Origin of the sequence: Runella sp. MFBS21 (genome assembly GCF_029433105.1) — a bacterium.
In the GTDB taxonomy this organism is placed as follows: Bacteria; Bacteroidota; Bacteroidia; order Cytophagales; family Spirosomataceae; genus Runella.
On record NZ_JARNTW010000021.1, the window covers coordinates 57672 to 115342 of the forward strand.

Annotated in this window: 57 protein-coding genes and 1 pseudogene (2 of these 58 cut by a window edge); 39 read left to right on the forward strand and 19 right to left on the reverse strand. The window is 40.9% G+C overall.

The window, feature by feature from the left end; translation table 11 throughout:
- The 19 genes from P1X15_RS26620 to P1X15_RS26710 form a co-directional block, all read left to right on the forward strand.
- Positions 1 to 149, forward strand: the end of a protein-coding gene (locus P1X15_RS26620; RefSeq protein ID WP_277341178.1) for an efflux RND transporter periplasmic adaptor subunit. 1060 nt of this gene lie to the left of the window's left edge; the window shows 149 of its 1209 coding nt (coding positions 1061–1209); the start codon falls outside the window, past its left edge; the stop codon is at positions 147 to 149.
- A 165-nt stretch (positions 150 to 314) separates the two neighbouring features.
- On the forward strand, positions 315 to 782 hold the full coding sequence (locus tag P1X15_RS26625; protein WP_277341179.1) for a hypothetical protein: 468 nt from the start codon (positions 315 to 317) through the stop codon (positions 780 to 782).
- A 76-nt stretch (positions 783 to 858) separates the two neighbouring features.
- Positions 859 to 1425 (forward strand): DUF3347 domain-containing protein, encoded by a 567-nt coding sequence (locus P1X15_RS26630; protein ID WP_277341180.1) that lies wholly within the window; start codon positions 859 to 861, stop codon positions 1423 to 1425.
- Positions 1426 to 1433: 8 nt separating this feature from the next.
- Complete coding sequence (locus P1X15_RS26635) at positions 1434 to 1880, forward strand: heme-binding domain-containing protein (RefSeq protein WP_277341181.1); 447 nt, start codon at positions 1434 to 1436, stop codon at positions 1878 to 1880.
- Positions 1877 to 2743 carry a DUF2911 domain-containing protein gene (locus tag P1X15_RS26640; RefSeq protein WP_277341182.1) on the forward strand — a complete coding sequence of 289 codons (867 nt, stop codon included), beginning with the start codon at positions 1877 to 1879 and terminating at the stop codon, positions 2741 to 2743. Before P1X15_RS26635 ends, P1X15_RS26640 begins: the two co-directional genes overlap by 4 nt.
- A 21-nt stretch (positions 2744 to 2764) precedes the next feature.
- Positions 2765 to 3412 (forward strand): class I SAM-dependent methyltransferase, encoded by a 648-nt coding sequence (locus tag P1X15_RS26645; RefSeq protein ID WP_277341183.1) that lies wholly within the window; start codon positions 2765 to 2767, stop codon positions 3410 to 3412.
- A 7-nt stretch (positions 3413 to 3419) separates the two neighbouring features.
- Positions 3420 to 3629 (forward strand): GDCCVxC domain-containing (seleno)protein, encoded by a 210-nt coding sequence (locus tag P1X15_RS26650; RefSeq protein WP_277341238.1) that lies wholly within the window; start codon positions 3420 to 3422, stop codon positions 3627 to 3629.
- On the forward strand, positions 3629 to 4879 hold the full coding sequence (locus tag P1X15_RS26655; protein WP_277341184.1) for a hypothetical protein: 1251 nt from the start codon (positions 3629 to 3631) through the stop codon (positions 4877 to 4879). The genes P1X15_RS26650 and P1X15_RS26655 overlap by 1 nt, the downstream gene beginning before the upstream one ends.
- A 50-nt stretch (positions 4880 to 4929) precedes the next feature.
- The gene (locus tag P1X15_RS26660; RefSeq protein ID WP_277341185.1) at positions 4930 to 5403 is read left to right on the forward strand and encodes a DUF3347 domain-containing protein; all 474 of its coding nucleotides are present in this window, start codon (positions 4930 to 4932) and stop codon (positions 5401 to 5403) included.
- A complete protein-coding gene (locus P1X15_RS26665) occupies positions 5403 to 6164 on the forward strand; it encodes a hypothetical protein (protein ID WP_277341186.1) in 762 nt (253 codons plus the stop codon). Before P1X15_RS26660 ends, P1X15_RS26665 begins: the two co-directional genes overlap by 1 nt.
- Positions 6165 to 6169: 5 nt before the next feature.
- Positions 6170 to 8203, forward strand: coding sequence for a copper-translocating P-type ATPase (locus P1X15_RS26670; protein WP_277341187.1), 2034 nt, complete (start codon positions 6170 to 6172; stop codon positions 8201 to 8203).
- A 149-nt stretch (positions 8204 to 8352) separates the two neighbouring features.
- Positions 8353 to 10764 (forward strand): outer membrane beta-barrel family protein, encoded by a 2412-nt coding sequence (locus P1X15_RS26675; RefSeq protein ID WP_277341188.1) that lies wholly within the window; start codon positions 8353 to 8355, stop codon positions 10762 to 10764.
- A gap of 5 nt (positions 10765 to 10769) precedes the next feature.
- Positions 10770 to 11444: a response regulator transcription factor gene (locus P1X15_RS26680; RefSeq protein ID WP_277341189.1), complete on the forward strand. Its 675-nt coding sequence runs from the start codon at positions 10770 to 10772 to the stop codon at positions 11442 to 11444.
- On the forward strand, positions 11445 to 12704 hold the full coding sequence (locus tag P1X15_RS26685; RefSeq protein WP_277341190.1) for a HAMP domain-containing sensor histidine kinase: 1260 nt from the start codon (positions 11445 to 11447) through the stop codon (positions 12702 to 12704).
- A gap of 101 nt (positions 12705 to 12805) precedes the next feature.
- Positions 12806 to 13216 carry a PepSY-like domain-containing protein gene (locus P1X15_RS26690; protein WP_277341191.1) on the forward strand — a complete coding sequence of 137 codons (411 nt, stop codon included), beginning with the start codon at positions 12806 to 12808 and terminating at the stop codon, positions 13214 to 13216.
- Between the two features lie 67 nt (positions 13217 to 13283).
- Entirely contained in the window at positions 13284 to 13706 is a 423-nt protein-coding gene (locus P1X15_RS26695) for an EamA family transporter (RefSeq protein ID WP_277341192.1), read from the forward strand.
- 41 nt (positions 13707 to 13747) lie between these two features.
- Positions 13748 to 14425, forward strand: a complete 678-nt coding sequence (locus P1X15_RS26700; RefSeq protein ID WP_277341193.1) for a response regulator transcription factor — start codon at positions 13748 to 13750, stop codon at positions 14423 to 14425.
- Entirely contained in the window at positions 14418 to 15704 is a 1287-nt protein-coding gene (locus tag P1X15_RS26705) for a cell wall metabolism sensor histidine kinase WalK (protein ID WP_277341194.1), read from the forward strand. The genes P1X15_RS26700 and P1X15_RS26705 overlap by 8 nt, the downstream gene beginning before the upstream one ends.
- Positions 15705 to 15793: 89 nt before the next feature.
- A complete protein-coding gene (locus P1X15_RS26710) occupies positions 15794 to 18238 on the forward strand; it encodes an outer membrane beta-barrel protein (RefSeq protein ID WP_277341195.1) in 2445 nt (814 codons plus the stop codon).
- Here the strand turns inward: P1X15_RS26710 and P1X15_RS26715 are convergent.
- The 12 genes from P1X15_RS26715 to P1X15_RS26765 form a co-directional block, all read right to left on the reverse strand.
- Positions 18228 to 18485, reverse strand: coding sequence for an acyl carrier protein (locus P1X15_RS26715; protein WP_277341196.1), 258 nt, complete (start codon positions 18483 to 18485; stop codon positions 18228 to 18230). The two genes, P1X15_RS26710 and P1X15_RS26715, sit on opposite strands and share 11 nt — an antisense overlap.
- On the reverse strand, positions 18485 to 18919 hold the full coding sequence (locus tag P1X15_RS26720) for a DUF2147 domain-containing protein (RefSeq protein ID WP_277341197.1): 435 nt from the start codon (positions 18917 to 18919) through the stop codon (positions 18485 to 18487). The genes P1X15_RS26715 and P1X15_RS26720 overlap by 1 nt, the downstream gene beginning before the upstream one ends.
- Before the next feature lie 15 nt (positions 18920 to 18934).
- Entirely contained in the window at positions 18935 to 21460 is a 2526-nt protein-coding gene (locus tag P1X15_RS26725) for a DUF5686 and carboxypeptidase-like regulatory domain-containing protein (protein ID WP_277341198.1), read from the reverse strand.
- A 13-nt stretch (positions 21461 to 21473) separates the two neighbouring features.
- Positions 21474 to 22340, reverse strand: a complete 867-nt coding sequence (locus P1X15_RS26730) for a sterol desaturase family protein (RefSeq protein WP_277341199.1) — start codon at positions 22338 to 22340, stop codon at positions 21474 to 21476.
- Positions 22341 to 22419: 79 nt separating this feature from the next.
- Positions 22420 to 23337: a DUF4249 family protein gene (locus tag P1X15_RS26735; RefSeq protein WP_277341200.1), complete on the reverse strand. Its 918-nt coding sequence runs from the start codon at positions 23335 to 23337 to the stop codon at positions 22420 to 22422.
- Between the two features lie 5 nt (positions 23338 to 23342).
- Entirely contained in the window at positions 23343 to 25643 is a 2301-nt protein-coding gene (locus tag P1X15_RS26740; RefSeq protein WP_277341201.1) for a TonB-dependent receptor, read from the reverse strand.
- Positions 25644 to 25975: 332 nt separating this feature from the next.
- Positions 25976 to 26230, reverse strand: a complete 255-nt coding sequence (locus P1X15_RS26745; protein ID WP_277341202.1) for an acyl carrier protein — start codon at positions 26228 to 26230, stop codon at positions 25976 to 25978.
- 1 nt (position 26231) lies between these two features.
- Complete coding sequence (locus P1X15_RS26750) at positions 26232 to 27182, reverse strand: PepSY-like domain-containing protein (RefSeq protein ID WP_277341203.1); 951 nt, start codon at positions 27180 to 27182, stop codon at positions 26232 to 26234.
- A gap of 27 nt (positions 27183 to 27209) precedes the next feature.
- Positions 27210 to 28055: a hypothetical protein gene (locus P1X15_RS26755; protein WP_277341204.1), complete on the reverse strand. Its 846-nt coding sequence runs from the start codon at positions 28053 to 28055 to the stop codon at positions 27210 to 27212.
- 52 nt (positions 28056 to 28107) lie between these two features.
- A complete protein-coding gene (locus tag P1X15_RS32640) occupies positions 28108 to 28251 on the reverse strand; it encodes a Rieske 2Fe-2S domain-containing protein (protein ID WP_409049710.1) in 144 nt (47 codons plus the stop codon).
- Between the two features lie 362 nt (positions 28252 to 28613).
- Complete coding sequence (locus tag P1X15_RS26760) at positions 28614 to 30158, reverse strand: hypothetical protein (RefSeq protein ID WP_277341205.1); 1545 nt, start codon at positions 30156 to 30158, stop codon at positions 28614 to 28616.
- Between the two features lie 47 nt (positions 30159 to 30205).
- Entirely contained in the window at positions 30206 to 30766 is a 561-nt protein-coding gene (locus P1X15_RS26765) for an RNA polymerase sigma factor (RefSeq protein WP_277341206.1), read from the reverse strand.
- Positions 30767 to 30951: 185 nt separating this feature from the next.
- Between P1X15_RS26765 and P1X15_RS26770 the strand changes: the two genes are divergently transcribed.
- From P1X15_RS26770 to P1X15_RS26825, 13 genes and pseudogenes are all read left to right on the forward strand, one after another.
- The gene (locus P1X15_RS26770; protein ID WP_277341207.1) at positions 30952 to 31449 is read left to right on the forward strand and encodes a hypothetical protein; all 498 of its coding nucleotides are present in this window, start codon (positions 30952 to 30954) and stop codon (positions 31447 to 31449) included.
- A pseudogene (locus P1X15_RS26775) lies at positions 31440 to 31859 on the forward strand (transposase family protein); the annotation flags it as partial. The gene P1X15_RS26770 and the pseudogene P1X15_RS26775, both read left to right, overlap by 10 nt.
- Positions 31860 to 31956: 97 nt before the next feature.
- A complete protein-coding gene (locus P1X15_RS32540) occupies positions 31957 to 32277 on the forward strand; it encodes a DUF6660 family protein (protein WP_310586047.1) in 321 nt (106 codons plus the stop codon).
- Between the two features lie 118 nt (positions 32278 to 32395).
- Positions 32396 to 36736 (forward strand): CusA/CzcA family heavy metal efflux RND transporter, encoded by a 4341-nt coding sequence (locus tag P1X15_RS26780; protein ID WP_277341208.1) that lies wholly within the window; start codon positions 32396 to 32398, stop codon positions 36734 to 36736.
- Positions 36737 to 36747: 11 nt separating this feature from the next.
- Complete coding sequence (locus P1X15_RS26785) at positions 36748 to 37992, forward strand: efflux RND transporter periplasmic adaptor subunit (protein WP_277341209.1); 1245 nt, start codon at positions 36748 to 36750, stop codon at positions 37990 to 37992.
- Positions 37993 to 38016: 24 nt separating this feature from the next.
- Complete coding sequence (locus tag P1X15_RS26790) at positions 38017 to 38748, forward strand: ZIP family metal transporter (RefSeq protein WP_277341210.1); 732 nt, start codon at positions 38017 to 38019, stop codon at positions 38746 to 38748.
- A 35-nt stretch (positions 38749 to 38783) separates the two neighbouring features.
- The gene (locus P1X15_RS26795) at positions 38784 to 39407 is read left to right on the forward strand and encodes a hypothetical protein (protein WP_277341211.1); all 624 of its coding nucleotides are present in this window, start codon (positions 38784 to 38786) and stop codon (positions 39405 to 39407) included.
- 85 nt (positions 39408 to 39492) lie between these two features.
- Positions 39493 to 41424, forward strand: coding sequence for a heavy metal translocating P-type ATPase (locus P1X15_RS26800; protein ID WP_277341212.1), 1932 nt, complete (start codon positions 39493 to 39495; stop codon positions 41422 to 41424).
- Positions 41425 to 41500: 76 nt separating this feature from the next.
- On the forward strand, positions 41501 to 41851 hold the full coding sequence (locus tag P1X15_RS26805; RefSeq protein ID WP_277341213.1) for a DUF3703 domain-containing protein: 351 nt from the start codon (positions 41501 to 41503) through the stop codon (positions 41849 to 41851).
- Between the two features lie 77 nt (positions 41852 to 41928).
- A complete protein-coding gene (locus tag P1X15_RS26810; RefSeq protein ID WP_277341214.1) occupies positions 41929 to 42291 on the forward strand; it encodes a hypothetical protein in 363 nt (120 codons plus the stop codon).
- A gap of 91 nt (positions 42292 to 42382) precedes the next feature.
- Positions 42383 to 43576 (forward strand): di-heme oxidoredictase family protein, encoded by a 1194-nt coding sequence (locus P1X15_RS26815; RefSeq protein WP_277341215.1) that lies wholly within the window; start codon positions 42383 to 42385, stop codon positions 43574 to 43576.
- 10 nt (positions 43577 to 43586) lie between these two features.
- On the forward strand, positions 43587 to 44036 hold the full coding sequence (locus P1X15_RS26820; protein ID WP_277341216.1) for a ubiquinol-cytochrome c reductase iron-sulfur subunit: 450 nt from the start codon (positions 43587 to 43589) through the stop codon (positions 44034 to 44036).
- Positions 44037 to 44039: 3 nt separating this feature from the next.
- Positions 44040 to 45266 carry a porin gene (locus P1X15_RS26825; protein ID WP_277341217.1) on the forward strand — a complete coding sequence of 409 codons (1227 nt, stop codon included), beginning with the start codon at positions 44040 to 44042 and terminating at the stop codon, positions 45264 to 45266.
- Positions 45267 to 45294: 28 nt separating this feature from the next.
- On the opposite strand, the gene P1X15_RS26830 is transcribed toward P1X15_RS26825, so the two are convergent.
- The 3 genes from P1X15_RS26830 to P1X15_RS26840 all read right to left on the reverse strand — a co-directional run bounded on the left by P1X15_RS26830 (position 45295) and on the right by P1X15_RS26840 (position 49029).
- Positions 45295 to 45504, reverse strand: coding sequence for a heavy-metal-associated domain-containing protein (locus P1X15_RS26830; protein ID WP_277341218.1), 210 nt, complete (start codon positions 45502 to 45504; stop codon positions 45295 to 45297).
- 24 nt (positions 45505 to 45528) lie between these two features.
- On the reverse strand, positions 45529 to 47745 hold the full coding sequence (locus P1X15_RS26835) for a cation-translocating P-type ATPase (RefSeq protein ID WP_277341239.1): 2217 nt from the start codon (positions 47743 to 47745) through the stop codon (positions 45529 to 45531).
- 93 nt (positions 47746 to 47838) lie between these two features.
- A complete protein-coding gene (locus tag P1X15_RS26840; RefSeq protein WP_277341219.1) occupies positions 47839 to 49029 on the reverse strand; it encodes a replication initiation protein in 1191 nt (396 codons plus the stop codon).
- A gap of 867 nt (positions 49030 to 49896) precedes the next feature.
- Between P1X15_RS26840 and P1X15_RS26845 the strand changes: the two genes are divergently transcribed.
- The 5 genes from P1X15_RS26845 (at position 49897) to P1X15_RS26865 (ending at position 54054) form a co-directional block, all read left to right on the forward strand.
- Positions 49897 to 50898 carry a hypothetical protein gene (locus P1X15_RS26845; protein ID WP_277341220.1) on the forward strand — a complete coding sequence of 334 codons (1002 nt, stop codon included), beginning with the start codon at positions 49897 to 49899 and terminating at the stop codon, positions 50896 to 50898.
- Between the two features lie 230 nt (positions 50899 to 51128).
- Positions 51129 to 51611 carry a hypothetical protein gene (locus P1X15_RS26850; RefSeq protein ID WP_183979889.1) on the forward strand — a complete coding sequence of 161 codons (483 nt, stop codon included), beginning with the start codon at positions 51129 to 51131 and terminating at the stop codon, positions 51609 to 51611.
- Positions 51612 to 51675: 64 nt separating this feature from the next.
- Complete coding sequence (locus P1X15_RS26855) at positions 51676 to 51831, forward strand: hypothetical protein (RefSeq protein WP_277341221.1); 156 nt, start codon at positions 51676 to 51678, stop codon at positions 51829 to 51831.
- Between the two features lie 650 nt (positions 51832 to 52481).
- Positions 52482 to 53279, forward strand: coding sequence for a hypothetical protein (locus P1X15_RS26860; RefSeq protein ID WP_277341222.1), 798 nt, complete (start codon positions 52482 to 52484; stop codon positions 53277 to 53279).
- 220 nt (positions 53280 to 53499) lie between these two features.
- Positions 53500 to 54054: a hypothetical protein gene (locus tag P1X15_RS26865; RefSeq protein ID WP_277341223.1), complete on the forward strand. Its 555-nt coding sequence runs from the start codon at positions 53500 to 53502 to the stop codon at positions 54052 to 54054.
- Between the two features lie 112 nt (positions 54055 to 54166).
- Here the strand turns inward: P1X15_RS26865 and P1X15_RS26870 are convergent, their stop codons facing one another.
- From P1X15_RS26870 to P1X15_RS26880, 3 genes are read right to left on the reverse strand one after another with little or no spacing between them, the layout of a single operon-like run.
- Positions 54167 to 54649, reverse strand: a complete 483-nt coding sequence (locus P1X15_RS26870; protein WP_277341224.1) for a hypothetical protein — start codon at positions 54647 to 54649, stop codon at positions 54167 to 54169.
- Entirely contained in the window at positions 54646 to 55029 is a 384-nt protein-coding gene (locus tag P1X15_RS26875; protein ID WP_277341225.1) for a hypothetical protein, read from the reverse strand. Before P1X15_RS26875 ends, P1X15_RS26870 begins: the two co-directional genes overlap by 4 nt.
- A gap of 6 nt (positions 55030 to 55035) precedes the next feature.
- Positions 55036 to 55860, reverse strand: a complete 825-nt coding sequence (locus tag P1X15_RS26880; RefSeq protein ID WP_277341226.1) for a ParA family protein — start codon at positions 55858 to 55860, stop codon at positions 55036 to 55038.
- Between the two features lie 156 nt (positions 55861 to 56016).
- On the opposite strand from P1X15_RS26880, the gene P1X15_RS26885 reads away from it, so the two are divergent.
- Positions 56017 to 56451, forward strand: coding sequence for a plasmid mobilization protein (locus P1X15_RS26885; RefSeq protein WP_277341227.1), 435 nt, complete (start codon positions 56017 to 56019; stop codon positions 56449 to 56451).
- Positions 56448 to 57062 carry a relaxase/mobilization nuclease domain-containing protein gene (locus P1X15_RS26890; RefSeq protein WP_277341228.1) on the forward strand — a complete coding sequence of 205 codons (615 nt, stop codon included), beginning with the start codon at positions 56448 to 56450 and terminating at the stop codon, positions 57060 to 57062. The genes P1X15_RS26885 and P1X15_RS26890 overlap by 4 nt, the downstream gene beginning before the upstream one ends.
- Positions 57063 to 57066: 4 nt before the next feature.
- On the opposite strand, the gene P1X15_RS26895 is transcribed toward P1X15_RS26890, so the two are convergent.
- Positions 57067 to 57671, reverse strand: the 3' portion of a protein-coding gene (locus P1X15_RS26895) for a hypothetical protein (RefSeq protein WP_277341229.1). Its footprint extends 100 nt past the window's final position; the window shows 605 of its 705 coding nt (coding positions 101–705); the start codon falls outside the window, past its right edge; it ends in the stop codon at positions 57067 to 57069.

Here is a 57671-nt window from a genome sequence, read left to right on the forward strand (position 1 = left end):
TGAGCGTCGGCACGACCAACAAAGACTATACCGAAATCACCGAAGGCTTGCGAGCAGGTGAAAAGGTTGTGGTGTCGGGAGCGTATTTGCTCAACAGCGAATACATTTTCAAAAAAGGCAGCAACCCAATGGAAGGGCACGTAATGTAAGATAGATGAAAGCATGTTGTCAAACAGGAAATGAGCCCCCTCAAAAGTGGAAAAAGTATCTCAAATGGATGATTATTATCATTTATAGGAGGGCTGGTTCTATTTGTAACTTTCCAGAAGTGAACCAATTTTTAAAATTTTAATTAACAATCAATTTCAATCAAAATGAAAACAAACCAATTATTCCGAATCGGGGCTTTTATCGCCCTATTGTCTATTGTATCAACATTTGCCTTTGCCCAATCCAATTACAAACATCCTTTTAGTATTGGTAAAGATGGTAAGGTTACGGACAGCAAAGGCACAAGTGTGGGGCTGGTAACCAAGGACCAAATCATCAAAGACCATGAGGGACATAAAATTGCCTTTGTGGATGGAGAGGGTAACTTGATAGATGCCAAGACCAACAAAAAAATGGGTAGTATGGGAAAAGATGGAAAAAGCTATTACAATGCCAAGGGAGAGTTAGAATTTACCATCAAGGATAATCCCGACGAAACTTGTGACATTATAGATGCCAAGGGAAAAGTAATTGGAAACGTCCATGATAGCTTAAAAGGTGTTGCCTGCGCTATCCACTGCTTCCAAAACGGTATGGGTAAGAAAGCCGATGGCAGCCACATGAAACACTAATTTTTTGTATTCAATTGACTCCAACCCGCCATCCTAAAATACGCTTGTATTTTAGGATGGCACAAAACCTACAAAAATGGAAACCCTAATCGCACTCTCCTTAATCAGTGTGGCTTTATTATCATCTTGCAACAACCAAACGAAAGAACAAAAAGAAGTTGCTAATGAAACTATTGCAGCGACCACACCCGAAACCACAACAGACGAAAAAGCATCTGTACAAAAATTCGTTGCTGGCTATTTGGATTTAAAAAATGCACTGGCAAACGACAATGCCATTGATGCAGAATCAGCGGCAAATGCAATGATGGCCACGATGAGCGGTTTAGATGAATCGGGTTTTACGGCTAATCAAAAGAAAGTATATGATGCCGTAAAAGAAGATGCCAGAGAGAACGTCGAACACATTGCCGAAAATGCCAAAGATATAGACCACCAACGAGAACATTTTGAGATGCTGAGTGGGGATATATACGATTTGGTAAAGGCCTTCGGAAGCGAAAAGCCACTCTATAAGGACTATTGCCCCATGTACAATAACAAAAACGGGGCGTTTTGGTTAAGCGAAACCAAAGAAATCAAAAATCCTTACATGGGTAAATTGATGTCGTCTTGTGGAAAGGTGCAAGAAGAAATAAAGTAGCCACACACGTGAAGACTTCTAAGAAAATAGTAGTAGGGCTATTTATCATTTTGGTAGGCATACAGTTCATACGACCTGACTCCAATAATGATAATCGTGTCATGGCTACCGATTTTATTAAAACCTATGAAGTACCAACTCAAATAGGTAGTGTTCTTAGAAGATCTTGCTATGATTGCCATAGCAACAACACCGAATATCCGTGGTATTCATCCATACAACCGATGGGTTGGCTAATAAACAAGCACATCAGCGAGGGCAAAAAGAATTTGAATTTCAGTGAGTTTGGGACTTACTCTCAAAGAAAACAAGTCAGTAAGTTGAAATCTATCGCAAAACAAATAGAGCAAAACAAAATGCCTCTGCCATCTTATACCATGATTCACCAGAATGCCATACTTACCTCAAACGAAAAAAGTCTAATAGTAACTTTTGTAAACAACTTGACCCAATGAAAAAACCACTTATTCTCGCACTTTTAGCAGCAAGCCTTTCGGCGAATGCCCAATTAAACTTTCCCCCAGCCAGCCCCGAAGCACATTTTACTCAACAGGTGGGGTTTTCTCGAATTACAGTCAAATACGAACGTCCTTTGGCTCGTGGGCGCAAAATCATGGGCGGTTTAGTCCCCTATAACGGCGAACTCTGGCGAACAGGTGCAGGCGATTGTTCAACCATTAAATTTAGTGAAGACCTTACTATGGGTGGCCAAAAAGTACCCGCAGGAAACTACTCGCTTTTCTCAATCCCCGCTGCGGATGAATGGACAATTGTACTGAATCGTGATACGACCATGCACGGTACAGGTGGGTACGACCAAGCAAAAGATTTGGTACGATTCAAAGCAAAACCTGAAACAACGAATCGTTTTTATGAAGCCTTTACAATTGAAATACAGGATATTGTTAAAAACAACGCCAACCTGTATTTGACTTGGGAAAATACTTCGGTGAAAATTCCGATTCAGACGACTGCCGATGAGAAAATCATGGCCGACATCAAGAAGAAAATTGTAGATGAAAAAGGCACTCGCCCTATGCTCTTATTTCAAGCGGCTAACTATTACTATGAAAATGATAAGGACATAAATCAGGCATTGACATGGATTCAGCAAACCACGGCGCAAGAAGCCAAAGCTAATTTTTTATTGACCCAAGCCCGAATCCAGATGAAAGCTGGCAAACACAGCGAGGCCATAGAATCCGCAAAAAAATCGGCAGAAGTAGCTCGGGCTGATAAAAACGAAGCTGCTGCCAAAATCGCTGAGGCGTTTATTGCCGATATGAATAAAATGCACGGTGGAGCCAATGGAGCATAAACACTAAAACCGATTGTTTCTATGAGCGACACCACCTACATCCCTGCCCTACGATTCAACTGGTTGACGAAAGTATATGACCCGTTGATTCAATGGACAATGCCCGAAAAGCAGTTTAAAAATGACCTAATCCGAGAAGCAGGTATCGAAACAGAATTCCATGTCCTTGACTTTGGCTGTGGAACAGCTACGCTTTCGATGATGACTAAATCAAAACACCCTTCGGCATTTGTCACAGGTGTGGATGTAGATGCAGAAGTACTGGCAATTGCCCAGCATAAATTACGAAATTTCCCATATCCTATTCGCCTTGATCAATATGACGGCATGAAACTACCTTATCCCGATGAAACATTTGACCGAGTGATTTCGAGCTTAGTATTTCATCACCTCACCCCCATTCAGAAAGCAAAAGCCTTACAAGACATCAAACGAGTATTGAAATTCGATGGTGAGCTATTTATAGCAGATTGGGGAAAAGCCGAAAACAGCCTAATGAGAGGGTTATTTTATGGTGTGCAATTGTTAGACGGTTTCAAAACCACCCGTGACAATGTAGCAGGTTTGATGCCTTCTTACCTACTCGAAGCTGGTTTTTTAAGTGCCAAAGTGTTGAAAAAATACCGCACTGCATTTGGAACATTAGAACTATTTAGAGCTAAGAAATGAACCTATGATGGCAGCTATCATTTTACAATCCGAAGTAACTTGCCCAAACTGTGGTCATCAAAAAACAGAAACTATGCCCACAGATGCTTGTCAATTCTTTTATGAATGTGAGAAGTGTAAAACTATTTTGAAGCCCAAAAATGGCGATTGTTGTGTTTATTGCAGTTATGGCGATACACCTTGTCCACCTATTCAACAAAACCAAACTTGTTGCTGATGAACACCAACCTGAGCCATATCATCAACCAATACAAGTCCGATCAAGAATCGGTGTATAACACATGGTTCATCAACAACGAAGAACGTCTGAAAGCCTTTCGTTCTATTCGGCGAGGTGTACAGCAAATCGTGGCCGACATCAAGCAAGGCAAGTTTCCTAATGATTTCAGAGGGTCTTCGCTCGAATTTGTATTGAACTGCATTACTGAACAAAAACAGGTTTTTGAGGGGGCTTCACACCCATTTTATTGGAAACCCAAGCTCAGAATACCAGACATTTACGAAAATCAAGACCACAAAAAAGCCTTTGGGCAATTTCTGGAAAACTGCCTCAATGCCACCAAAGAAGAACAGCTGCTTCGAGAAATCATTCGCTTAGATGAACTCAAAATCAAAGGTTTGGGGCCTTCTGTGGCTAATATTCTGTATTTCCTTCATCCCACGTTTATTCCGCCGTTCAATACGGCTATTCTAAACGGCTTTAATTACTTGTTTAAAGACAAGAAAAAATTGGGTTCGTGGTCCGAGTTTCTGAAAATGCGAGAGGTGATGCTCAAAACCAACCAAGAATACCGAAATGAACTTTCGTCTGACTTGGGAGCTTTGGCTGGATTGCTTTTTGAAATTGGTACACAAAAAATGATACTGGGCAACGACGAATACCTTTCTGCCGAAGAACGACAGAAGTTGGAAAAACTCATTGAAAAACGCCATCGTGAAGTCCAAACCGAGCGTCAGGACGATAACCTGCACACCGAAATGCAGTACCATTTGCTTAAAATCGGTCAAGCATTGGGTTATGATGCTTTTCCTGCCACAAACGACCAATCAAGAAGTTACGATGGACACAAGTTTTCATTCTTATGCCAAGCCGTTTTCCCATCCATTAAGTGTGATATCGAAACCCGCAACACCATTCGATTGATTGATGTGCTTTGGTTTGAGAAAGACACCGACAATGTACTGGCAGCGTTCGAGGTAGAAAAAAGTACCTCTATCTATTCTGGCATTCTACGTCTGAGCGATTTGTCGTATAGCATAGCCGACGGTGACGAAACGTTTTATTTAGTCGTACCAGACCATCGAGAGAAAGATGTATGTCTGCAATTGGCCCGCCCATCCGTCAAAAGCAACAACGTTCCTATCAAATACATTTTGTTCTCTGAACTTAGAAAAAACTGCGATGCGCTTTGTCGGTTTGGTGACAGCCACCGTATCATGGACAAAATTGCAAAAACTGTATGTTAACTCTTTCACTTTCAATCTATTATTTTTTACCATCAAACAATTCAAACACAATGAAAAAAACAATCGTTTTCGCATTTGCTCTTTTGATTTCGAGTGTAACATTTGCCCAACACGAAGGACACAATATGGCAGCAATGGGTGTTACTCCCGTACTGACAGCTTATTTTAAAGTCAAGAATGCTTTGGTAGCTTCTGATGCCAAAGCTGCTGCTTCCGAAGCCAAAACATTATCGGTTGCTCTAAAAAAGGCAGGTAAAATGGTAGGAGCTGATGCGCTCAAAGCCGCAGATGCCATTACCAAAGCATCAAGTATTGATACCCAGCGAGCACAGCTTGGCTCATTAACTAATGCTGTTTATGCCGCAGCCAAAACCATGAAACCAAGCAGCCCCGTTTACTATGATTTTTGTCCGATGGCCAATGACAACAAAGGTGGCTATTGGTTAAGCGAAAAAAAGGAAATTGCCAATCCTTATTTTGGTGATATGATGCTCAAATGTGGTAAAGTCAAAGAAACGCTTTAATGAAACGAGCGGAACTACACCGTACAATTCGCAAGAGTCACCGCTATCTGGGGGTGACTCTTGGTGTTCAATTCTTGTTTTGGACGTTGGGCGGGTTGTATTTTAGTTGGTCAGATTTAGACGATGTCCATGGTGACCACCAAAAAGCCCACATCCATCCCATAAGAGGCAATATTCAATTAGCTCCGCTCTCTGATGTTTTACAAAAGCTCAAAGCGAAGGATAGTGTTAATTTTATTTTCGATACCCACTTGGTTCAGATTTTGAGCGAACCCATCTATCAAATCATCTACTCCAAAGAACATGACCGAGGCAAAAAAATACAATTAGCCAATGCAGTTTCAGGCGAACTAAGACCTGCATTGAGCCGAACCGAAGCCACCCAAGTGGCTCAAAGCAGTTTTACTGATGAGGCAAAAGTAAAATCTGTGGAGTATCTGACTACTACCAATGGACATCACGAATACCGAAAAGAACCCTTACCCGCTTACGCCATTACTTTTGACCACCCCTCTAACACAACGGTTTATGTAAGCACCCAATTAGGCACTGTTCAGAAGTTCAGAAACAACAAATGGCGAGTTTTCGATGTTTTGTGGATGCTCCACACCATGGATTACCAAACCCGTGACCATTTTGGCAATTGGGTGTTAAGAGCATTTTCTGTTTTAGGGCTTATAACTGTCTTCTCGGGATTTTGGTTGTTTTGGTTGAGTCGTAAAAAGAAAATCATAAAACCTTCTCCTGTGTCAAAACACTAACAATTATGGAACACCAGCACTCGACCCACGATAAGCATGACAATCCTGTTGGCCACCACCAACAAACTAACCACACAGGACATCATCCCAAGCATGGAGAAGCAGGTCATGACCATTCGGCTATGATTGAAGACTTTAAACGACGTTTCTATGTAAGTTTAGGATTGACGGTTCCGATTTTGGTGCTGTCTGACATGATTCAACATTGGTTGGGCTTTCAATTGGAATTCGTAGGAAGAAAATACCTGCTTTTGGCACTCTCGTCGGTATTGTTTTGGTATGGTGGCAAACCATTTTTAGAGGGGTGTTTGGATGAACTCAAAAGTCGTCACCCAGGCATGATGACCCTCATTGCCATGGCTATCACTGTGGCTTTTGTGTACAGCGTTGCCACTGTTTTTGGTTTTCAAGGTATGGACTTTTTCTGGGAGCTGGCTACGTTGATTGTAATTATGCTATTGGGACATTGGCTCGAAATGCGTTCAGTGGCCAATGCTTCCAAAGCACTCGAACTTCTCATTCAGATGATTCCTGCGGAAGCTCACGTAATGCACGGAGAAATGTTGCACGATATGCCGTTGAAAGAAGTGACACCTGGGTTTCATATTTTGGTACGCCCTGGCGAAAAGATTCCTGTGGATGGGATTGTTTTGAAAGGAGAAAGTTATCTCAATGAGTCTATGCTTACGGGAGAATCCGCCCCTGTCCTCAAACAAATCGGCGCAAAGGTGATTGCAGGAGCATTAAACGGAAATGGTTCGCTTGAAATAAAGGTAGAACAAACGGGCGAAAGTACCTATTTGGCAAAAGTGATTCAAATGGTACAAGACGCTCAAAACACCAAGTCAAATACCCAACGGCTGGCTGACCGTGCGGCCTTTTGGCTCACCATAGTTGCCTTAGTAATGGGTTTTGGTACGTTGATAGTATGGCTCATGGTGGGTCAATCGTGGGCGTATGCTATCGAACGGATGGTAACAGTCATGGTGATTTCGTGTCCTCACGCACTGGGTTTAGCTATTCCACTGGTAGTAGCTATTTCTACTTCCCTTGCGGCCAAAAATGGATTACTGATTCGCAATCGTACTGCTTTTGAAAATGCTCGTAAGATTTCTACCCTCATTTTCGATAAAACAGGAACGCTCACCACGGGTATTTTTGGAGTCACTCGTATAAGTAGTTTTCTGTCTAATCTTACCAAAAACGACGTTTTGGCGTTGGCAGCAGCGTTGGAACAAAACTCGGAGCATCCCATTGCTACGGGTATCATTGCCGAAGCAAAAGCCCAAAAAGTATCCATCCCAAATGTAGAGGATTTTCAGGCAATTACAGGAAAAGGTGTTTCGGGAAAAGTGAATCAAAAAAATGTATGGGTTGTAAGCCCAGGTTATTTGAGAGAAAACAACTTTAATATTCCAGAAGGGGCAGTCGCTGACGCCTCCGAAACGGTCGTTTTTGTGTTGATTGATAACCAATTAGCTGGCTTTATTTCCCTTGCTGACCAAATCAGGGAATCATCCGCCGAGGCTGTACAAATCTTAAAAAAGCAAGGTATAAAAACGTTCATGCTGACAGGCGACAATCAAAAAGTAGCCGAAACCGTCAGCAAAAAATTGGGTATGACGGGCTATATGGCCGAAATATTACCTCATCAAAAGTTAGAAAAGATAAAGGAACAACAAGCCAACGGAGAGTTTGTGGCCATGACCGGCGACGGTGTTAACGATGCTCCCGCCCTTGCCCAAGCCGACGTGGGCATTGCCGTAGGGTCAGGCACTGATGTAGCCGCCGAAACCGCCGACATTGTTTTGGTAAACAGTAACCCAAAAGATGTTGCCACCTTAATCCAATTTGGTAGGATTACCTATCGAAAAATGATTCAAAACTTAGTGTGGGCTACGGCTTATAATGCCATTACTTTACCATTAGCCACAGGGTTCATACCCGGCATTGTTATCTCGCCTGCCATTGGGGCTGTGTTCATGAGCCTGAGCACGATTATTGTGGCCATTAATGCTCAGACGTTGAAAGTAAAATAATTCAGATGAATTATTTTACTTTCAGATTTTGACTAACCGAAAAGGTATATTACTTCTTCAACATGTAGCCTTTTGAGATTTTGCTTCATTTCTACAAACTTCTTACAGATTTCAAGTACATTTTGCAGGCAAATTCTAATTTTTTCACCATGAAATCTGTAAGAAAATATTTACTCATAGGGTTTATTCCCCTCATTTCAACGGTCTCGACCTTCGCACAAAAGGTGGCTGTTTCGGGCAAAGTGCTGGATGTAAGCAACAAAAACCCCTTACCCTATGTCAACGTTATTCTCAAAAAAGAAGCTGACAGCTCGTTTGTGACTGGGGCGGTGAGCAACGAAGAAGGCATTTTTGTGTTGAACAACATCGTCAAAGGCAACTACTTACTTAGCACTTCATTAGTAGGCTATTTGCCTGTTAGTAAGAAAGTTTCGGTGGGGCAACTGAGTGAGTTTTTAGACCTCGGCAAAATTGAATTGACCGAAAACAAACAACTGCTCGAAGAGGTAAAAGTGATAGGGCAACAAGTGGGTGTATCAAGTAAAATGGACAAACAAACCTACCTCACAAGCGACAACTTGGCACAAAGCGGCGGGTCAGTGTTACAGATGATGAACAACCTGCCCGGCGTAACTACCACGCAAGAGGGTACGCTTCAAATCAGAGGCAGCGATAAAGTAGTAGTGTTGATTGACAGCAAACAAACCGCCTTGACGGGATTTGGTAGCCAGAAAGGTTTAGAAAATATTCCTGCATCAGCTATTGAAAAAATTGAAATCATCAACAATCCTTCAGCCAAGTACGATGCCAATGGTAATGCGGGCATTATCAACCTGATTTTCAAGAAAAACGAACAATTTGGCTGGAATGGCAAGGTAGGGCTTACGGCTGGGCTGGGGGCGTTGTGGCAAAAACAAACAAACTTGCCCAATGTACAACCGCAGTTTCAGGCTACGCCTAAATATAACCCTTCGTTTTCGGTGAATCATCGTAGCCAAAAGGCCAATGTTTTCTTGCAGGGCGACTGGCTTTATACCCAAACACTGAACAAAAACGAGTTCTCGACCCGTACCTATACCACAGGCGAGCGGATAGTGCAGCAACTTGTACGCAATCGTACCACTACTTACGCCACCGTAAAAGCAGGTTTAGATTATACTTTCGACAAAAACAATACACTTACGGTTTCGGGTTTGTTCAATCGTGAAAAGATTTTGGACAATGGCGATAATCCGTATTTTTTGGGTAACGACTATGCAAATCGTTATCGTTTGTGGCAATTTCTGGAAGACGAGGTAAAATATACGGCGATAGCCACGGCGGTTTTGGTGCATAAATTCAAGCAAGCGGGGCATTTACTCAACTTGAATTACAATTATACCTTCCATAGAGAAGACGAAAAATATTTTTTTACGAATACATTGCCCACTTCAAAAGGAACCGATTCGTTTAAATTGCTCTCCGACGAACAGGTATCAGACCTCAATCTTGACTACGTGAAGCCGCTGGCACATGGCAAATTGGAAACGGGCATCAAACTGCGGAGGCGGACAATCCCTGTGAATATGCAGTTTTTCCCGGGGGCTAATTCGGTCATTGATGTCAATGCGGGCGGCTGGGCAAATTATTATGAAACCATTCCTGCCCTCTACGGAAATTACATTTACGAAAACCCCAAATTAGAAGTAGAAGCAGGACTTCGCCTCGAATACGTGCGGGTAAACTATGAAATCAATCCCAACCATAACACCTACAAAAGCGACGGATACAACTACACGCAGCCCTTTCCGAATGTGCGATTGGCTTATAAAATCAACGAAAATAACAAGCTGTCGGTGTTTTTCAATCGGCGGGTGGACAGACCCAACGAGGTGGATATTCGTATTTTTCCGAAATATGACGAACCCGAATTGATAAAAGTGGGCAATCCTACCCTCAAACCGCAATTCACAACTTCGGTAGAATTGGGCTATAGGCATTTGTGGAATAGCGGCAGTTTGTACGGGACGGTTTATCATCGCCTCACTGACGGTACGATTAGCCGCATAGCCACGCAAGCCCCCAATAACGTAGTGTTGTTCAATATTTTTCAGAACATTGGCCGCAGCTATAACACAGGCGTAGAGTTGGTTTGGCAACAAGATTTTTCTAAATTTGTAAACCTCAACGCCAGCGTAAATATCTATCAAAACACCATTGAGGCGTTCAGCATTACCAACAAATACCCCATTCCGACCACCTACACGGGGCAAAAGCAACAACTCACTTCGGGGAATTTTAAAGTAAATGCCTTGCTGCACCTACCACAGAGCTTCGATTGGCAAGTAACGAGCATCTATCTTGCCCCTGACTTGATTCCACAGGGACGCATCGGGCAGCGGTATTCGCTGGATATGGGTTTGAAAAAAACCTTGAAAAAAGGTGAGTTATTTTTAAACGCCACTGATTTACTCAATACCATGAACATTCACAAAACGATCAATGGCACGGGTTTTACCTTAAATAGCACCGACTACTACGAAACGCAAGTGGTGCGGGCGGGGTATAGTCGAAAATTTTGACAACGATGAAAATACTTTTGATTGAAGATGAAAAACCATTGGCTGAGGTGATGATGGATTTCTTAAAATCGCAACAGCACGTGGTAGAATGGGTGGTAGATTTGCCTGATGCTGAAGAAAAAATTGGAGTTTACGCCTACGACTGCGTATTGGTGGACCTCATGCTGCCGAGTGGGTCGGGGCTTACGGCGATAAAGTTGCTCAAAAAACAACAGCCAGAGGCGGGTATCATTATTATTTCGGCAAAAAATGCCTTAGACGATAAAATAATAGGACTTGACTTAGGTGCTGACGATTACCTTACCAAGCCTTTTCATCTTTCCGAACTCAATGCTCGTTTGAAATCGGTTGGTCGCAGAAGACAGTTTAATGGTAATACCGAAATTCAGCACGGCCAAATTCGGGTCTATCCTGATTCTTTTGAGGTTTGGGTCAATAATAATGGTGTTTCACTTACCCGAAAAGAATACGATTTACTGATGTATCTGCTAGCAAACCCCAACCGAATACTGACCAAATCGGCTATTTCGGAACATCTCTACGGCGATGACATAGACCAAGCTGACAGCTTCGATTTTTTGTATTCGCAAATAAAAAATCTACGCAAAAAACTTACCGAACAAGGTTGCCTTGATTACATTCAAACAATCTACGGCATTGGTTATAAATTCGTCAAATGAATGACCCTCAGTAACAAAACAGCTCTTTCTTTTTTAGCTTCTGCCTTTGTCGTAGCGGCACTTGGTGGCGTATTTAGTCACTATTTACTCATGTACGTATTCGACAGAGAAGCAACTGAGCAATTAAAGGCACAACAAGCTAAGATACTTCGAGAAATTGACAAGATTGAGGACAGTGAGCAAAAGTGGTTTGCGCTGGCAGACAGTATTAGCATTGAAAATACTAATTTTTTGGTCAAAGAATCTTTGTCTGATACCCTGCTACCCAATCCGCTCGAAACAGGAGAAATGCTTGATTATCGAATACTGATTTTTGGTGTTAAAACTCATACAGGTTTTGTAAAAGTAACTATCTCGAAGGCTCTTTACGAAACCGAAGACTTAGTAGGGGTAATTCTCTTAATTTTCGGCGTGGTATTGTTAGGCTTGATAATTGGCTTATTAATAATCAATTACATCATATCAAATCGTCTTTGGCGACCGTTCTATCAGGCCCTGCAACAACTACAATCATTCAAAATTCAAGAACAGAAGCCACTTTCTTTCATGGCTACCACTACCAAAGAATTCGGCGTTTTACAACAAAACATTAACCACCTCACCCACCGAATATGGCACGATTACAATAGCTTAAAGCAGTTTACTGAAAACGCTTCGCACGAGTTTCAAACACCATTGGCGGTTATTCAATCTAATTTAGAACAACTGATACAGTCCGACAACTTACACGAAAAACAACTTACCAAAATCAGCGAGTTGATAGAAAGTGTGCGGCATCTTTCAAAACTCAATCAAACCTTGCTGCTATTAGTGAAAATAGAAAATCAGCAATTTACAGAAATGGTTGCACTCAATTTAGGGGACTTTTTTAGGCAAAAGCTACAATTTTGGGAAGTTTGGATTACTCACAAAGCCTTAGAAATCAGCATTTTAGTTGACAAAGAAATTCTATTGAATATCAATCCTTATTTGGCAGAAGTGCTACTCAACAATCTGTTGGGAAATGCCATCAAACACAACATACCACGAGGAATCATTACGATAAAATTAACTGACAACTCGTTGATTATCAGCAATACTGGCAACGAGCCTTTACAAGATACCGAAAAACTATGGCAACGTTTTCAGAAAGGTAATCATTCTTCAGACTCTCACGGATTGGGTATGGCACTCATTCAGCAAATTTGCGAGTTTTATGGTTTTGAGGCTCAATACCAATACAGTGCCTTATTGCATACTGTCAAAATAGCATGGAAATAGATTTAACAAATCTTAACAAACCAATTGCTTCATTTACAGAATCTCTACAAAATCAGGGTGTAAAATTGTATTGTAAATTTAATTTTTAAACAACTATAATCATGAAACGTACCTTATTGATGGCGGCTTTCGTAGCTGCTACGCTCACAGGGGCAAACGCCCAAAAAGTCAATGCCGACAAATTGCCAAAGGCAGTAAAAGAAGGCTTTGCCAAGCAGTATCCTCATACTAAGCCTGTCAAATGGGACAAAGAAAATGCCGATTACGAGGCTTCTTTTAAGCACGAAGGCAAAGAACTATCAGTAGTCTTAAATGCCAAAGGGGAAGTGCAGGAAGTAGAAACTGAAATCAAAGTATCGGCATTGCCTGCTTCGGTGCAAGAAGCCCTCAAAGGCAAAAAAATAAAAGAAGCCGCCGAAATAAAAAAAGGTGGTAAAACCTACTACGAAGCCGAAGTAAAGGGCAAAGATTTGTTTTTTGATGCTGGCGGCAAAGCAGTAGCAAAGATTTGATTTGAATTTATAGTGAGCCGTCCTGCTACTATTAGCAAGGTGGCTCACTGTGTAAAAAATAGTATGAATGGAAAAATGGACACTATACGCTCTTGCTTCTATGGCATTTGCCGGTATTACTTCAGTGCTTGCCAAGTATGGCTTGAAAAACATTCACCCTGATTTGGGTTTAGGCATCCGAACCGCCGTTATCTTTTTTCTGATTACCCTCATCAATGTAGTAGGCAGCAAGTACAAAGATTTTGGGTTGCTTACCCAAAAGCAATGGCTTCTACTTGTTGCATCGGGTATTACCACCACCGTTAGTTGGGTGTTTTACTACCGAGCCATGAAAGATGGGTTGGTGTCGTATGTGACGGCTATTGACAAAGCCAGCATTATCATTACCCTTTTGCTCTCCTTCTTTTTGTTGAAAGAGCCAATGACTCCCAAAGTTTTAATCGGTGCAGGACTGATTTTTTTTGGAATGATTGTGTTGATTTGGAAATAGTATTCAAAATTTCTTCTAAATCATTCACTTACCTTAGCCCAATGAGAATCTTAATCATTGAAGACGAACCCGAATTGGCTAAGAGCATCGCCGATTATTTATTGGGCGAAAACTATTTGTGTGAGTTTGCGGCTTCGTTTGAGGAAGCATTCGAGAAAGTTACGACCTACGAATACAACTGTATTTTGCTCGACTTGATGCTACCTGGGGGCGATGGGATGAAGATTTTGGAAGAACTCAAAAAACAAAACAAGCAAGACGGTGTCATTATTATTTCTGCCAAAAATGCCCTCGACGATAAAATAAAGGGCTTGCACCTTGGGGCAGATGATTATTTGGCAAAACCCTTCCATTTGTCAGAATTAGCCGCTCGAATTTACTCGGTCATTCGTCGCCGTCAATTTGCCAATGCCAACATCATTCAACAAAATGAGCTAAAAATTGACTTATTGGCAAAAACCCTCTTGATACACAACACGCCCGTTTTGCTTACCAAAAAGGAGTTTGACTTGTTGCTGTTTTTTATGGGCAACAGGAATCGGGTGATTTCCAAAAATGCCCTTGCCGAGCATCTTTCGGGCGATTTGGCCGATATGCTCGACAACCACGATTTTGTGTATGCCCATATCAAAAACCTAAAAAAGAAATTGACCGAAGCAGGTTGCGACAATTACTTAAAGACCGTCTATGGCACAGGTTATAAATGGGAAAATGAATAAATTGCTGAATACGCCACTCAAAGCATTTACGCTCTATGCCTTGTTGGTGTTGGCAGGTAGTATCCCAGCTTATTATTACATCGTAAATCGCATTTGGTTGAGCGAAATAGACCTGCATAATAAATTTGTAAAAAGAAAAATTGAGACAGAATTCAGTAAAATCGTTATCAACGACACCATTCTGATCCAAAGTCTCAGCCTTTGGAATCGCATTGAACCTGGCATTGACCTACGGCCCTTAGCCAAACCTGTTCAGAAATCAGATAGTCTTTATACGGTTATGCGAGCCAACAACCTACATTCAAGGCACAGTAACCGCTTTCGTGGGCTGTCTTCTTATCTGATTATCAACGGGAAACCGTACCATCTTACGGTCGAAACCAATGTAGAAGAAGCCGATGAAATCATCAGCGACATTGCTTTTGTTACCTTCGGATTTTTCATCCTGTTGGTCATCGGTTTTATCGTACTCAACCAACGAATATCGGCCAAACTGTGGAAACCATTCTATAAAACATTACACCAAATCAAGGCTTTTGACCTGAGTAGCCAGCGAAGTATTGCGTTTGAAAAAACAACTATTCTCGAATTTGAAGAACTAAACGGCAGCTTGCAAAGGCTCATTGAGAAAAATATATCGTCTTACCAAGAACAAAAGGAATTTACCGAAAACGCTTCGCACGAATTGCAAACGCCCTTGGCTATTATCCAGTCGAAATTGGATTTGTTACTTCAAAATGAAGCATTGACTGGCAAAGAATCTGAAATTATTGAAGCTGCGCATAAAGCATTGGCAAGAACTTCGAGAATCAACAAAAATCTGTTGCTACTTGCCAAAATTGAAAATCAGCAATTTGTTGATACGGAGCCCATCAATTTGAGCCAGTTGATGAATGATAGCCTCGACTTTCTATCCGAACATATCGAAGCTAAAAACATCACCATCGAAAAACAAATAGAGCAAGGTGTTTTTATAGAAGGCAACCGAATATTACTCGAAATCTTGATTAACAACCTGTTACTGAACGCCATTAGGCACAATGTAGAAAATGGAAAAATAGGGGTTGAGTTTTCTAAACACCGCTTCATTGTGTCCAACACTGGTCATAATCACTCGTTAAATACCGCCAATCTGTTCAAACGGTTTAGCACTTCTTCTGCCGAAACGCCCAGCAGTGGCTTGGGTCTGGCCATCGTGAAACAGATTTGTAATCGTTATCATTGGCAAATTCATTACAGTTTTGACCAGCAACTACATTGTTTTTTCGTGGCATTTTAAAATTCAAAATTTCTTCTAAATCGTGCCGTAGGTTTGTGGTGTCACCTCAGAAAAGGTGTGAATCAAGTGCCATGAAAACCATTATTTTTATGTTCAAAAATTTGTTCTTTATCGCTTTTCTATTGGCTAATGTGGCCGTAGCCCAGCAACCTACTTCTACAAAAATTGGAAAAATCTTGGGTAAAACCTTCGATGCCTCCACCAACCAAGCCTTAGCCTTTGCGTCGGTAAGTGTTTTTAAACCCCAAAATACCAAAGATTCGCTCGTGGGTGGCGTGATAGTCTCCGAAACGGGTGAATTTATCATCAACAATCTTCCAACGGGCAAACTGACGGTCAAAGTTTCATTTATTGGTTATCAAACCCTGAGCCAGCTCGTCCAATTGACCGAAAATCCGCTTGATTTGGGCAGTCTAAAACTACTGCCCGATGCCAGTATGCTCAAAGAAGTGGAAGTAAAGGGTGAGAAAGACCCGCTCTCGATGGGCATGGATAAACGGGTTTTTAATGTGGGTAAGAACCTGACAACCATAGGTGGTACGGCTGAATCGGTGTTGAGAAATGTACCCTCCATTAGCTTGGACGAAAGCGGCAATGCAACTTTGCGGAACATGGCCACGACCATTTACATCAACGGCAAACCCACCCAACTTACGTTGGCGCAGATTCCTGCCAATCAGATTGAATCGGTGGAAGTCATCTCAAATCCATCGGCACGTTACGATGCCTCCACTTCGGGCGGGATTGTGAACCTTGTTTTGAAGAAAAACCGTAAAACGGGCTACAACGGTACGGTCAGCGTAGGCGTGGGCAACAACGGACGGTACGATGGCTCGCTGAACTTGGATTACCACGAAGGAAAGTGGAATGTAACGGCTCTCTACAATATGAATTCAACCAAAAACCCGCTTACGGGCTACGTGCATCGCACCAATTTTGCCAATGGTTCGCCCGTTAGTTACTTCAACCAAAATACCGATATTAGCCTTGATAACATTTTCCACAACGGTCGTTTGGCGGTTGATTATGCCCCCAACAAATACAACACTTTCTCAGTAGCAGGCAATATCGTGGGCGGGGCTTTCAATACCGTTACCAATCAACAATACGACTACCGTAACGCTGAAAAAATGATTACGAGCTACGGCGGTCGTACTACACTACCCGAAAACGCCTATACCAACGTAGGGGTGGAGTTTGACTGGAAACGCACTTTTGCCCGAAAAGGGCGAGAATTGAGTTTGATTACCTCTTACACCCGCAACAACGTATCTAACGCCGCTGATTGGCTCACTACGGCCCAAAATGCCGATGGAAGCAACCAAAAATATTACCCAGAAACTGACAAAATTACGGGTTGGCAGATTGGTAGTCAGTATTTGGCGCAGTTAGATTATGTTCATCCAATCAACGACTCCACCCGACTCGAAATGGGCTTGCGTAGCTACACCTTTGACCGTGACCAGCAGTATTTGTTCAACCAACTCAACAACGAAACGCAAGCCTATCACCTGTTGGTCAATTATTCACAGAACGCCAATGTGTTAGAAACCATCAACGCCGCTTATTTGCTGTACAGTCGCCGACTACGCAACCACGTGCAGATGGAAGCGGGGCTACGCATGGAACAATCGTTTCTGCACGGGCTTTCCAAGTTCGACAATTCGACTTTTGGCTATACCTATCCATCGGCAAAGGGTGGCCATTGGTTTCAGGCGTTTTTTCCGTCGTTTGCTTTGTCCAAAAAATTCAGCGAAGATTCAGAAATTGGATTGAGTTTGAGTCGCAAAGTAGGACGGCCTAATTTTCGACATTTATTTGTCGGGATTCAGGCCAATGACCGCCAAAATATCACCATTGGCAATCCAAATGTGCAACCCGAATTTGTAAATACCGCCGAACTGAGCTACAATCGAAATATCAGAAACCTGAGTTGGTTTGCTTCGGCCTATTACATTTACGAAGACCACACCATCAAGCCTTTTGTGCAGCCTTCGGCCACTGAACCCACGATATTGGTAACGACCTTCATCAATGTCAAAGCGGACATTCAATACGGCATGGAAAATACGTTGAAATATGCATCTGGGCCGCTTACGATTATGGCCAATGCCAATGTGTTCAACTTTATTTTGCAGACGACTACGTTACACAAAGAACTCGTTACTGTTCGGGCCAAACTGAGTGCATCATACCGTTTTCCTGCCAATTATTCCGCCCAACTAAACCTCAATCGGGATGGCCGTTCGCCAGCTTTACAGGGCGACAGACTACCTGTTCAAGCCGCCGACTTTGCGCTACGTAAGTCATTTATGAAAAACCGTGCGAGCGTGTCGTTTAGTATCAATGACATTTTCAATTCACGAAAATTTGTTACCACTTTTGAACAACCTGCTATTTATCAATCAAGTATGAACCGTCGTGAGGTACGTTTTTACAAACTCACCTTACAATTACCCCTCGGCAAACCCGACGCAACTTTCCGCAAAAAAGAAAGCAAACTGGCAAAACCTGATGTAGATTTTAGTAATTAGTGACGGTGGCATTTTTGAGCCATTGTTCAGTCAGCAAAACCAAATCACCTACTGTTTTAACTTGCTGCAAATCAGCATCAGGCAGCGTGATTTGGTTTTGAGTTTCCAACAAAAAGACAATTTCCATAAACTCAGCGCTGCTGAAGGCTAACCTCCTAAAAAGTAAATCAGAGACAATCGCTTTTTTCGGTACAAAAAATGATTTCGTCAGGTACGTTTGAATTTGTGAGAACGGATTTGGATTCATTATTGTATTTTGTTGAATGTGAGACTTTTACCAAATAATTCAATTCCCCAATATCCCCTGACAATGAGCCTATCAGGTGATTGTAGCCTAACCACTGATTTATATGTTCTACCCGAATTGGGGTCGTAGATATTACCGTCCTTCCACTCACTTTTACCGTCAAACTTCAAGTCGTTTACTACTAACATGCCCAGCCAAGGGCGATTTCTCAATTTGGGGTCTGGGTTTTCGATATCTTTGAAAGAGCGCATTTCCGGAGTTTTAGGGTCGCATAAAAACCATATTACCTGTGCCGAATAACTATTATTTTTTTTAAATATTTCAACGGCTATGTCTTTATCTTCCGACATCCATTTACCTATAATCTGTTCAGCGGTTATACTTTTTTCAGAATGCAGTAAAAGCAAAGTTGCAAGTATGAATAGTGTTTTCATGAGGAAATTTAGGAGTTAGAACTGAATTTTTACACCAGTATATATGCCGAAGCGGGTAATACGAGCTACATCAACGCCATCAAGGTGATTGAGTCGCCACACACAATCAATCGAAAAAAAGTTGAAAATATTTTCCACTCCTATGCCTACTTCGGCATAGGGAATGTTTCCGGTAATGCGGAATGTGTTAAGTTTATTAAAGGCAATATTGTTGGTCGTGAGGTCTCCCCAGAAAAAATTGGCGGTTATTCTCTCTCGAAGATTAAGTTTATTTAGTAGAGGAATTTTGTCCAAAATCAGCCCTCCTAAAGAATAACGGGTCAGCAAACTGACATATCCATCAGCCGCAAATTCGTAAGGGCTCATGCCATAAAAAGCGTAGCGGTCAGCGATGTAAAATGGATTTCCCCTCGGAATGTGCAATAGCAAAAGTGGTAGTGTCCCAAATATCTTGCCTACGCCGATATTGTAGTAAAAATTACCTTTGAGTGGCATAGGCAGGTCTTGTGAAAGACTTATGTTGGTTTTCAGGTATTCAAAATAGGTGTTGTTAAAAATGGGTATGCCCGTGCTGATATGTAACTGTAAGACAGGATGCCGGGTAAATATGCGTATTTTATCGTAGTTAAAAATGGTTGTCCGTTCATTGTGAGCATACCGAAGCGTCAATCCAAGTTCTGAATTGTACAAAGCATTGAGCCGACGTAAAGTTGTATCTGTTAAGTCAATGATGTCGTCGGAAGGTAAATAGCTAAATTGAAAAGTAGGTGTAATTGAGCCATACGAATAATATGCCTTTGCTGACCAGTTGTGATTAAGGTCTCGTTCGTGAGAAAACTTCACTTGGCGCAGGAAATTTTGATATACAGGAATCGGCTTTCGCAAGGCAAGCGTAAATAAATTGTCGTGGTCTAACTGGTCATCAAATTCGGTGAGTGCGTCGTAATCATTCTTGAACAAGACCTCGTACTTTCGGTAATTTGCTCGGTTGGGTACATACTTCACGCCCAATGCTTCTTTAAACCGGCCCTCTTTAGTCCCGTAGGCGGCATACCCCCAAAAACACCAATTTTTACTAATATCTTCCATTGACCAAACCCCCGTTCGAATTCGGACTCCTTCAGTAGGATTGGCACTTACCAATGAACTGTACGGACCCAGTCGCCAGCGGTTTCCAATGTCCCAATAACCACTAAAGACAAACGAAGAAAAATGAGTCGTGTTGATAAATCGTGAATTATGTTTGAGCGAGTCTGCGGTTTGATAAATAGCTTGTTCACGAGACGTTAGTGCGGTTAATCTATATGAATCTTTGAATTGTGCGTTGTTATTACCGTTTTTTTCACTGCTCATAAAATTATCGGCATTGACTCCCTTGACATTACTCTGATAATTACTGTAAATACTATTGGATTTTAGCTTCACGGCGCGACCCGTGGAATCAATTCGGCTGGGAAGTCCTAACAGTCCCAACCCGTTTTCAAAAACATATACAATTCGACTCTCGGAAGGTACCCAGACCTTGCCTTTGTCAGCGTCATAAATTGGAACAAAATTTTGGCCGATAGATAATTGCTGCACAAAATTGAGGTTAACTGTCGGACTGGTCTTCATTTCTATTTTTGCCACAGCATAGGTATCCGAATCTATCCATAATGTACCCTCAAACGTGTTTTCATTTTTGTATTTGGGCTTAAAATGAAGCGAATAGGTGTAAACATTGCCTTCTACCAAGGTGTCGGGTTTGTCGTAGTCGTAAAATGAAAGCCCAAGGTCAGAAATTGGCCCGAGAAACGATGTTTTCAGAATCGGAATCACGCCATCATACGCATTAGGTCGAATGCTAAATTTGTCAAACTTAGCCCCCAATTCGTCTGTTTTTAAACCTAAGTTTTTTTCGGCTATGAGATATTGAGCATCGGTTTGGGCAGCTTTGGCGTGAAATTCCTTATAGTATCGTTCTTGAAAGAAAATAGGTAGAGAATGGGCATTTATACTGTCTTGGTTATATTTTTGGTAAACCGACATGATATTGGCCAGTAGAGAGCGTTTCTGATTGGCCGTTAGATTTTCTATATCAATTTCCGTTTTAAGATAATTATTACGAATATAGTTTTTTAGTCGGGCGGGGTCATTGGATTTTTTGTGGGCAATCACCATTTTCATCAACGCTTTGCCTGGATCTTTGTATGCCGTTACGACCACCTCTTGCAACTGGTTGGGAGTAGTGAGTAGTTCGATTTTTAGCTCACCCACGGGAGCCTGCGAAATGACATGATGCTGAGACTCGTAGCCCACCTCCGACACCAGCATAGTATCGGGTAATGATTTGACCGTAAGTGCAAAAAAACCATTTTCATCGGTGGTCATTCCATTTTTGCCGACTTTGAGATATACACTTGCAAAAGCTATGGCATTTCCCGTGGCTTGTTCAACTACCTTACCTTTTAGTATGATAGACGTATTTGTTGGCTTTTGTCCCCACAAACTTGTAGCTACCAAGAGCATACTCCACTTCAATTGGAGCAATATTTTTTTCATCGTGATGATATGTTTAAATGACCAATAACTCATCGTCATTACGAACGATAGACTGTTCAGGTATGGTGTGGGAGGAACTATGAGCTGAGAAGGGCATAGTAAGCAATTTCTGAAAAACAGCATTTTCTTTGCTTTCCAGGTGCGTATCAACCCCAAACACTACTTTTGCAGCATCCATTCTACGGAAAGTGCCAAAAAGCCTATCCCAAACGCTTAATACATCGCCATAGTTACTGTCTGTATAGGGCAATTGAAAATGGTGATGAACGTGGTGGGCGTTGGGCGTGATAAACACCCAACTTACTATTTTATCAACTCTTTCAGGTAGCCGAAAATTAGCATGAGCAAATACATTTGAAATAACCTGAATAAATTGTCTTGCCAGAATCATCCAAAACCCTGCCCCTGTTATCAATACCCAAAATATTAAAAAAGACAGTCTAATCGCCGTCTCAAAAGGATGTTCCCTTAGTACAGTTGAAGTATCAACGACCCTGTCGCTATGATGCACAAGATGAAACATCCATAAAATTTTTACCTTGTGCATCAAGATATGATAGATATATTCCAGCAAATCCAACAAAATAAAAACCACCACAAATTGAGACATAGAAGACCTTAATGGCAATTCATGAATCAGACCCCACTCATGACTCGTCACCCAAGTAGAAGTGTAGGTAAGTGCAATTCCCAAAATAAACTGTATAGGGGCATCGGTCAAGGAAAAAAGACTATTTGTAATGGCATGATTCCATTTTTTGTAGTTAAAATTAAGCGAAGCAATGTTTTCAACATTCCAGAAAATAATAATTGATAGCGTCAGAACCGCAATGCGGTGTGAATCAGGTTGATACTCGAAATAGGCTTGTAAACTCTGCATTGGTTATATTATTTATGGCTTTTATTCTCAGAAGAGAAATGTCTTGATTTATTTTGTAAGAGTTAAAGTTTTATCTTTATCATTCTGGATATACAAATTTGACTGAATCAGACACGGCAATGGCCCCAAAAACCCCAAAAGCATTTTTGAATTGGGTAGGTTTGAGAAAAACCGGCTCTACAAAAGGGTTGAACTGTGAGAGTTTCTGGCGGTCTAACTGGTCATAAAAATCATAGGCGTTTTTGTCCATTGTCTGCAAACGAATATAGCCTACGTCCCCGTTTTTATGTTTAAATGTCGGTTCGGCTACAATCGTCAGCCCGCTACTGCCTTTGCTGGCATAAGTCGTGCGGCCTATTTCCAAGATTCTCACTTTTTTGTCAGTAAGGCAAGGGCTTTTTGTTCCGCCTGCATCACGGGCGGTGCTGTCTATCATTCGGGCCATCGTATAGCGATAATACAGATTGGGTTTGTTCTGATCTTTGAAATTTATAACTACGCCCTCGTGTTCGCCATACAAGTCGTTGAACGCTTGAATATAGCTTGAATTTTCGACAGGCGTAACGGGCAAGTCGGTAGTAGCCGTAGCCGTATAGTTTTGCCATTGCCATTGAATATCCAGTTGGTATATGCTGTTGGTTTTAATAGCGATTTTGCCTCTATAAAAATATTCAAATCCACACCTAAAACCGTTGTAGGTTGAATCAGGGCGAAGTACATCGGTTTGGCCACCGCTCGTTATTTTTACTACGGCATCTCTAATAAAAAGCTGGGCATTGGTTTGTTTTGGGTCAAAATAAGGTACGGTTCGGTCCAGATAGAGCTGCGGCACTTCGTTTGGGCTGAGTAGGCATTGTATCGAAACAGTACCTGTATAGGGCAAGGGCGTAACGCCCAGATTTTTTTCGCACGAGGCCAAACTCAATGCGATGACAGCCACAATGGACGCAAAAAACAAAACCTTAAAACGAATATATGTAGTTGATAATTTGTTCATTTCGATTAAAATTTAAAATTGTAGCTCACACTCGGAATAATGGGCAACAGCGAAACCTCTTTGGCCTGTGGGACTTTGGTGATAGGGTCGGTGGCTAAGTAAACAAAATAGGGATTTCGGCGGCTGTATAAGTTATAAATACCAAATACCCATTCTCCGTCATAATTTTTCTTGAAAAATTTACGATTGGGCTTATGCAAAATAGCACTTACATCGAGGCGATGATAAGGCCTAAAACGGTAATTGTTGCGAGTGGTATAGTCTGAGTAAGTGCCATCGTAGAGCGAGCCATCTTGAAAGACTGGAATACGGCCTGTCGGCATCGTAAAAGCCCCACCGCTTGTAAACACAAAATTAGCCGCAAAAGTCCATTTTTTATTAAACTCATAAGTAGCCGCAACGCTAAGGTTATGGCGTTTGTCATAAGTAAACGGAAACGGATTGCTGAAATTGAGTGAGTCGAACTGTTGGGTGGTTTTAGAAAGCGTATAAGACACCCACCCTGTGAGTTTTCCTACATTTTTCTTCACAAAAAACTCAATGCCATAACTATTGCCATTGCCAAATACCAATAGTTTTTCTAATTGGTTGGACAATAATGGCTGTGTGCCTTCTCGAAAAAGCACTTGGTTTTGCATCGTTTTGTAATAGGCTTCTACACTGGTTTCGTAGGCATTATTCTCAAAATTTTTGAAAAGTCCCAATGCTATCTGTCGGCTGTTTTGGGGCTTCACAGTAGGGCCACTACTTATCCAAATGTCGGTTGGCAACGATGCCGTACTGCTCGGTACTAAATGCACAAATTGGTTCATTTCGGTATAAGCCGCCTTAATCGATGTAGTAGGATTTAGGCTGTATTTAATATTAAGCCGTGGTTCAATAAACGAATAAGAAGTACCACTACGAGTAAAAGTAGGCAGTCGCAAACCGATATTGAGGCTTAGGTTGTCGCTGGCTTTTATTTCATCGTTAGCATAAAAAGCCCAAACCGTTGAATATTGTCGGGGAATACTGTCTGATTTTACGACTTTGAATATACCCGACTTAGGAATTTTGGTAGAAGTAGAAGAAGGAAAAAAGGTATTGTCAGAATAATTGACCCCTGCATTGATTTTGTGCCGATGGTTTGGGTAATATTCAAGGTCAAATTTGGCATTGAGGTCTCGTATTCCCGAATAGACCTGAGCGTAGTAGTTGTTCTGAATCGTTGAAAGGTTGAGGTGGTAGTCATTCAGAATGACCGATGTATTGGTAAACAACTTACTCGAAAATTGCCGATTCCAACGAATCGTAGCGGTATTATTCCCAAAATTGATACCATAATTAAGGCTATTGGCCCCTGTGTAGGCGGCATTGTCTAAGCCTGTGAAGCCGCTAATAAAAAGGCGATCTTTTTTGCTCAACCAAAAATTGAATTTGGCATTGAGGTCATAAAAATAATAGTTTGTGCCCCCCAAAAAAGGCTTTGCGAGCAAGTCCACATAAGTACGGCGAGCCGATACAATGTACGAAGACTTGTCTTTTTTTAGCGGCCCTTCAATGGTCAGATTCGAGGTTAGCAGCCCAATGCCGCCCGAAACAGCCGATTTTTGGTTGTTTCCATCTTTCATTGAAATATCTAAAATTGAACTCAAACGCCCACCATACTGAGCCGGAAAGCCCCCTTTGATAAGCGACACGTTTTTGAGGGCATTGGTATTGAACGTACTAAACAAACCAAACAAGTGATTGGGATTATAGACCGTGGCCTCGTCTAACTGAACCAAATTTTGGTCGGTATTGCCCCCTCTCACAAAGAACCCTGTTGTACCCTCTTGACCAGCCTGTACACCGGGCAAAAGTTGAATAATTTTGAGTACGTCTCTTTCGCCCAAAACAGCAGGCAAGGTTTTGATTTGCTTCATTGGCACGTCTATCACACCCATTTGTGGGGCCGATACGTTTTGGTAGTTTCGAGTGGCACTTATCCGTACCTCATCAAGCTGCCGTGCCGATTCCGCTAAGGCAATAGTCAGCGAAAGGCTGTTTTGGCCTGTTATTTTTTTGAGTTGAGGCTCATAGCCCACCATCGAAAAAACAAACCCAAGCGTGTCGGCCTTCTGCATAGTGAGCGAATAAAAACCGTAAGTATTGGTGGTTGTGCCTATTTTTTGGTTGGTATTAAAAATGGTAGCCCCAATAAGCGACTCACCCGTTCGAGTATCTCTCACATAGCCGCTAAGCGTAATACTTTGAGCCATAAGCACAGACTGTACGCTTAAATAAAAGCATACAAAACCCAGAAGTTGTAGATAAGTCTTTATCATAGTTCTTTGGTTATTTTCGATAAAGTAAGAACGGGATATCTCTCCCTTTTATCCAAAAATTTTTGGCGAAAACACCGGATATACAACGAAATTTGAATATCAGTGGTCACTACTGTAGTAAGAAAAGAGAATAGTCGATTTATTTTTACATACCCCTAAAAATCTCAGAGCTAAGTCTAACTAACAACAAGTTTCACTGATTATCAATATTTAAAAAAAGAGAATCAATTACACAATTTGCGTCATATTTAATTGATTTGAACGATTTAAAAAGATAGCAGACTTTGCCCGCTATCTTTCTGACTTAATTAAACAGCCATAAAAAGGGGGATTTATTGGGGTATTGCTTGCTCCATTTTCTTCAATACCACATAAATTATCAATTCGATAATACTTTCGTAACGGTTCAATGACTCTTCTGGAAATTCGACCTCGTAGCGTTGTTCCAAATACATCAAAAGCTCCATACGGTCTAATTCATCTAAACCAAGGTCATCCACTAATCCAGCGCCAAGATTTATCTTAGCGGGGGCAATTCTGAATCTACGGTGCATGAACTGTCGCAAGGCCACGAGGTCGAAAACCATCTTAGTCTAATTTTAATAACTTACCTGAGGCATCAAACTCAGCTTCGTAATTTTTGGCTATAAGTGTGAATTTCACTTCATAGCCCGTGATAACCCCTACTTTGTCTTTCTCTACAACAGCACTCACAAAAGCGTAGCCTTTATAAGTGGCATCTAAATAGGCAGTAACTGAGGCTGGCAGGTCTTTTTGGGCAATGACCGTGTCGTTATGGTTATTGTCAGAGTCGGCTGACCCTTTTCCTTCACTATCACCTTTGCCACCTGTATTTACACTAACAAATGCACCAGCGACATCGAAATTAAGGTGATATTGAGTATTGTTCTGCACAATCTCAACTTTGTAGCCCGACAATACCCCGTTAGCCATTCTGCTTTCAGCCTCTTTGAAAGTATAACTTACATAATTGGCTTTGAGGTAGGATGTTATTGCTGCTAACAATGTTGATTCGGCAATACCCGTTCCTTGATCGTGGCCATTAGGGGTTTCGAGTTTGGTAAATTTACCAGCCGCATCAAATTCTAATTCGTACTGGGCTGTGCCAACGGTAATGAGTGCTTCGTAGCCTTTTACCAAACCAGAAGCATCTTTTTTGACATCGGCTTGCACAATGGCATAACCTGCATAATTGGCTTTGAGGTAGTCGGTAATAGCTGTTGGCAGGATAGCAGGGTCTATGACATCGCCCGTTTTCAAGAAAACACCGTTGTTTTGAAAGGTAGCCGTTTTTCGTGCATTACCCTGACTAAATGAAGCCATATAGGCCGTTGGTGCTGTCTGTGTCCAAGTGGTTTGGGTGGCCGATGGGAAATTTTTAGACATAGACGAAAGCACTATTTGCGGAACGTTAGCTACACTCACAGTATTAGCCACCTGTGGGGTCAGTGCATCATTTTTTGAGCATGATGATAGCATGAGCAACCCGCTAAAGGTTGCCAAAATTGCATATTTCATTGTTTTAATAGCGGGTTTAAATATGAATTAATTTTTAGATTGTCTGTATTTTTTAATTTTTGATTTCCGTGGCTGGTGCAGGGCGTAGTCAAACAAACCTATTCGAACCCCAGCCGTAACATTAAGGCCACTCAACTGCGCTGCAGTAGGGGTAGGCAACATAGTCATGGAAGTTGTCATGGTCATGGTCATCGTTTTTGCCATGACGGTAGGTACTATACGATAACTCAATCCTAAGAATACTTTGGCATATCTGAACATATTAGCCTCTACATTAATACCTGGTTGAATAACGAAATAAGACACATCGCCACCGTAGTTTTTATCTCTCCGGTTGGCTTCATTTTCGTTGTGCCTTCCACTATTGTTGTCGATATCTTGACCTTTTTCGTTGCCAATGGAATCTATTTTGGCCATGCCGCCCCCTATCAACAAAGGAAACGAAACATGAACAACGCCATCGGGTTTGGGGGTATATTCGAGTTTGAGGCCGCCATACATATTACTCAGGCTGAGGGCTTTGGTACTGTTCAATTTAGTAGGAGCAAAACCGTCGTCAATGGTGCTGTACCCTGCCAAACCAATACCCCATTTTTTGTTGAGGTGCAACATTCCCAATACTCCCGCCATGGGCGTAAATTGACCCGCCAAACCACCATAGATAATTTCTGAACCCACCGACAATCCTAAATGATGGAGTTTTTTAAGCGGATTTTTTACCCCCGAAAAAAGCGTACTCATTTTTTCTGATTGTTTGGCTTCTACCTTTGGGGTTGGATTTTCGGGCAGTATTTGTGGGGTGGTCTGTCCAAACGAAAAGGACGTAAAAAGCAACCCTACGACAGTAGCCACAAGCAAATTGTTTGTTTTCATGATGTTTGTTTTAAAAATAAAAATTAAGAAAAGATACGTAATGAAGTATTATTCAATTGATTTCACCTTCACTGTTTAAGCCCTTACCTGTGGTCGTAAATCTGGCACCATGAGCTGTGCAGTAAAGTTCTCCGTTTCGGTAAATAACCTGTCGCTGTCCTTCATGACTGCAAATCTGCGTAACTGCTACGTATATCCCCCCTGACTCACCTGCGCAACTACCGTCGTGTTTTGAATGAGATAACCGCCCACTTTAGACAAAGCAGCATTATTAAAGCTACTTAAGTCAATGATAAAATCAACTGGGCTACTTGCTTGGGGTAACGCCTCCACTGCTGCATGAAGTTAACGTTTCACCGGCACAATACACCGCTAACAGTAACGTCCCTTTCAGACCAATACTTTTTAAAAACTTGTTACAGTTTAATTTTTTATTGATTTCCATTTTACTTATTTGTCTTAAATTGAAAAAGTAGCTGTGTTTTAAATGCCTTCTATTAGTAAGTTGTAAACTGTAAAAGAAAGGTTGGGTAAGTGGTCAAAAAAACATTTTTTTTGTCATTTCCCAAAATTCCACTTAGCTCCCATTTTTACGCCAAAACTACTCACGACTGAGCGTATGGGCATCTCTCTCACCAAGCTCGATATACCTTGTGAGTAGTTGGGTTCAGCAAATAGATTAAAATGTTTCCCTATTCCCAATTCAACCCCAGCCCCTAAATTTACGCCATAAGAATTACGTAAATTTTGAAAATTCGTCAGCTCGGCTGTAAACTCCCGTCCCGAATTTTCAAAAACCTCTATTTTACCTTCTTGCAGAATAGGTAGTTGCGAGTATCCTCCCAATAGCCCATAAAATTGGAGTTTAATAGGCACTTGATTCAAGAATCTAAACTGTTTATCCCATACATTGTAGCGAACCAATAACGGCACGTTAATCACGTATCTTTGAATTGGCTCATGTATCTCTATCCCAACTACACTGCCCGATTGGGCAAGGACAGAAAGTTTTTCTGCTGGAATTTCCACCTTACCCAAGGCCGTTCGATATATATAGCCAAATCTGTCATTGATAGCTTCGGCAGTCAATATTTGTCGAAGATTTCGGTCATCAAAACTTGCCCCGCTAAATTCTACTCCCGCCAGCAACTGCCATTTTTCAGAAAGCCGTATTCCAGCTCGTAATCCAGCCGTTATGCCTGCCTGTAACTCTTCGTCACCATAATTAAATGCCTTTGGCTCATTTCGCCGCACATCAATTCCATTCCATTCCGGCGACACATAACTTGATAACGAAAGCCTATCTAATAATGGCGTTCTGACTTTGGGTAGTTTTAGTGCAGTTTTAATGTTTGGGTGATATTTTATTGAAGGTATGCCTAATGGGGCGTTTGGAGTTATGGGTAGTGGTTCTAAATAGTTTACTGTAAAAGTCTTAAAATCAAGAGCAGCCTTTTCTTCATTTTCACGACTACTGAGCGAACTCTCCTGGAGTAATGACGTATTGTTTTGCTCATTGCCAACTTGGTTTTTGGTTTGATTATCTTGTTCAAAATGATTTGACTTTTTACTATGCGTAATGCCTAATTTATTTTTGATTCTTCCTTGGTTATTCTGCTTTGTACTTATTATCAAGTCATTTTGAGTAATTTGTTCTTTATCTAAGCCGTGTTTGTCGTCTTCGGCTGGGTTATTGTCAGGTGTAATGATTTCGTAATTCTGTTCCTTTTTATTAAAATTAGGATTGATTTCGTTTGTTTTAGCATGCAAATTTTCAGCATATACAACTACGGGGCGATTCACGAAAACCCTTTCAGTTCTCGTCAAATAAACTGTATCTGTCTTTCTGGTAGTCACCACCTCTTTCTGCGCCAAAGGAGAGTCGTTTTGAGTCAAGTACAAAAAGGCCGTTCCACTTAAAAGAGTCGCTAACACACCTACAGTACCTTTAAGCCATAGATTTACACACTGATAGCGAATCAGTTGACGTTCGAGTACCGAAATTCGGATATTCGCCCACAGCGACCCAGGAGGTTCCACATTTTTACCTTCAATTACTCGGCGGAAACCCTTGTCTATTTCGTCTTCATTGAAATCAGCCATAGCTAATCAATAATTAAAAGTCCAATAAAAAATTCAACAAATGTTCGCTAATTTAGATTAAGCATTACTCTTTCTATCTTTTTCTGCAAAATTCGTCGCGCATCTGATAGATTCGATTTGGACGTTCCAACCGAAATATTCAGTTTTTGCGCAATTTCTTCATGCTTCATTCCTTCAAAAACGTACAGATTAAATACTATTTTATATGCAGGGGGCAATTCCTGTATCATGGCGATCAATTCATCAAAACTCATTTGAGAATAAATATCATCCGCAGAAATAGGATGATATTCTTCATGAATATTTTCAATACTACCCCCATAACTTTCTCGCTGTCTAGTATCTTTTCGGTACTGTTCAAGGGCTGTTAGAACCATAATTCGTCTAATCCATCCTTCAAACGACCCTTCGTTTCTAAATTTATGCAATGATTCAAAAACTTGGATAAAGCCTTCCTGCAACAAATCCTTAGCTTCGTCTTTGTCGTGGGCATAGCGCTGGCAAACCGCCAACATTTTGGCAGCAAAACGGCGATACAAGGCTTCAAAAGCAGACCCGTTGCCATTTAAACAGGCACGAATAAGTTGCTGTTCTTCGGTCAATAGCATTTGAGGTAGTTCTATTATGTTAGTTGCATTTGAGCAAGGAAAGGTTGGGTAAGAACTGCAATAATGCGATTGAAATTTGTAGAAATTCTGGATAAGTAATTTTACACCAGAAAAAAGTCTATGTATAATAGAGTTGTAGTCAATTGATTATCAATATTTTAGATGAATAGAGTTATATTTGAGCCATGATTAGCTACAAACATATCCGCAGTGACCGCCAATGGCGAGGCACAATTGGCTTAACAGAAGCCAAATTTCATATTTTGGTAAGCAAGTTTTCACAAGCCTATCAAAAAAAAAACGGCATAAGCCTACGGGAAAATGCCTCAAACTTAGCAACAACTTTGCTGCTTCCAACCTATGAAGATTGTGTTTTTTATGTACTTTTTCAACTCAAAAATAGCCTCAATTATGATAGTTTAGGGTTATTGATTCACACTGATGCCAGCAATGCGAGGTTAAATTTTGAGAAATATCTTTCTTATTTGAGCGACATTCTCACCGATTTAGGTGCTATGCCCAAACATTCTTTTTCCAGTGTTGAAGAGTTTGAATCTTACTTTTTAGGTATCGAAAGTCTTTTGATTGATGCTTCTGAGCAAGCTATTAATCGCCCACAAGGCAACGAGAATCAAAAAGAGTCGTACAGTGCAAAAAAAAGAAACACCCCTATAAAGAATTGATAATCAGCGGTAAAAACAAAATAATTCATTATGTTAGTAAAACATATAAAGGAAAAGTACATGATTTTACAATTTTGAAACAAGAGTTTCCTTATCAACAAAAATGGTTTGCCAAATTTCGTACTCGTTTGGATTTAGGTTTCCAAGCAATAGCTGATTTATATACATTTTCAGAGTTGGTTATCCCTCACAAAAAGAAACGAGTAAAAAAAGGGGAATCCAATCAACTCTCGCAGGAACAAATTCGATATAATAAACAAGTGGGTAAAGAGAGAATTTACATAGAACATAGCATTGGAGGTATGAAAAGATATAAAATTCTCGTTTACCGCTGTACTTTAAAATCCGAAAACACTCGAAACGTAATTGTTGGTGTTTGTGCCGCTCTTTGGAATTTTACTATAACCTAAAACCCTGATTATCAATTTAACACAACTCTAATACTTTTTTAGAATATGAATTATATATGAAACCTTGTTGCACAATATTTTAACGTACATTTGTCATGTGAAAATTTTAGCTGTCATATTATCCATTTATGTATTGGTGCTGTCAGGTCTCCCTTGTGAAGATGATGCCTGCCATGGAATGAATAATGGAAAAGCATCATCTTCACAAAGCAACCACGCTGACCATCAGGGAGACACAAAATGTTGTTCTCCTTTCTGTACTTGTTGTGGCTCAAACATTGCATTTAGCTTTCACTTTCCTGTATTAGTTCCTGAAAATCGAACCTCCTTTTTTACCCAAAAAGTAAAAATCGCCTTCCACAACGATTCTTTCTTTTCTAATTTCTACGGAAATATCTGGCAACCGCCCAAAATCTAATTTTGAAAGTCTTATGGCCATTTCTTCCTGTTGATAGCTACCTATCAATAGGGGTATTTGTTTATGGCACTTGCGGAACACCGCCTGTATGAATTTTTCAAAATTAGATTCATTAGAAATGTTAGATAAAATCATTCAATTCTCAATCAAAAATAAGTTTATCATAGGCTTATTTACGATGGCACTGGTCTTAGTAGGTATTTACAACCTCAGCCGACTACCAATTGATGCCCTGCCTGATATTACCAATAATCAAGTTCAGGTCATTACTAATGCCCCTACCTTAGCTACGCAAGAGGTAGAACAGTTTATTACCTATCCCATTGAGCAAACCATGAAAACCGTCCCACGCATTGTAGAAATGCGTTCACTTAGTCGTTTTGGACTAAGTGTGATTACCTTAGTTTTTGAGGAAAGTGTGGACATTTATTGGGCAAGAACTCAAATAAGTGAAAGACTAAAAGAGGCCGAAAGGCAAATTCCGAAAGGTATAGGCACACCAGAATTAGCACCTATCAGTACCGGTTTAGGTGAGATTTACCAATATGTGATTTACGCAAAAAAAGGCTTTGAAAAGCAGTATAGTGCGTCCAAACTACGAAGTATTCAAGACTGGATTGTAAAACCTCAATTGTTGGGTACGTCAGGCATTGCCGAAGTTACCACCTTGGGCGGTAGCCTCAAACAATACGAAATTGCAGTTGATCCTGACCGCCTAAAAAGCATGAACATTACCATTACTGATGTTTTTGATGCCCTTGAAAAAAACAACGAAAATACTGGTGGTGCTTATATAGATAAACAACCATACGTCTATTTTATCCGGGCTTTGGGAATGGTGAAATCTATCCCTGATATTGAAAAAATAGTAGTAAAAAACAACGATGGTATTCCTATTTTGATTCGAGATGTGGCAAAAGTGCAGGAAGGTTCGGCTTTGCGATATGGCGCAGTTACCAAAGATGGCAAAGGAGAGGTAGTAGGCGGAATGGTATTGATGCTCAAAGGCGAAAATTCTTCCGCTATTGTAAATCGTACCAAAGAGAAAGTTGAGCAAATTCGAAAATCATTGCCCGAAGGCATTGCCTTAGAACCATTTATAGACCGTACCAAATTAGTAAATAATGCCATCGGAACAGTCCAGACAAACCTACTCGAAGGAGCTTTGATTGTCATTTTTGTCTTGGTTTTGTTACTTGGCAACTGGCGTGCAGGTTTGGTAGTAGCCTCTGTGATACCTTTGGCACTGCTTTTTGCCGTCATTATGATGAATCTATTTGGCGTAAGTGGCAACCTGATGAGTTTGGGAGCAATAGATTTTGGGTTGATTGTAGATGGTGCTGTCATTATTGTTGAGGCGGTTATTCATCGGCTACATCTCAATAAAGAAGGGCGATTAACTGCCCAACAGATGGATGAAGAAGTTTTGGGCGCATCAAGCAAAATTAGGAGTAGTGCAGCTTTTGGCGAAATCATCATCCTCATCGTTTATTTACCCATTTTGGCATTGGTTGGCACCGAGGGAAAGATGTTTAAACCTATGGCTCAAACGGTCTCATTTGCTATTTTGGGAGCTTTTATCTTGTCTCTTACCTACGTTCCAATGGCTTCGGCTTTGTTTTTGAGCAAAACAATTAGCCATAAAAAGAACATTTCCGACAAAATCATTGACACCATTTACCGTTTCTACAAACCCGTTCTGGACAAAGCTCTACAAATGAAGGCTTTAATTTTGGGTGTATCGGTCACGATGTTTTTGATTGCTTTGTTGGTTTTTAGTAACATGGGTGGCGAATTTATTCCAACCTTAGAAGAAGGCGATTTTGCTATCAATTTTCGCAACGCCAACGGAAGTTCGTTGAGCATGAGTATTGAAACGTCCACCAAATTAGAGAAAATTCTGAAAACAAAATTTCCCGAAGTGGTGGAAGTTGTTACAAAAATTGGTTCAGCCGAAATTCCCACCGACCCAATGCCCATCGAATCAGCGGATATGATTATCATTCTCAAACCTAAAAAAGAATGGACAACTACCAAAGATTTCTACGAATTGGCCGATCTGATGAAAGAAGAATTGGAGCAAATTCCTGGCGTAGGTTTTGAAGTGTCACAACCCATACAAATGCGTTTTAATGAGTTGATGACGGGTGTTAGAAGCGATATTGCCATTAAGATTTTCGGAGAAGATTTAGAAAAACTGGCTGCTACATCTACAAATGCCATTGGCTTAATTGGAAGTATAGAAGGAGTAGCGGATATAAAAGACGAGCGGATAACAGGGATGCCTCAAATCACCGTGCGGTATAATCCTGACAAATTGGCTTTATATGGCTTAAATGTCGGCGACTTAAACAAAGTTATTAGAACAGGTTTTGCTGGCGAAGTCACTGGCAAAGTATATGAAGGCGAAAGGCGATATGAATTGGTAGTGCGATTAGACAAAGATTTTCGTCAAGATATTTCTAACGTAAAAAGTATTTTTGTGAGCCTACCGAATGGCAACCAAATTCCACTGGAACAGGTAGCAGAGGTAGGTATTGAGCAAGGTCCTGCCCAAATCAGTCGAGAAAATGGTAGAAGAAGAATCGTAATTGGGCTGAATGTTCGTGGTCGTGATGTAAAAAGTGTGGTAAACGAAATTCAGGCGAAATTAGACGCTAAACTCAAACTACCCGAAGGCTATTATGTAACTTATGGCGGACAATTTGAGAATTTAGTCGAAGCAAACAAGCGCCTTTCTGTGGCTGTTCCAGTGGCATTACTCCTCATTTTTGTATTACTTTTCTTCACATTCAACTCAGTCAAGCAATCCTTATTGATTTTTACGGCTATTCCACTTTCAGCAATTGGTGGCGTGTTTGCGCTTTGGCTGCGTGGAATGCCATTTAGTATTTCGGCAGGGATTGGCTTCATTGCCTTGTTTGGCGTAGCTGTTTTGAACGGAATTGTACTCATTGGTTATTTCAACCAACTCAAAGCCGAAGGTTGGGACAATGTGTTGGAAAGAATCAAAGAAGGCACAAAAGTGCGGCTACGCCCTGTGGTGATGACGGCGGCAGTAGCCTCTATGGGTTTTTTGCCTATGGCTTTAAGCAACGGCTCAGGGGCAGAAGTTCAAAAACCTTTGGCAACGGTCGTCATTGGAGGCTTATTAACAGCCTCTTTACTTACCCTTATTGTTTTACCGATTTTGTACTTACTACTTGAAAAAGGGATAAAAGTCCCTAAAAAATCAAATATCACACCTCTTATAGTCTTAGTTGGATTATTGCTGGGCGGCAAGGCGCAAGCTCAAACTTCTCTCAATCTCCAACAAGCCATTGAGTTGGGTACTAAAAATAATGGTCTTGTACAAGCCAGCGAGTTAGCTATCAAACTACAAAATCAGTTAAAACCTACGGCTATCGAATTGCCCAAAACCAACATTAACGCCATGCTGGGGCAATATAATACTCGCAGTTTCGACCAAAATTTTAGCATTTCACAAGGATTTAGCCCATTTCTATTTCAAGCTAAACGAGGCTTAATTAATGAGAATATTAAAGGTAGTGAACTGAAATTGTTTGCTACCAAATATGACATTGCTTTTCAGATTCGACAATCTTGGAATACCATTTTGTATCTGACTGCCTTGAATCAATTGCTCCAAAAACAAGGCGACTACCTACAAACATTCGTTAAAGCAGCAAACCTTAAATTCAAAACAGGCGACAGTAATTTATTGGAAAAAACTACTGCCGAAACCAAGCAACAAGAGTTAGTGCAAATTAAAAATCAAAACGAAGGCTTGATTTCGGGTGAAAAAATCAAATTGAAAAGCATTTTGAATCTGAATACCGATTTTACGCTTGTCGAAAATGAGTTTTTGCCCTCAAAACTCCTCAGTAGCGATTCGATGCTTATCAATCAAAATCCAATGCTAAAAATGGCATTGCAACAAATTGAAATAGCATCGGCCAGCAATAAAGTAGAGAAAGCCCTGCGAAAACCTGATTTTTCGGCAGGCTATTTTTTACAGTCACTCACGGGGAGTCAGCAAGTTGACGACAAAACGGTTTATTATAATGGCGTACCCCGTTTTCACGGTCTAACATTGGGTATAAGTGTCCCGATTTTCGGGGGGGCTTACAAAGCACGCATCAAAGCATCAGAAACGGATATTCAGCTACAACAAAAAAATGCTGAATACCTTAAAAATCAACTCAGTAGTCAGCTTTTTCAGCAACTTCAAGAGCAAAGAGTTAATCAGTCGTTACTTGATTATTATATCCAAACGGCTTTGCCTAATGCTGAAATCATCACCAAAAATGCTACAAAAGCCTACCAGAGTGGCGAAGCGGGTTATGTGGAATACCTACAAGGTTTAGAAACGGTTTTGAGTATTCAACGCAATTACTTGCAAGCCATTCATAATCTGAACCAGAACCTCATCAATATTCAGTATTTGTTGAACAACTAAATTTTGAAACCATGCAATTCCATATAAAAAATGTTTTTTCAGTAAGCACGGCTTTTGCCCTTTCCTTTTTGATTATTTTCTCTTGCAACAAAAAAGCGGAAACTGCCGAAACCGAAGACCACCACGGTGAAAAAGGAGTGGTAGAGCTTACACCAGCCCAAGTAAAAGCAGCGCAAATTATCTTTGGGGATTTTGAGAAGAAAAACCTCAGCGAAGTCATTACGACTAACGGCTACACTCAACTGCCCCCCCAAAGCCAAGCAGATGTGTCGGTTTTTATGAGTGGAATAGTCAAGACCATTACTGTAATAGAAGGACAGTATGTAAAGAAAGGTCAAACCATAGCCACATTTCAGAGTATGGAGTTTAATAACCTTCGCCTTGAAAAAGCAAAATTGATGGAGGAGTTGCAACAAGCCAAAGTCAACAAAGAGTTTTTGGATTTAGATTTTGCCCGACAAAAAGAACTGAGTGATGAAAACGTTACGGCTAAAAAAACGTTTCAAAAAGTCAGCTCAGAACTTGATTTGGTGAATAACAAAATCAAAATAACCCAACAGCAAATTGAAATCTTAGAGCAAAACTTACTCCTTAATGGTAATGGCAATGCTGCCACGATTTTGATTACCGCCCCAATTTCGGGTTATATCACCGCCATCAATGTAAAAATCGGGAGTAACATTTCGGCTAATACGTCATTATTTTCGATTGTAGATAATTCGGCAATGTACGTTGAGTTATTGGTTTACGAAAAAGACCTTTATAAAATACAAGTTGGCCAAAATTTACGCTTTGTGCTTACCAATCAGGGGAATAAGGAGATTATCGGCAATATTTTTAGCATTGGCAAAGCCTTTCAGAAACAAACCAAATCGGTGGCCATTCGTGCTAACATCAACAATAAGACTATCGGTTTAATACCAGGAATGTATGTCAATGCCTTAGTTGATATTGGCAATAGTGATGTGAATACCCTGCCAGCCGAAGCCATTGTAAAAGCCGAAGGCAAAGAGTTTATTTTTATTCGTGAGGCCGAAGAAAAACACGAACATAGTACAAGTGAGAAAAACCATGAAGAAGATACAGGTGTGCATTTCAAACGAATAGAGGTCAAAACAGGTACCTCTCAATTAGGATATATACAGGTTACCCCCTTGGAAACGATTCCAACAGGTGCAAAAATCGTCATAAAAGGAGCATATTATTTACAATCGTCCATTGCTAATGCCGAAGGTGGAGATGAGCATGGACATTGAGTAGCTTAAATATCAAACGAGAGGATGGCACAGTTTTCAGAAGTTTTTCTGTATGCCCTAATCCCTGTCATTTCTATCCTAATAGGAGGAATGACAGGCTTATTCCGAACGCCCAGTGGAGCGTTTAGAAGTTCGGTGTTGCATTTTGCTGCTGGCGTAGTTTTTTCGGTGGTTGCCGTAGAGTTGCTCCCTGATATTATTAAAGAACATAAGCCCATAGAAGTAGGTATTGGCTTTGGATTGGGGATTGCTACTATGCTTCTGATAAAATATTTTGCCGAAAAACTTGAATCTAACAGCGCAGAGAACAGCAATAAAAATAACTTACCAATAGGGCTGTTAGTGGCATTGGGAATAGATATGGTGATAGACGGTTTGTTGTTGGGGGTAGGCTTTGCCGCAGGTAATACCGAAGGTATTTTGCTATCAGTGGCATTGGCATTGGAGGTTTTTTCGTTGGGATTGGCCGTTGTATTAGCTTGCAGTAAAAGCAATATTTCCAACCAAAAGAGCCTACTTATCTTATTCCTTCTGGGTTTAGTTTTCTTCGTGGGGGCCGTTTTGGGAATTACGCTACTATCACGTTTATCACAAGAAATGCTTGAATTGGTTTTATCGTTTGGATTAGCCGCCTTGTTGTTTTTAGTAACAGAAGAACTACTCATTGAAGCCCACGAAGAAAAAGAAACCCTTTTACAAACCAGTATGTTTTTTGTAGGTTTCCTTATCTTTCTTTTAGTAGGGATGGTGGCATAATTTTAAAATATTGAAAAGCTAAGAATATATACAATATGAACCAAATTCTTTTCGGCTCGCTGATATTGAGCATTTTACATGCGCTGATTCCCAGCCATTGGCTACCCTTTGTTACCATTGGCAAAACTGAACGCTGGTCAGAAGGTCGCACCCTTACCGTAACGGCATTGTCAGGTCTTGCCCACACCATAAGCACTACCATTTTAGGAACTATTGTGGGTTTGGCTGGCTATGAATTAGCCGAAAAATACCATGAACTTGCTGAAAGCGTGATTCCTGCTGTGCTTCTGATGTTGGGGTTATGGTACCTAATGCAACACCTACGACATCAACATGCCCACGAACACATTGATACCCAAAAACAAAAAGGCAAATCATTCAAAGGTCTTTTGTTTTCGCTTTGTATCGGCATGTTTCTGTCACCTTGTATGGAAATCAATGCTTACTTTCTAAGTGCAGGGGCATTGGGCTGGCAAGCATTGAGTTTGGTGGCATTTATCTATAATGTGGTCACACTCGGAGGAATGCTAATCATGGTCTGGGTAGCAGGGCGTGGGCTTCGGCTCATCAATACCCACTGGTTTGAACATAACGAAAATCTCATAACGGGGCTAACCCTCATTGGATTAGCCATCCTCAATTTCTTTATCGAATTCTAACTGATCGTTTTTCATGGAAAAGAAAATGCAAAGTCATAAAAATCATACAACAGATAATTGCTGCGACACGTCGCCAAAAGTTAAAATGCCAATACATAGCGATAACGACGGACACGACCACGACGAAGAATCAGGTGAAGCAAGCCTATTTCAAAGCCGCTGGCGGTTGTGGTTGAGTTTAACAATCCTACTGGGTTTCATTGCCGTCACGCAGTTTTTCAAAGTAGAAGTAGCCAAATCCGTTGAAATTACTTTAATGACACTTGCCTACCTATTGGCTGGTTACAATACCCTCGAAAGGGCTTTTCGTTCGCTACGCCGAGGCGATTTTTTCAACGAGTTTACACTCATGTCCATTGCTACGTTGGGGGCATTTTACATTGGCGAATACAGCGAGGGTGTAGCCGTGATGATTTTCTATGAAATTGGCGAATTGTTTCAGGATTTGGCAGTCAATCGCTCCAAGCGTTCCATCAAATCCCTATTAGATGTGCGCCCTGAAACCGTAACAGTATTACGCAATGGTAATCAGCAGAGCATTAACCCATCATTGGTGCAAATTGGTGAAACTATTTTGGTGAAGCCTGGCGAAAAAGTCGCCTTAGACAGTACTTTATTGACTGATAACGCCAGTTTCAATACAGCAGCGCTCACGGGTGAATCTCGCCCCGACACCAAACGCATTGGCGAGGTAGTGTTGGCAGGGATGATTAACTTAGATAAAGTAATTGAACTGACAGTAACGACGGCTTTCAAGGACTCTAAACTTTCTCGTATCTTGGAAATGGTACAAGAGGCCACCGCTCGCAAAGCTCCTACCCAGTTGTTTATCAGCCGTATGGCAAAAATTTATACCCCCATTGTATTTGGATTGGCATTGGCAATTACCTTGATTCCTTTCCTTTTTGTATCGCCTTATATTTTCAATGACTGGTTGTATCGGGGTATGGTATTTTTGGTCATTGCCTGTCCTTGTGCGCTTACTGTTTCAATTCCTTTGGGCTATTTTGGCGGTATTGGCTTGGCTTCTCGCCACGGCATTTTAGTCAAAGGCTCTAATTTTTTGGACGTATTAACCGAAATTAATACAGTCGTTTCAGATAAAACAGGAACGCTGACAAAGGGCGTTTTTAAGGTGCAAACAGTTAGCCCCCCACCCCCCGATGGGGGAGTTTCCGAAGGAGAATTTATCAAACTAACCGCCGCTCTTGAAAGTAATTCTACGCACCCCGTGGCGAAGGCGGTGGTGGAGTATTCTAATGAACAGAAGGTAAATTGGCAAAATAGCAAAGTCGAAGCCGTAGAAGAAATATCGGGTCATGGCTTGAAGGGAATGGTAGATGGCAACGTAGTACTGGCGGGGAATTTGAAACTATTGCAAAAGTTCGTTATTTCATACCCCGCTGAATTGGTGCAAATCGTTGAAACGGTTGTGGTCATAGCCATTGATAATCAATACGCTGGCTATATCACCATTGCCGACGAGGTAAAAGACGATGCCGCCCAAACCGTTGCTGATTTGAAAGCGTTAGGTATTGAAACAGTTATGCTATCGGGCGATAAGTCGGCAGTGGTGCAAGAAGTAGCCCACAAACTGGATATCTCGAAATCCTACGGTGATTTACTACCTGAGGGTAAGGTAGAAAAAGTACAAGAACTTAAAAATCAGGGTAAAAAACTTGCTTTCGTTGGCGATGGTGTGAACGATGCTCCCGTAGTAGCCCTTGCCGATGCGGGCATTGCCATGGGGGGTATGGGGTCAGATGCCACTATCGAAACTGCCGACATTGTGATTCAGAATGACCAGCCACACAAGATTGTTTCAGCTATTAAAGTCGGAAAAATCACCAAATCAATTGTTTGGCAAAATATTTTGCTGGCGATGGGTGTAAAAGTGGCCGTTATGTTGTTGGGGGCAGGAGGTATCGCCACTTTGTGGGAAGCCGTTTTTGCCGATGTGGGTGTGGCTTTGTTGGCTATTTTGAATGCTTATCGAATTCAAGGCAAAAAGGTTTGACCTCACCATAGAATACCAAAATCAACATATTTTATCACTCATTTATCGCCGCATTTCTATGAAACTTTATTGGAGTATGCCCCCATCGTTGCGGCAGCACTATCAGCAAGAATTACAACATTACCAAAACGCTTTTGCTACAGGAAATTTATCAGAAGCATGGCATCGGCTCGAAAGAGCACACATTTTGGGACAGGCTTGGCCACTCGAACATTCCTATGTGCATTGGTTGATGCTCAGATTTGGTATTTATATCAAAAGTACCAAAGAAGTATTGGGGCAAATTCCGAGGTTATTGGTAGGAGGAGTTAAATCTTTTGTAGGGAAGATTCCAGTGGGTAATACGGGTGGGGCCAATGTTCCTTCCCTTCGCCCAATGGACATTTCGCCAGACTTGAAACAAATTTTAGAATCCAATCTAAAATGATTACCTTAATGACAGTAGTCTTGGATTTCTTAAAAAGAATACTCAATTTTATATAAATCTCTAATCGCCTGACTACCTTGTTCTTCACGGTACACATACGGCAACGAATCGCCACCTTTTTTGTGGTTTTTATGCTGTTGATTCAACTCAACAATGTGCTGTTTCGTCATGCCCACCGCTTGGCAAACGGGAAGATTATTTCGCACGCTCACCCTTACAAGCCCGTTGGTAATAGCCCGTTTCAGCCTAATAATCACTCGACTAACGAGCTGTACCTTTTAGATACGATTTGCAACGCCATTTTTGTAGGATTGACAGCTTTTACGTTTAAGTCGTTGATATTTTGTTTTATCAACGACTTAGTTTTTTTCTACCAAACGCTCTTCGTAACTACCTTTTTTGCTACACCCTCACTACGAGGCCCGCCCATTTTTTGTTGAAATGCTATCTATCTCTAACCAGAGCAAGTATATGTACTGTACAGTTCTGGTTGGAATACCTTTTTATTTTCAACAAAAAATACGCAAACTGATGAAACCAATTTATTACTTATGCCTGCTGGCATTTGGCGCTTTTGCTATTACCGCCTGCGAAAAATTATTGCCCGCTGCGCCCGAAGAACATGAAGTGCTGGACGGAACCATTGAAGGGCTGACGGGTACCGAAAATGCCCAATTCTTACGGGGAGACCTTGCCTTTACCCGAAATTTTACGCCTGCTACGGGGCTAGGACCGCTCTTTGTTTCAAATTCTTGTATTAGTTGCCACGCTGGTGACGGCAAAGGCCACCCTTTTACCAACTTGGTACGTTTTGGGCAAACCGATGAAACAGGCAATAAATTCATAGCACACGGCGGTCCTCAACTCCAAAACAAAGCTATTCCTGGCTTTTCGCCTGAAAACATTCCGTCAGGGGCTTCTCATGCTACTTTTATGGCTCCTGCCAACACAGGTTTGGGCTTTTTGGAAGCCGTACCCGATGCCGATATTCTGAAAATGGCAGACCCTGACGACAAAGACGGTGACGGTATTTCGGGTGTTCCGAATTGGATTGAACTACCCGATTTTGTTAAACCTGCCACCAATGCTATCAGCAAAGAGGGTAGGTACATAGGGCGATTTGGGCGGAAAGCAGGAGCGCATAACTTGCTCAACCAGACCGTCAATGCCTACAACCAAGACATGGGTGTGGTGACTACCTATTCTCCCCACGACACGTACACTGGCAAGGAATTAGACCCCGAAGTGCCTAACGTAGAGGTGGAAGATTTGGTGTTTTACCTTCATACACTCAAAGCTCCCATTCAGCGTAATACTGATGCTGCTGATGTAAAAGCAGGTAAGCAACTGTTTGTCAATATCCAATGTGGAACTTGCCATCGTCCAAGTTTAAAAACGGGTAATTCATACATCAAGGCACTTGCCTACAAAGAGTTTTTTCCTTATACCGACCTCTTGATGCACGACATGGGAAAAGAACTCGATGATAACTATACAGAAGGAACTGCCAAAACTTCCGAATGGCGCACTACACCACTTTGGGGCTTGGGATTAGCCAAAAACTCTCAAGGAGGCAACCTATTTTTGCTCCACGACGGGCGAGCCAAAAGCATCGAAGAGGCTATTTCATACCATGGGGGTGAAGCCCAAAAAAGTCGTGAAAAGTACAAAGCCCTCAACACTACTGAACAACAACAACTCATCACATTTTTAGAAAGCCTATAATCACCTCACCATGCAAAGAAGAAATTTTATCCGCACAAGCTGTTTGGCTTGCCTCGGCGGTAGTGCAGTAGCTACGTTACTACAAGGGTGTAGTTCAACGTATTATGCCCAACAAGTTCAATTGCAACAGAACAGCTTAGTTGTCAAAAAAAGTGAGTTTATCGAAATGAAAAAAGGGCAAGCTACGTCGAATATGCGCAATGTCGTGGTAGCCAAGTACGAGAAATTAGCCTTTCCAGTTGCTATTTTTCGACTTGCAGAAGACCAATACAGTGCCGTGTATTTGGAATGTACCCACCAAGGTAACGAAGTACAACCCCAAGGTAACTACTTGGTGTGTGAAGGCCACGGTAGTGAGTTTGACAGCAAAGGCAACGTAACTCAAGGGCCAGCCGAAGACCCGTTGCGAACTTTTTCGGTGAAATCTGACAAAGATAATATTTACATTTTACTGAGCTAAACCATGCAAAAACAATACTTAATACTATTAGTCATGCTGAGCGGGTTTTTGAGTGCAACAGCCCAGATTGACACCACCTTATTGCGGCGAAACACAAAGGTAGATTCGACCAAAATGAACATGGATGCAGTCTATAATCGCCCGTTTTTACAAGTAGGTCGTACCCCGCTGGGCGTGGGTGGCTATGCAGAATTAAACACAAATTATGCCGCTACTGACGGCATAAGCGAGGGTCTATCGTTCCAGATGCGGCGTATGACCTTGTTTTTTGGCGGTAGTCTGCACCGCAAAATCAAGTTTATGTCCGAACTTGAATTTGAAGACGGTACCAAAGAAATCAACATTGAGTTTGCGGCCGTCGATTTTCAATTTGCTAACTTGTTCAACCTGCGGGGGGGTATTATTATGAATCCCATCGGAGCTTTTAACCAAAATCACGATGGTCCTCGTTGGGAGTTCAACGACCGACCTATTTCGGCAACGCAAATGCTTCCAGCTACGTTTAGCAATGTCGGTATGGGCATTTATGGCAAAAAATACTCCAAACAGTGGGTCTTCGCCTACGAAGCCTATCTTACCAATGGTTTCAACGACGACATCATCGCCAACGAAGACGGACGAACCTCACTACCCGCTGTCAAGGCCAATCGTGACCGTTTTGAAGAAAGTAGCAATGGACAACCACTTTTTACGGGTAAAGTCGCTATTCGCAATCGAAAAATCGGTGAAATCGGTCTCTCGTACATGACAGGTGTGTATAACAAATTTCAAGACGATGGGTTGATATTGGACGAAAAACGAGCGTTGGGCGCATTTGCTATTGACGTCAATACCACACTCCCCAAACTCAAAACCTTTATTACAGCAGAATGGGCGTGGATTAACGTAAACGTACCCTCTACCCACGCCACCCAATTCGGAAGTAAACAAAGCGGTGGATTTGTGGACATTGTACAACCCGTTTTTAAAAAACCACTGTGGGGCTTTCCGAACTCTACATTCAATGTAGCCTGTAGGGTAGAACGAGTGGATTGGAACGTTGGTACGTTTGCCGAAACAGGCACAAAAATCTATGATGAACTTTTTTCTGTAATGCCCGCCATCAGTTGGCGACCTATTCCCTCTACCGTAATTCGGTTCAATTATCGTATCCAACGTCAATGGGATATTCTGGGAAACCCTCCCGCCAAAACTGGGGCATTTCAGTTAGGAATTTCGAGTTATTTCTAAATCAAAGGGGCGGTTACTCGCCCCTTTTTCATATCTGTTCAATCTTAAAACCTGCCTGTTCCACCGTTCGCTGAATAAGTTCACAGCTAACTTCTTCGCCCGAAACGGTCAGGATTTTGTCGGGATTGTTGGTATCTACTTTCCAGCTTTCTACTTCTTCCAACTGGTTCAGAAAAGGTGTTACTTTGGCTACACAGCCGCCGCAGTTGATATTGGTTTTGAATTGCAAGGTTTCCATTTTAAGGATTTGGTTTATGTTAAACTACATTTTTTTCATTTTTAATCGTAAACTATTGGCCACCACCGATACTGAACTCAGTGCCATCGCCCCTCCTGCAATCATCGGATTAAGCAAAAATCCATTGATGGGGTACAGTATCCCCGCTGCCAGTGGTATGCCAATGAGGTTATAGATAAACGCCCAAAAGAGGTTTTGGTGAATAGCCGCTACCGTCCATTTAGAAAGCCGAATGGCTTGGGGGATTTTCTGCAAATCACTCGAAATAAGCGTCATTTTTGCTACGTCCATCGCAATATCAGATCCTTTTCCCATAGCGATACTCACATCCGCTTGGGCAAGGGCATGAGAGTCGTTGATACCATCGCCAACCATGGCTACTATCTTGCCTTGTTGTTGTAATTCTGCTACAAAAGCTGCTTTATCGAAGGGTAATACTTGTGCTTTGAAATGCTGAATACCCACTGATTCTGCTACTTTCTGAGCCGTAAAAACGTTGTCACCCGTGAGCATAAACACCTCTATTCCTGCTGATTGAAGTGACTCAACGGCTTGCAATGAGGTAGATTTTATGGGGTCAGTAATGCCAAATACTGCCAAAATTTGCCGTTTATCGGCAAAAACAATTACCGTTTTGGCCTCCGATTGCCACTGAATAATAGGTAAATCATGCGAAAGAATACTGAGTTCATTCATCCAAACGGGGCTACCCATGTAGTATGTTTGACCCTCTACAAGCGCTTTAACACCTTTACCCGTTATGCTCTCGAAGTGTTGTACAGGGACAGCTTTTACACCTTCCAACTTCATGTGTTTGACAACAGCTTCGGCTAATGGATGAGATGATTGACTCTCTATTGAGTAGGCAATTTCTTTTAGCAACAGGCTTTCTATTGTCCAAATACTGTTACTTACCGTTGGTTTGCCTTCTGTAATTGTTCCTGTTTTGTCTAAGACCACCGCATTGATGCGATGTGCCAATTCCAAACTTTCAGCATCTTTTATCAAAATCCCGTTTTCTGCCCCTTTGCCTACCCCCACCATAATGGCCGTAGGTGTGGCCAAACCCAAGGCACAGGGGCAAGCAATGACCAGTACTGTGACAGCGGCTAAAAGTCCTTGTGTAGTGGCATTATCTCCACCTAATAGAATCCAAACCAGTAGCGTTACCAACGCAATACTTATCACTACTGGTACAAAAATACCTGCAATTTTATCGGTAAGTTTTTGGATCGGTGCTTTGCTGCCCTGAGCGTGCTGTACCATGATTATGATTTGCGCCAGCAATGTTTCGCTCCCAACTTTTTCGGCAATAACACGAAAACTTCCCTGCTGATTGATGGTGCCTGCATAGACTCGATGTCCTTTACTTTTTTCAACAGGAATCGGTTCTCCCGAAATCATACTCTCATCCACAAATGACTTACCCAATATTACTTTTCCGTCCACGGCTACCTTATCACCTGGCTTCACAATGATTCGGTCTCCCACCCGTACTTCACTAATCTGGATTTCTCGTTCTTCGCCGTTTTCGATGACCCAAACTGTACGGGGTTGCAATCCCATAAGCTTTTTAATGGTAGAGGAGGTGTTGGCTTTGGCTCTTTCCTCCAATAATTTACCCAACATAATAAACACAATCACTACCGCTGCCGCCTCGTAATATACGTGAGCATGTAAGCCCTGTCTATGCCAAAAATCAGGATATATAGTATTGAAAAGGCTAAACAGAAAAGCAATACCCGTACTCAGCGCTACAAGCGTGTCCATGTTCGCTTTCCGATAGCGGGCTTGTTTCAAAGCGTTGATAAAAAAACTTCGTCCGAATACCACCAAGACAGGTGTAGTCAACAGCATCATTAGCCAATTGGCATAAGGCATATCCATGAAAAACATTCCAATGACAACCACGGGCAAAGTCAGTGTTCCTGCCCAAATTACGTTTGTTTTGAGCTTTTCATACTGATTGGCTTTGATTTCTTCTTGTTTTTCTGAGGCTTTTTCAATGTCCAGAATTAAGTCATAGCCAACCGCTTGGAGCGATTTTTTGAGATTCTCAGGTGTTGTTTGGTAAGGGTCAAAAGCTATTTGAACTGATTCGTTGGCAAAATTTACGACACATTCCAACACACCCTGCTGTTGGCTCAACACACTTTCAACGCTACTCGCACAGGCAGCACAGGTCATTCCTATGACGGGCACTATAATTTGCCGTTCTTTCTTTTCAGTTATTATTTCCATCATCTTACAGATTTGATACTGCAAAAGTAAAGCTCACCAGTGAGTGAGCTGTTACAAGATTTTCGGAATGGTTTATATGATTTTCGGAAAAAGCTAAACAGCCTTTGTAACTTTCAATCCAAACCCTTCATCCAATTCAAAATAGAGTAAAAATCCTCGCTGTTTAGATTCTTGCTCCGTATTTTCAAGGTAAGAACGGATACCTGTTAGCGAACGCATTGATTCAGCGTGGTAAGGAAACATGCGAAAGAATTCTTTCATCATCCATTCCACATCTGTTACCATATTAAACTGATTGATTAAGGCCGTGCCTTGAAATTTGGCAACCAATTCTCCATAATGAGTCTTATTAGCTGCATTACCCAAGAGGCGGTCATAAAATTCGTCTGCATGTTTGCGTAATCGAGTTTTATAGTCGGTTGTTACTTGTTCTATGTACTTATCCACGTCCGTGATTACGTCTCCCCTACCCTGCTTGGCTTTCTTTTCTTCCAGGGCCTTCACGTTTTTCTTTTCCCATACCCAAAACCGTATGCCCGTTACTCGTGGTTTTTTAGATTCCAAGTTGTTACCCAACAATTCATATTTTACAAACAAGTCGGTTTTTTCGTTTATCTCGTGAATGGCTGGGTCGATTACATGCTTCTTTAAGGACGAAAAACGGGAATATACCGCTTTATTGAAGCCCAATTTTTCCTTGAATGATTTCAAATCTACGTCGATGGGACGACCATAATTTTTCCAACTACTAAAAAAAGGGAATAACTTAATAGAGCGAGTCGTTTGTAGGGCAAATACATTTTTCTTGAAGAAGCTAAAATTCTCGGTTTCCTTTACCTGCAAAATCTGCTTCGCTAAGTCATGCGAGATGTATAGATCTATTTTCCCCGAGTCGTGCTTATGTACACTCTGTGAAATAATGGGTACTATGATGGTCTCTCGGCCTTCTATCCATTCCACAAGCGTAGTCTGTAACATCTTGATGGAGTCAATCAAGTACGAATAGCCCGATGTGTTGGTGGTTTGGATGCTCTTTAAAAAGTCTTTAATTTCAAGTGTTAATACAATGTTTGTATTACGACTCAGATTCTCCAAGTCAGAGGGTTTTAAGCGAGAAGCAATTTCGTAGAATAACTTGGGAGTATATACTTCGTTGATTTCAGCTTTTTTACTTTTTGATAACTGACGTATAAAGGTAGGAGTTGCTATGGGATTATTCAGAATGACCACATCAGAATTATTCTGCAAGTCTTCAATGTATTCTGAATTGGTCTTCTTTGCCATTAGGGGTCAGTCAAGGTTTAGAATTCAAGCAAACATAGGAAAAAAGTAAATGTACTCAAAATTCATTTACATTATCATTTTTTAAGTATATTGATTATCAAGTAATTAACCATTATTCAGTAATGAATAGCTATACATTATTGCCAAAAATGTATATTAACTTACATCAGTATTCATTTTTTAGAATTGGCTACCATGGTTTTACATGAATGGATATACATTTTATGCTGAGTTATCAACAATAAAAATCATTTAACTCTTTGTTTATCAGTACAATAAATACTTATCCACACATGAATGAATATACATTTTATCAGTTTGGAGTTTATACATGAATGGATATACATGTATACATGACTCAATATACATTTATACATGAATGGATATACATTTATACATGACTCAATATACATTTTCACATGAATGAATATACATTTACTATTTCACAAAATGTTTAAAATCAAATAGTTACATTCATTTTGGGGGCTTCTAAAAAACTATTATATAAAAGCATTTAAAAACCTTCTTTAAAAAACTATATAAAAAAGGTATTTTGATTTTTTTGTTCTTTTATTTTTTTGAATCAATGGGGAAAAGAAAAATTTCTTAAAAGGATGTCATATAAACTAAGCATTTAGTTACTTTTAATTGACTTTAAAGACAACAACGCTTCAATTTGATATAATAAACAAAATTATTTATTGCTCGACATGAATGAATATACATTCTCTAAAAGAGAACCAAAGGGGTAATTTTGAACCACAAACAAAGGGATAAATAAGTGATTTACAGTTATTTAAGTGCTTTTTTCAATCAGAGTTCGTTCGTATTTTTGAATCGTAAACAAACACTTAAACGCTTATCACAATGAAAACAGCATCAAAAAATGCCAGTAAAAACCTATTGTCCCACACTTCAACTTGGGACAAAATCTGCTTTCCAGTTGAAACCGTAGCCTTAGAAGGACTTTTGCCCGAAAACTATCATGTTGTAGCGACTGACCGCCAACGAGCGATTGTAGGCCAAAAAACAGACGGTAGTAACCAAGTTTTCGCTATTCAGAGCAAAAGCTATTCTTTGATTCCTAATTCTCTGATTAAATCTGTTGCTGACGAGTGTTTAGGCGTTGACTATGAACTTAGCATTCGGTACAGCTCACAAGGTGAGTTTTCGATTGGAATTGTACTGCCCGATTCGCTGGTGATTGGCAAAATTGGTAACGACACGATTCGCAAGCAATTGACCTTTACAAACTCCTACAACGGGAAAACGCCGTTTACTATCCAAGGGCATGAGATGCGAGGTATAAAAAGTGCTGTTATGAGGGTCTCTTATTATCGTCAAATTTGCTCAAATGGAATGATGGGTTGGGCTGATGAGTTTATTTCGTTGGATGAGTATTTGCATTGGCTCACAAACGGGATGCCAGCTAATGCCAAGGTAAAAGGTTTGGAAGAACGGTTTGAGCAGAAAGATGAAGAACAATTCCTTCGGATTTTCTCGCACAAAGGCATTAACTTAGACAAGTTCCAACAGTTTTTGGTGGGCTTGGTCGGCGACTTTTCCCAAATCAAAAAAGAAAGTAGTACTTCACAAGTGTACAACTTAATGACAGATTTGCAAGTAACAAACTTGGAAGAAGCGACCGAAATAGTTCGAAAGGTTGGAATTCCTAAGAAATTAATTTCGGCAGCCTTAGAACGAATGGAATTAGAGCAAGGAATGTTGCAAAGTTCCTCCAACGTTTGGCTGCTCTACAATGCGGTTAATCATTCGCTCTTTAATCAAGCTACTTCTATGAGCGTTCAAGACAGATTCTATGCTGATGAAAGGGTTTTTCATGGTTTGCTAACAACGTATCTTAACTAATAAGATATTTTAATATTTACCTATCTTGATATGAAAATAATTGCATTTTTTTCGGTTCTCTAACACTTCAAAACAGTAGCTTGTAAAATCAAGCTACTAAAATCGGGAATCATGGGGAAATTGACAATACAAAACAATAGGTGATTAGAAGTTGATGCTAACTTCTTGATAATAAGGTAGATATTTTAGTATTTAAGTATCTTTATATCAAGATAATAAACTACAATCCAATGAGAAAGACAAAACGTGTACCTACCCTTTTGAAAAAGGAATTCCAATTAGAATTGATTCATTTCGGCAAAAGTAAGCTGGAAGAATTTGCCACTGCTATTGCTGAAAAGGTTGAAAGCGGTGAAGTTAATCCTGTACTTGCTGAGTCATGGCTCTACCGAATTGAATACATTGCCAAGCAAGCCCGTGAAAAAATTGCTCAAACTTTACAAGACGAATTAGATCGTTATCCCGAAAAAATTCCCGCTGCTTATGGATTGGCTTTTACTCGAAAAGCTACTTCGACCCGCTACGATTACTCGGCAACGCCTGATTATAAACGCTTGAAGGATGACGTGGCGTTGATTGAACAATACGCCCAGAAAGCCGAGAAATCTAAAACGCCTGTACAGCTCTATGACGAAGACGGGACTTTTCGATTCACCATTCATCCAGCCAGTAAGATTCAAAAATTTGGGTATAGCCGTGAAATCGTTGATTAAAGCATCTTGCTCAATCTCACAAACAGCCCGATACCGTCGGGCTGTTATTTGTCATACCATTGATATGATTCTCAGAAAAGGACTTATTGGAAAGGTGATTACCAATCAAAAACAAATCCTGATTGATAACCAGAGAGCCACACCCGATTTTGAATTCGTACCAGACATCAATCCTGATTTATCCTTTTTGGTTTTTGAATCTGAGATTGAGTTTTTGTAGTTTCCTATTTAGATATTTTTATATTTTAATACCAAAATACTGGGTTACTCCTCGGTAACGTATAAAGGCATGGGTTCGCCAACTTCATACGCTGCCCAGTCAAGGAATCAAGGGGAAGCCTTTAAAATAAGTTCAGCTTCGCTTTGAACACATTTTGAAGGCAAAACGCACCAAAGACATTCAAGCCAAACACGCACATAGCCCCTACTCAACGCAGTTGTCTGGCTTGAAAATCTTTGACCCAAGCGCAATCAGGGGGAAAAATCACGACAAAGCCCTCCAAATCAGACATACACGAAGCTCCTACACAAGCCAATTGTCTGATTTGAAAACCTTTGACCCAAGCATAAGCAAGGGGAAAGCCTTCAAAATAAGTTCAGCTTCGCTTTGAACACATTTTGAAGGCAAAACGCACCAAAGACATTCAAGCCAAACACGCACACAGCCTCTACTTAACGCAGTTGTTGGGCTCGAAAGTCTTTGACCTAAGCGCAATCATGGGGAAAACTATAACCGCCTAATCGAATGGTAGTTAGAAGTTTGGTAACTAATTGATTATCAGTAGTAAATTATTTTTCTTATGCTTTAAAAAACGTATTTTTGATAAGTAATCAAATACAAATTATTCTTTCACTTTAATCAATTTTACCATGTCAGCAACCGTAATTTCTCCCGAAACTACCACAGTTTCAACGGCTTTAACTGTAAACGGAACTCAAAGATCCCTTCAAGAATTGTTCCCTAACTTATTTGAAACATTAGTTGATGAAGACACAGGCGAGGAAACCCTCGAACCAAAAATCGTTTACATTGAAGGAAGACCCAAGATATACCGCTTTGATGGAAAAACAGGGCGTTTCAATCTGGACGGGAAAGAAGATTTAGGCACTGATTTTACTTTTCAGCCTTTTGCATGGCGACTTTTTAACGGTGGGTTATTCGACCGTAAAGAAAGCACACAGTGGGTTGAGTTCTTCTTTTTGGACGCTGACTTGTGTGTAAGCACGATCATGTTCAATAACACGAGTGCCATTAATTTCAAAGAAGCCCGTGAAAAAATAGTCTATCAGCGTAAGAAATTTGAAGACTTGAAATTTGTTCTCAAAGCCGAAAAGAAGGATTATGAGATAACCCTACCTGATGGTAAAACGCAAAAGGGTAACTACTTTGCCGCTACTTTTCAATTTGAAGAAGGTGATTTAGCTTTTCGGAAGTTGGGGCGAGACGTGGCACGAGCTTACAACGTGTATGGGGCTGTTACCCTGCAAAATACCGTGACTACCTTCCTATCTGATTGGTTTCCAAAGCACCTTATCTATGGCCTACCTCTCGTTGAGCCGCCCAAAGAGGGAGCTACAAACGAACCTGTATCAGTAGTTGAGACAATACCTGTTGAGGAAGTACAAACCGTTTCAAAATCCAATACTAAGAAATTGTCAAGAAAGTAAACTAACACGAAGGCAAGGCTTAACAGCTTTGACCTTCGTTGGTTGGGAATCAAGGGGTAAAAGCGAATGTAAAACAAATGGTAGTAATAAGTTTTAGTTAATATGTTGATTGTCAGGTTAAATATAAAAATATCTAAATATTAAAGTATCTTTATAGTAAGCTAATCACTCAAAATGGGGCAGTGATTAGCACTTTGTTTCATCTTTAATCAATCGTAAAATGAAAAATTTACTACTCAAAATTTCGCTTATTTCTCTCGTCTTTTCTTTTCCGATTCTGGCTCAAACAGATTCAACTAAGCGCTTTACTATATCAAATGTAGAGGCCACCATGGGCTTGGGACTTCACCCTACTGGCAATATGTATGGCTTTCGATTAGGATTGAAAGATAACCTAAACCCTAATCGAGATATACGGGTATGGTTCAACTCGACCAAATTGATTGGCGACAATACGACCCGTCAAGTATTAGCTGGTGTAGGGATAAGGAAAAAAGTCCTTGAATTGCAAAGTGGCGTGTCTGGCTTTTGGGGTTTGTCCGTTTTTGGTGGACATGAGAAAAAATTGAGCGAGTACCAGGTATTAGGGTTTGTAGTCGAAGGGAAGCAATCCCGTTTTGTTGCTGGTATCGAAGGAAATGCAGAAGCCGAAAAAGGGCCAATTGTTGTTGGTTTTCGTTACCGAGTTAGTCCCTTATCACTGGCTCAGAAAAGTTATGCGCTTGTTTCGTTGGGGTATCGTTTCGACGCTCGGTTATTTCGATTGAAAAAATAAGCCAAATCGAAGCCCCAAGCGATTTGGTTGAGCCTCTGAAAAAGAGGCTCTTTGCAGCGGGAATCAGGGGGTAAATGCTAATAACCGAATAATAAAATATCTAAATAGAAAACTACTCAACTATTTTATCCTCCTCTTCGATGGCTTCCAATAGCTGCTCAAATTCAAATAACTCAGCTTTTCGTTCTTTACGCTTGGTAATAATTTCTTCCAAGGTTTGTTGCGCTTGGCTTACCGAGGCTTGAATCTCCTCATTAGAAAATAGCGCAAAATGCTGTTCTGAATCATCACTTGCGAACTCGGAATGTTCTTCGATAGGCAAAGGTGCTGTTTTTAATTTATCGCCCATTAAGCTATTTTGATAGGAAACTATTTTAGTATCTAAGTCATCTAACCGTGAGCTAACGATTAAATCTCCCGTATTTTTGAACGAACCGCCTTGTTTGGGTTGAAAGAATGTGAAGGTTTCGGGAATGGGTCTTTTTTCCTTAGTCCGTTTTGATACTTTGAAAAAGCCCAAGAGCAGAGCCGCCCAGATTACGATAACTAATATGGCACTGACTAAGTATAAACTCAACGAGATTTGTAACATCATTGGGTTTTGGCTTGAAAATAACCTGCCATTTCTGCCAAAAAATCATCAGATCTGCTTTTTTCAACAGCCTTGGCATGAAGGAATTCAATATATTTCTGCATCGAAATCTCCACACCGTGCCGCAGAGCCAACGAGTATTTGAGTTGTAACCACTCTGAACGAAATTGCTCATCCAATTTTAGTCCGATGTGAAATACCTTTTCGGTTTTTACCTTTACTGCGAGCTGAGGTTTTGGTTTTATACTCGTTTGGTAAGTAGATACTCGCCGATTGAGGGTTTCGTCGTCGAAGTCCATTTCTGAGATGGAAGAAGGGATTTGGCTTTCTGCAACCTTTTGTTTGGGCAATCCTATTTTGAGTGTTTCGGGTAGTTGTGGCATGGATATTTAATTATTTTGATAATTAGATAGCTTAATAACTTCTTCGGTAAACCGTGCTATGCCATTGAGGTACTGGCCACCTTTGAATAGAATAGGAGACGAAATGGTTGTCCACATCTTGGCACGGTCGAAGCCAGAATCAGCATCATTCAGTCGAGTTTCGAGAAAGTCAAAAGAAATGCCCTTAGCAGCAAACTTGGTTTTCAATTGCGATTCAATGAGTGCCGCTTTTTTCTGAAACGTGAACTTATATTTATTCCAAAAACAGCAAAACTGGGTTGAATCGGAAAGATGACCTTGCTTTACGTGGTCGGCCAAGGTCAGACAATATTCCAGTGAGGCCATCACGTCAATGTTTTGCGTGGTAAAGGGAACAAGAACCAAATCGGCGAAACGGAGTGTACGAACAATACTTTCATCAAACCTACCCCCTAAATCAAAGAAAACATAGTCGTAGGAATCACTGATTTTCTCAATGTTCAATTCATCTAATTCCGATTGTTCAACAGTGTAAATCGGATAAAAATCAGTAATGCTGCGTTGTTGATTGTGGCGATACCGTTCATAAATGGCTTGGTCGGCTACTGAAAGCTGAGAGGCAAAAAGAGCTTTTTTTACCTCATCAAAATCCTGACATTTTTGGCTGATATTTTGGTAAATGGTTTGTTCCCGATGGCGCAAGCTGTCAATTGAAAATTGTGGAGCATCAGCATCAATCACCAAGACTCGTTTACTCAATTCGTAAGTTAAGTAAGACGATAAAATAGTCGTGATGGTAGATTTGCCCGTTCCGCCTTTGGAGGTATGTACACAAATGATTTGGGCTGACATAAATTTAGTAAATTATATTAAAGTTGCTAAAATAAATAAAATAGTTTATTTAATATTGTTTTTGAATTGGAATACCTCGAAAATAGGTTCGATAGAGAGGAAAGAACTTAGGAATGAAGGGGAAACTTTAAAGGTTAAAATCAGAATAAGCAAGTTATGTTTTTGGCAGACAAAAAAAGGGTAGAGATAATAGACGAAGGGGTAAAATCCAAGCACAAAAAATCAAAAATACCATCCAATGGTCGCCCTAAAAAAGATGAAACAAAAGTAAGGAACAGGCGACTAACCGTGCGATTTACGGAGGCTGAATGGGACTTATTGAGTAAACAAAGTAAAGCAAGTAACCTGAATAAGGCTGACTTTTTGAGGCAATGCAGTATGCAAAGTAAGGCGTACTTACCTGTGCAACAATCGTTACCAACGGACGTACTTGCTTTGCTTAAAAACCTTGAAAAGTTATCAGGAACGATGTTGCAATTGAGTCACAAAGTCAGCCATGAAAAGGCTATTTCGGCTGAGATAAAACAGACGACTTTGCAGGTATCTAATATCGTTCAGCGTACTTATGACTATCTGGAAGAAACCTTATGATTGGAAAAGTAGCCTCTATCGGAACGAGCTTCTTGGGGACATTGGAATACTGTTATTACGCCACCCGTCCCAATCTAAGCCTTGACCGTTCACAAGTAAGGGGTGAATTGGTCTATTTTCAGCAAGTACCTGTTTCAACGGTTAATAATTTAAGACAGGAAAAAGGAGCTAATAAGACTCTTCTGAATCTTGAAAAAATGGCAGAACGGATGCAGCGTACCGCTAACTTAAATCATCGTATTGAGAAACCCGTTTGGCACCAAGTTTTTTCGTTTCCCGTTGGCGAGAAAATCAATACCGAAACGATGGCTGAGATTTGTCAGTTGTTTGCGCAGCGTTTTGGCATGGAAAACAACCAACTCGTTGCTTTTCGCCATGCTGACAAAGACCATGACCATTTTCACATCATTGCTAACAGAATCAGTTTAGATGGGAAAAATACGGCAAAAACTCGCTTCAATTTTTTAGAAATGGGTCGTTTTTGTCAGGAAGTAGAACAATTGTATGAGCTTACATCAACCACTCAAATGAAGCGGGTAATTTGGAAGGAACAGCAAAAGACAGAGGATGCGCCAGAGGTGATAACAAAAAGACAGATTCGAGTAGGTTAGGGTTTCACCCAAAGCTGTTCACGAAAGATTCCAGCATTTCTAAAATTTTCATACTGCGGTGGGCTGCAAACCGAGGTTCAATATGAGCATAGATGCCTTCTTTAATGTCTGGATGTTTTAGAAGTCTTGTGAATTCTACTTTTAAATATTGGCTCAAATCGTCAGAAATACTGTATAAATCATTACTTATTGTGGAGCAATTGTCAAGGATAAAGACGATATCCTCAAAATCAGTACTGGTCCGAAAGTCATTCCCACCTCGCATCTTGTGTGCTTCTAATTTTGTGGCAATGAAGTAAGCGGAATTAAAAATTTTCACAGAGAAGCCATCAAAAAGCTCATGATCAATCGCATTTTTGAAACCATCTACATACCAACGGTTACTAAACCCAAGTATATTGGTTGTAGTTGGCATCACATCAACAATGATTCCTTGGACTTTGTACCGACAAATTACACCTGATTCAACATCATTTTGGAAGCCGATTGAACGAAGTCGTTCATCCAGATCTCCATAATTTTTGTAAGAAGCGAGTTCAATAACCACATCAACGTCGTTTGTTGGCCTAATTTCTACTGATTTTTGTACATCAGCGTAGAGGGCAACAG

Bases quoted from the DNA above. Each gene is read 5' to 3' on its own strand.
- P1X15_RS26625 (WP_277341179.1), top strand. From the start codon at position 315: ATGAAAACAAACCAATTATTCCGAATCGGGGCTTTTATCGCCCTATTG.
- P1X15_RS26630 (WP_277341180.1), top strand. From the start codon at position 859: ATGGAAACCCTAATCGCACTCTCCTTAATCAGTGTGGCTTTATTATCA.
- P1X15_RS26640 (WP_277341182.1), top strand. From the start codon at position 1,877: ATGAAAAAACCACTTATTCTCGCACTTTTAGCAGCAAGCCTTTCGGCG.
- P1X15_RS26645 (WP_277341183.1), top strand. From the start codon at position 2,765: ATGAGCGACACCACCTACATCCCTGCCCTACGATTCAACTGGTTGACG.
- P1X15_RS26650 (WP_277341238.1), top strand. From the start codon at position 3,420: ATGGCAGCTATCATTTTACAATCCGAAGTAACTTGCCCAAACTGTGGT.
- P1X15_RS26655 (WP_277341184.1), top strand. From the start codon at position 3,629: ATGAACACCAACCTGAGCCATATCATCAACCAATACAAGTCCGATCAA.
- P1X15_RS26660 (WP_277341185.1), top strand. From the start codon at position 4,930: ATGAAAAAAACAATCGTTTTCGCATTTGCTCTTTTGATTTCGAGTGTA.
- P1X15_RS26665 (WP_277341186.1), top strand. From the start codon at position 5,403: ATGAAACGAGCGGAACTACACCGTACAATTCGCAAGAGTCACCGCTAT.
- P1X15_RS26670 (WP_277341187.1), top strand. From the start codon at position 6,170: ATGGAACACCAGCACTCGACCCACGATAAGCATGACAATCCTGTTGGC.
- P1X15_RS26675 (WP_277341188.1), top strand. From the start codon at position 8,353: ATGAAATCTGTAAGAAAATATTTACTCATAGGGTTTATTCCCCTCATT.
- P1X15_RS26680 (WP_277341189.1), top strand. From the start codon at position 10,770: ATGAAAATACTTTTGATTGAAGATGAAAAACCATTGGCTGAGGTGATG.
- P1X15_RS26685 (WP_277341190.1), top strand. From the start codon at position 11,445: ATGACCCTCAGTAACAAAACAGCTCTTTCTTTTTTAGCTTCTGCCTTT.
- P1X15_RS26690 (WP_277341191.1), top strand. From the start codon at position 12,806: ATGAAACGTACCTTATTGATGGCGGCTTTCGTAGCTGCTACGCTCACA.
- P1X15_RS26695 (WP_277341192.1), top strand. From the start codon at position 13,284: ATGGAAAAATGGACACTATACGCTCTTGCTTCTATGGCATTTGCCGGT.
- P1X15_RS26700 (WP_277341193.1), top strand. From the start codon at position 13,748: ATGAGAATCTTAATCATTGAAGACGAACCCGAATTGGCTAAGAGCATC.
- P1X15_RS26705 (WP_277341194.1), top strand. From the start codon at position 14,418: ATGAATAAATTGCTGAATACGCCACTCAAAGCATTTACGCTCTATGCC.
- P1X15_RS26710 (WP_277341195.1), top strand. From the start codon at position 15,794: ATGTTCAAAAATTTGTTCTTTATCGCTTTTCTATTGGCTAATGTGGCC.
- P1X15_RS26715 (WP_277341196.1), bottom strand. From the start codon at position 18,485: ATGAATCCAAATCCGTTCTCACAAATTCAAACGTACCTGACGAAATCA.
- P1X15_RS26720 (WP_277341197.1), bottom strand. From the start codon at position 18,919: ATGAAAACACTATTCATACTTGCAACTTTGCTTTTACTGCATTCTGAA.
- P1X15_RS26725 (WP_277341198.1), bottom strand. From the start codon at position 21,460: ATGAAAAAAATATTGCTCCAATTGAAGTGGAGTATGCTCTTGGTAGCT.
- P1X15_RS26730 (WP_277341199.1), bottom strand. From the start codon at position 22,340: ATGCAGAGTTTACAAGCCTATTTCGAGTATCAACCTGATTCACACCGC.
- P1X15_RS26735 (WP_277341200.1), bottom strand. From the start codon at position 23,337: ATGAACAAATTATCAACTACATATATTCGTTTTAAGGTTTTGTTTTTT.
- P1X15_RS26740 (WP_277341201.1), bottom strand. From the start codon at position 25,643: ATGATAAAGACTTATCTACAACTTCTGGGTTTTGTATGCTTTTATTTA.
- P1X15_RS26745 (WP_277341202.1), bottom strand. From the start codon at position 26,230: ATGGTTTTCGACCTCGTGGCCTTGCGACAGTTCATGCACCGTAGATTC.
- P1X15_RS26750 (WP_277341203.1), bottom strand. From the start codon at position 27,182: ATGAAATATGCAATTTTGGCAACCTTTAGCGGGTTGCTCATGCTATCA.
- P1X15_RS26755 (WP_277341204.1), bottom strand. From the start codon at position 28,055: ATGAAAACAAACAATTTGCTTGTGGCTACTGTCGTAGGGTTGCTTTTT.
- P1X15_RS26760 (WP_277341205.1), bottom strand. From the start codon at position 30,158: ATGGCTGATTTCAATGAAGACGAAATAGACAAGGGTTTCCGCCGAGTA.
- P1X15_RS26765 (WP_277341206.1), bottom strand. From the start codon at position 30,766: ATGCTATTGACCGAAGAACAGCAACTTATTCGTGCCTGTTTAAATGGC.
- P1X15_RS26770 (WP_277341207.1), top strand. From the start codon at position 30,952: ATGATTAGCTACAAACATATCCGCAGTGACCGCCAATGGCGAGGCACA.
- P1X15_RS26780 (WP_277341208.1), top strand. From the start codon at position 32,396: ATGTTAGATAAAATCATTCAATTCTCAATCAAAAATAAGTTTATCATA.
- P1X15_RS26785 (WP_277341209.1), top strand. From the start codon at position 36,748: ATGCAATTCCATATAAAAAATGTTTTTTCAGTAAGCACGGCTTTTGCC.
- P1X15_RS26790 (WP_277341210.1), top strand. From the start codon at position 38,017: ATGGCACAGTTTTCAGAAGTTTTTCTGTATGCCCTAATCCCTGTCATT.
- P1X15_RS26795 (WP_277341211.1), top strand. From the start codon at position 38,784: ATGAACCAAATTCTTTTCGGCTCGCTGATATTGAGCATTTTACATGCG.
- P1X15_RS26800 (WP_277341212.1), top strand. From the start codon at position 39,493: ATGCCAATACATAGCGATAACGACGGACACGACCACGACGAAGAATCA.
- P1X15_RS26805 (WP_277341213.1), top strand. From the start codon at position 41,501: ATGCCCCCATCGTTGCGGCAGCACTATCAGCAAGAATTACAACATTAC.
- P1X15_RS26815 (WP_277341215.1), top strand. From the start codon at position 42,383: ATGAAACCAATTTATTACTTATGCCTGCTGGCATTTGGCGCTTTTGCT.
- P1X15_RS26820 (WP_277341216.1), top strand. From the start codon at position 43,587: ATGCAAAGAAGAAATTTTATCCGCACAAGCTGTTTGGCTTGCCTCGGC.
- P1X15_RS26825 (WP_277341217.1), top strand. From the start codon at position 44,040: ATGCAAAAACAATACTTAATACTATTAGTCATGCTGAGCGGGTTTTTG.
- P1X15_RS26830 (WP_277341218.1), bottom strand. From the start codon at position 45,504: ATGGAAACCTTGCAATTCAAAACCAATATCAACTGCGGCGGCTGTGTA.
- P1X15_RS26835 (WP_277341239.1), bottom strand. From the start codon at position 47,745: ATGGAAATAATAACTGAAAAGAAAGAACGGCAAATTATAGTGCCCGTC.
- P1X15_RS26840 (WP_277341219.1), bottom strand. From the start codon at position 49,029: ATGGCAAAGAAGACCAATTCAGAATACATTGAAGACTTGCAGAATAAT.
- P1X15_RS26845 (WP_277341220.1), top strand. From the start codon at position 49,897: ATGAAAACAGCATCAAAAAATGCCAGTAAAAACCTATTGTCCCACACT.
- P1X15_RS26850 (WP_183979889.1), top strand. From the start codon at position 51,129: ATGAGAAAGACAAAACGTGTACCTACCCTTTTGAAAAAGGAATTCCAA.
- P1X15_RS26855 (WP_277341221.1), top strand. From the start codon at position 51,676: ATGATTCTCAGAAAAGGACTTATTGGAAAGGTGATTACCAATCAAAAA.
- P1X15_RS26860 (WP_277341222.1), top strand. From the start codon at position 52,482: ATGTCAGCAACCGTAATTTCTCCCGAAACTACCACAGTTTCAACGGCT.
- P1X15_RS26865 (WP_277341223.1), top strand. From the start codon at position 53,500: ATGAAAAATTTACTACTCAAAATTTCGCTTATTTCTCTCGTCTTTTCT.
- P1X15_RS26870 (WP_277341224.1), bottom strand. From the start codon at position 54,649: ATGATGTTACAAATCTCGTTGAGTTTATACTTAGTCAGTGCCATATTA.
- P1X15_RS26875 (WP_277341225.1), bottom strand. From the start codon at position 55,029: ATGCCACAACTACCCGAAACACTCAAAATAGGATTGCCCAAACAAAAG.
- P1X15_RS26880 (WP_277341226.1), bottom strand. From the start codon at position 55,860: ATGTCAGCCCAAATCATTTGTGTACATACCTCCAAAGGCGGAACGGGC.
- P1X15_RS26885 (WP_277341227.1), top strand. From the start codon at position 56,017: ATGTTTTTGGCAGACAAAAAAAGGGTAGAGATAATAGACGAAGGGGTA.
- P1X15_RS26890 (WP_277341228.1), top strand. From the start codon at position 56,448: ATGATTGGAAAAGTAGCCTCTATCGGAACGAGCTTCTTGGGGACATTG.